The sequence below is a fragment of the Sellimonas caecigallum genome, assembly GCF_019754295.1.
GTDB classification, from domain to species: Bacteria; Bacillota; Clostridia; order Lachnospirales; family Lachnospiraceae; genus Sellimonas; species Sellimonas caecigallum.
The window spans coordinates 1-57671 of sequence record NZ_VIRV01000011.1 but is presented as its reverse complement, the minus strand read 5'-3'; the positions used below and the strand labels follow the sequence as shown (position 1 = coordinate 57671).

At 44.7% G+C, this 57671-nt stretch carries 48 protein-coding genes, 2 pseudogenes, 1 riboswitch and 1 other annotated feature (1 of these 52 running past the window's edge); of the genes and pseudogenes, 39 read left to right on the top strand and 11 right to left on the bottom strand.

Annotated features, from left to right (window positions below; genetic code table 11):
* The 9 genes from FLB61_RS08625 to FLB61_RS08585 form a co-directional block, all read left to right on the top strand.
* Positions 1 to 547: the 3' portion of a MurR/RpiR family transcriptional regulator gene (locus tag FLB61_RS08625; protein WP_087201995.1), read on the top strand. It extends 284 nt beyond the left edge of the window; 547 of the gene's 831 nt are visible here — the last part of the coding sequence; its start codon lies off the left edge, out of view; the stop codon is at positions 545 to 547.
* An 81-nt stretch (positions 548 to 628) separates the two neighbouring features.
* Positions 629 to 882: a binding site (T-box leader), on the top strand.
* A 241-nt stretch (positions 883 to 1123) separates the two neighbouring features.
* Positions 1124 to 2128: an NUDIX domain-containing protein gene (locus FLB61_RS08620; RefSeq protein WP_158095405.1), complete on the top strand. Its 1005-nt coding sequence runs from the start codon at positions 1124 to 1126 to the stop codon at positions 2126 to 2128.
* A gap of 22 nt (positions 2129 to 2150) precedes the next feature.
* A complete protein-coding gene (tyrS, locus tag FLB61_RS08615) occupies positions 2151 to 3371 on the top strand; it encodes a tyrosine--tRNA ligase (RefSeq protein ID WP_087202086.1) in 1221 nt (406 codons plus the stop codon).
* Position 3372: 1 nt separating this feature from the next.
* Positions 3373 to 4128 (top strand): ZIP family metal transporter, encoded by a 756-nt coding sequence (locus FLB61_RS08610; RefSeq protein WP_087201991.1) that lies wholly within the window; start codon positions 3373 to 3375, stop codon positions 4126 to 4128.
* A 205-nt stretch (positions 4129 to 4333) separates the two neighbouring features.
* On the top strand, positions 4334 to 5242 hold the full coding sequence (gene nadA / locus FLB61_RS08605) for a quinolinate synthase NadA (RefSeq protein ID WP_221919903.1): 909 nt from the start codon (positions 4334 to 4336) through the stop codon (positions 5240 to 5242).
* Positions 5243 to 5257: 15 nt separating this feature from the next.
* Positions 5258 to 6565: an L-aspartate oxidase gene (locus FLB61_RS08600; protein ID WP_087201987.1), complete on the top strand. Its 1308-nt coding sequence runs from the start codon at positions 5258 to 5260 to the stop codon at positions 6563 to 6565.
* On the top strand, positions 6562 to 7422 hold the full coding sequence (nadC, locus tag FLB61_RS08595) for a carboxylating nicotinate-nucleotide diphosphorylase (protein ID WP_221919902.1): 861 nt from the start codon (positions 6562 to 6564) through the stop codon (positions 7420 to 7422). Before FLB61_RS08600 ends, nadC begins: the two co-directional genes overlap by 4 nt.
* Positions 7423 to 7460: 38 nt before the next feature.
* On the top strand, positions 7461 to 7964 hold the full coding sequence (locus FLB61_RS08590; protein WP_087201983.1) for a transcription repressor NadR: 504 nt from the start codon (positions 7461 to 7463) through the stop codon (positions 7962 to 7964).
* Between the two features lie 32 nt (positions 7965 to 7996).
* Positions 7997 to 8506, top strand: coding sequence for a flavin reductase (locus tag FLB61_RS08585; protein WP_087201981.1), 510 nt, complete (start codon positions 7997 to 7999; stop codon positions 8504 to 8506).
* Between the two features lie 105 nt (positions 8507 to 8611).
* On the opposite strand, the gene FLB61_RS08580 is transcribed toward FLB61_RS08585, so the two are convergent.
* A complete protein-coding gene (locus FLB61_RS08580; RefSeq protein ID WP_221919901.1) occupies positions 8612 to 9190 on the bottom strand; it encodes a CD3073 family putative ECF transporter S component in 579 nt (192 codons plus the stop codon).
* 153 nt (positions 9191 to 9343) lie between these two features.
* Between FLB61_RS08580 and FLB61_RS08575 the strand changes: the two genes are divergently transcribed.
* The 6 genes from FLB61_RS08575 to FLB61_RS08550 all read left to right on the top strand — a co-directional run bounded on the left by FLB61_RS08575 (position 9344) and on the right by FLB61_RS08550 (position 14628).
* Positions 9344 to 9880 carry a CD3072 family TudS-related putative desulfidase gene (locus FLB61_RS08575; protein WP_087210410.1) on the top strand — a complete coding sequence of 179 codons (537 nt, stop codon included), beginning with the start codon at positions 9344 to 9346 and terminating at the stop codon, positions 9878 to 9880.
* A gap of 72 nt (positions 9881 to 9952) precedes the next feature.
* Positions 9953 to 10064: riboswitch (TPP riboswitch) on the top strand.
* 129 nt (positions 10065 to 10193) lie between these two features.
* Positions 10194 to 10490, top strand: a complete 297-nt coding sequence (locus FLB61_RS08570) for a thiamine-binding protein (RefSeq protein ID WP_087201975.1) — start codon at positions 10194 to 10196, stop codon at positions 10488 to 10490.
* Positions 10459 to 11223: an ABC transporter permease gene (locus FLB61_RS08565; RefSeq protein WP_087201973.1), complete on the top strand. Its 765-nt coding sequence runs from the start codon at positions 10459 to 10461 to the stop codon at positions 11221 to 11223. The genes FLB61_RS08570 and FLB61_RS08565 overlap by 32 nt, the downstream gene beginning before the upstream one ends.
* 65 nt (positions 11224 to 11288) lie before the next feature.
* Positions 11289 to 12245 (top strand): ABC transporter substrate-binding protein, encoded by a 957-nt coding sequence (locus FLB61_RS08560; protein WP_405121561.1) that lies wholly within the window; start codon positions 11289 to 11291, stop codon positions 12243 to 12245.
* Positions 12246 to 12256: 11 nt separating this feature from the next.
* Positions 12257 to 13006 (top strand): ABC transporter ATP-binding protein, encoded by a 750-nt coding sequence (locus FLB61_RS08555; RefSeq protein ID WP_221919899.1) that lies wholly within the window; start codon positions 12257 to 12259, stop codon positions 13004 to 13006.
* Positions 13007 to 13191: 185 nt separating this feature from the next.
* Positions 13192 to 14628, top strand: a complete 1437-nt coding sequence (locus FLB61_RS08550; protein ID WP_221919898.1) for a polysaccharide deacetylase — start codon at positions 13192 to 13194, stop codon at positions 14626 to 14628.
* 29 nt (positions 14629 to 14657) lie between these two features.
* Here FLB61_RS08550 and treR read toward each other — a convergent pair whose 3' ends face one another.
* Positions 14658 to 15383 carry a trehalose operon repressor gene (gene treR, locus FLB61_RS08545; RefSeq protein WP_087201965.1) on the bottom strand — a complete coding sequence of 242 codons (726 nt, stop codon included), beginning with the start codon at positions 15381 to 15383 and terminating at the stop codon, positions 14658 to 14660.
* Positions 15384 to 15548: 165 nt separating this feature from the next.
* Here treR and treP point away from each other — a divergent pair, with 165 nt between their 5' ends.
* The 3 genes from treP (at position 15549) to FLB61_RS08530 (ending at position 27133) form a co-directional block, all read left to right on the top strand.
* Positions 15549 to 17510 (top strand): PTS system trehalose-specific EIIBC component, encoded by a 1962-nt coding sequence (gene treP / locus FLB61_RS08540; RefSeq protein ID WP_087201963.1) that lies wholly within the window; start codon positions 15549 to 15551, stop codon positions 17508 to 17510.
* A 26-nt stretch (positions 17511 to 17536) separates the two neighbouring features.
* Positions 17537 to 19207 (top strand): alpha,alpha-phosphotrehalase, encoded by a 1671-nt coding sequence (gene treC / locus FLB61_RS08535; RefSeq protein ID WP_221919897.1) that lies wholly within the window; start codon positions 17537 to 17539, stop codon positions 19205 to 19207.
* Positions 19208 to 19399: 192 nt separating this feature from the next.
* Positions 19400 to 27133: a ZmpA/ZmpB/ZmpC family metallo-endopeptidase-related protein gene (locus tag FLB61_RS08530; RefSeq protein WP_221919896.1), complete on the top strand. Its 7734-nt coding sequence runs from the start codon at positions 19400 to 19402 to the stop codon at positions 27131 to 27133.
* Positions 27134 to 27217: 84 nt separating this feature from the next.
* On the opposite strand, the gene FLB61_RS08525 is transcribed toward FLB61_RS08530, so the two are convergent.
* Genes FLB61_RS08525 through FLB61_RS08515 form a run of 3 tightly spaced genes read right to left on the bottom strand, consistent with a single transcriptional unit; the run spans position 27218 to position 30274 of the window.
* Positions 27218 to 28465: a M24 family metallopeptidase gene (locus tag FLB61_RS08525; protein WP_221919914.1), complete on the bottom strand. Its 1248-nt coding sequence runs from the start codon at positions 28463 to 28465 to the stop codon at positions 27218 to 27220.
* 33 nt (positions 28466 to 28498) lie between these two features.
* On the bottom strand, positions 28499 to 29608 hold the full coding sequence (locus FLB61_RS08520; RefSeq protein WP_221919895.1) for a phosphotransferase family protein: 1110 nt from the start codon (positions 29606 to 29608) through the stop codon (positions 28499 to 28501).
* A 12-nt stretch (positions 29609 to 29620) separates the two neighbouring features.
* Positions 29621 to 30274: a helix-turn-helix transcriptional regulator gene (locus FLB61_RS08515; RefSeq protein WP_221919894.1), complete on the bottom strand. Its 654-nt coding sequence runs from the start codon at positions 30272 to 30274 to the stop codon at positions 29621 to 29623.
* 246 nt (positions 30275 to 30520) lie between these two features.
* Between FLB61_RS08515 and FLB61_RS08510 the strand changes: the two genes are divergently transcribed.
* The 13 genes from FLB61_RS08510 to FLB61_RS08450 are packed head-to-tail and all read left to right on the top strand — an operon-like array spanning position 30521 to position 46009.
* A complete protein-coding gene (locus tag FLB61_RS08510) occupies positions 30521 to 31441 on the top strand; it encodes an ABC transporter permease (RefSeq protein ID WP_221919893.1) in 921 nt (306 codons plus the stop codon).
* A 10-nt stretch (positions 31442 to 31451) separates the two neighbouring features.
* Positions 31452 to 32402, top strand: coding sequence for an ABC transporter permease (locus FLB61_RS08505; protein WP_221919892.1), 951 nt, complete (start codon positions 31452 to 31454; stop codon positions 32400 to 32402).
* Between the two features lie 12 nt (positions 32403 to 32414).
* On the top strand, positions 32415 to 33455 hold the full coding sequence (locus tag FLB61_RS08500; protein WP_221919891.1) for an ABC transporter ATP-binding protein: 1041 nt from the start codon (positions 32415 to 32417) through the stop codon (positions 33453 to 33455).
* Positions 33452 to 34414, top strand: a complete 963-nt coding sequence (locus FLB61_RS08495) for an ABC transporter ATP-binding protein (protein WP_330625548.1) — start codon at positions 33452 to 33454, stop codon at positions 34412 to 34414. Before FLB61_RS08500 ends, FLB61_RS08495 begins: the two co-directional genes overlap by 4 nt.
* Before the next feature lie 19 nt (positions 34415 to 34433).
* Complete coding sequence (locus FLB61_RS08490) at positions 34434 to 36095, top strand: peptide ABC transporter substrate-binding protein (protein ID WP_221919890.1); 1662 nt, start codon at positions 34434 to 34436, stop codon at positions 36093 to 36095.
* 38 nt (positions 36096 to 36133) lie between these two features.
* On the top strand, positions 36134 to 37528 hold the full coding sequence (locus FLB61_RS08485; RefSeq protein ID WP_221919889.1) for an MATE family efflux transporter: 1395 nt from the start codon (positions 36134 to 36136) through the stop codon (positions 37526 to 37528).
* Positions 37491 to 38975 (top strand): aminopeptidase, encoded by a 1485-nt coding sequence (locus FLB61_RS08480; protein WP_221919888.1) that lies wholly within the window; start codon positions 37491 to 37493, stop codon positions 38973 to 38975. The genes FLB61_RS08485 and FLB61_RS08480 overlap by 38 nt, the downstream gene beginning before the upstream one ends.
* Positions 38975 to 40162, top strand: a complete 1188-nt coding sequence (locus tag FLB61_RS08475; protein ID WP_246599173.1) for a metal-dependent hydrolase family protein — start codon at positions 38975 to 38977, stop codon at positions 40160 to 40162. Before FLB61_RS08480 ends, FLB61_RS08475 begins: the two co-directional genes overlap by 1 nt.
* A gap of 12 nt (positions 40163 to 40174) precedes the next feature.
* Positions 40175 to 41341, top strand: a complete 1167-nt coding sequence (locus tag FLB61_RS08470) for an iron-containing alcohol dehydrogenase (RefSeq protein WP_221919886.1) — start codon at positions 40175 to 40177, stop codon at positions 41339 to 41341.
* 22 nt (positions 41342 to 41363) lie between these two features.
* On the top strand, positions 41364 to 43034 hold the full coding sequence (locus FLB61_RS08465; RefSeq protein WP_221919885.1) for a M3 family oligoendopeptidase: 1671 nt from the start codon (positions 41364 to 41366) through the stop codon (positions 43032 to 43034).
* A 12-nt stretch (positions 43035 to 43046) separates the two neighbouring features.
* Positions 43047 to 44204, top strand: a complete 1158-nt coding sequence (locus tag FLB61_RS08460) for an amidohydrolase (protein WP_221919884.1) — start codon at positions 43047 to 43049, stop codon at positions 44202 to 44204.
* A 52-nt stretch (positions 44205 to 44256) separates the two neighbouring features.
* Entirely contained in the window at positions 44257 to 44970 is a 714-nt protein-coding gene (locus FLB61_RS08455) for a ribulose-phosphate 3-epimerase (protein ID WP_221919883.1), read from the top strand.
* 19 nt (positions 44971 to 44989) lie between these two features.
* A complete protein-coding gene (locus FLB61_RS08450) occupies positions 44990 to 46009 on the top strand; it encodes a M42 family metallopeptidase (protein WP_221919882.1) in 1020 nt (339 codons plus the stop codon).
* A 76-nt stretch (positions 46010 to 46085) separates the two neighbouring features.
* Here FLB61_RS08450 and FLB61_RS13385 read toward each other — a convergent pair whose 3' ends face one another.
* Positions 46086 to 46832: a Maf family protein gene (locus FLB61_RS13385; RefSeq protein ID WP_246599172.1), complete on the bottom strand. Its 747-nt coding sequence runs from the start codon at positions 46830 to 46832 to the stop codon at positions 46086 to 46088.
* Positions 46806 to 48104, bottom strand: a pseudogene (locus FLB61_RS13380) (alpha-amylase family glycosyl hydrolase); the annotation flags it as partial. The pseudogene FLB61_RS13380 and the gene FLB61_RS13385, both read right to left, overlap by 27 nt.
* 293 nt (positions 48105 to 48397) lie before the next feature.
* Between FLB61_RS13380 and rplM the strand changes: the two are divergent.
* The 3 genes from rplM (at position 48398) to FLB61_RS08430 (ending at position 50199) form a co-directional block, all read left to right on the top strand.
* The gene (gene rplM, locus FLB61_RS08440; protein ID WP_087210333.1) at positions 48398 to 48826 is read left to right on the top strand and encodes a 50S ribosomal protein L13; all 429 of its coding nucleotides are present in this window, start codon (positions 48398 to 48400) and stop codon (positions 48824 to 48826) included.
* Positions 48827 to 48852: 26 nt separating this feature from the next.
* On the top strand, positions 48853 to 49245 hold the full coding sequence (rpsI, locus tag FLB61_RS08435) for a 30S ribosomal protein S9 (protein WP_087201957.1): 393 nt from the start codon (positions 48853 to 48855) through the stop codon (positions 49243 to 49245).
* 180 nt (positions 49246 to 49425) lie between these two features.
* Entirely contained in the window at positions 49426 to 50199 is a 774-nt protein-coding gene (locus tag FLB61_RS08430) for a nucleoside phosphorylase (protein ID WP_221919880.1), read from the top strand.
* A gap of 306 nt (positions 50200 to 50505) precedes the next feature.
* Here FLB61_RS08430 and FLB61_RS13375 read toward each other — a convergent pair.
* From FLB61_RS13375 to FLB61_RS08415, 3 genes and pseudogenes are all read right to left on the bottom strand, one after another.
* A pseudogene (locus FLB61_RS13375) lies at positions 50506 to 50772 on the bottom strand (MATE family efflux transporter); the annotation flags it as partial.
* Positions 50773 to 50918: 146 nt separating this feature from the next.
* A complete protein-coding gene (locus FLB61_RS08420; RefSeq protein WP_221919878.1) occupies positions 50919 to 51227 on the bottom strand; it encodes a TetR-like C-terminal domain-containing protein in 309 nt (102 codons plus the stop codon).
* Positions 51124 to 51471 (bottom strand): TetR/AcrR family transcriptional regulator, encoded by a 348-nt coding sequence (locus FLB61_RS08415; protein WP_221919877.1) that lies wholly within the window; start codon positions 51469 to 51471, stop codon positions 51124 to 51126. The genes FLB61_RS08420 and FLB61_RS08415 overlap by 104 nt, the downstream gene beginning before the upstream one ends.
* A 172-nt stretch (positions 51472 to 51643) precedes the next feature.
* Between FLB61_RS08415 and FLB61_RS08410 the strand changes: the two genes are divergently transcribed.
* From FLB61_RS08410 to FLB61_RS08390, 5 genes are all read left to right on the top strand, one after another.
* Entirely contained in the window at positions 51644 to 52633 is a 990-nt protein-coding gene (locus FLB61_RS08410) for a P1 family peptidase (protein ID WP_330625547.1), read from the top strand.
* A gap of 116 nt (positions 52634 to 52749) precedes the next feature.
* Positions 52750 to 52968 carry a hypothetical protein gene (locus FLB61_RS08405; RefSeq protein ID WP_221919876.1) on the top strand — a complete coding sequence of 73 codons (219 nt, stop codon included), beginning with the start codon at positions 52750 to 52752 and terminating at the stop codon, positions 52966 to 52968.
* Positions 52961 to 53809: a TrmH family RNA methyltransferase gene (locus FLB61_RS08400; protein ID WP_221919875.1), complete on the top strand. Its 849-nt coding sequence runs from the start codon at positions 52961 to 52963 to the stop codon at positions 53807 to 53809. Before FLB61_RS08405 ends, FLB61_RS08400 begins: the two co-directional genes overlap by 8 nt.
* Positions 53810 to 54286: 477 nt before the next feature.
* Positions 54287 to 55549 (top strand): 5-bromo-4-chloroindolyl phosphate hydrolysis family protein, encoded by a 1263-nt coding sequence (locus FLB61_RS08395; protein ID WP_221919874.1) that lies wholly within the window; start codon positions 54287 to 54289, stop codon positions 55547 to 55549.
* Entirely contained in the window at positions 55546 to 56679 is a 1134-nt protein-coding gene (locus FLB61_RS08390; RefSeq protein WP_221919873.1) for a toxic anion resistance protein, read from the top strand. The genes FLB61_RS08395 and FLB61_RS08390 overlap by 4 nt, the downstream gene beginning before the upstream one ends.
* 100 nt (positions 56680 to 56779) lie before the next feature.
* Here FLB61_RS08390 and FLB61_RS08385 read toward each other — a convergent pair whose 3' ends face one another.
* A complete protein-coding gene (locus tag FLB61_RS08385) occupies positions 56780 to 57274 on the bottom strand; it encodes a DUF2798 domain-containing protein (RefSeq protein WP_221919872.1) in 495 nt (164 codons plus the stop codon).
* Positions 57275 to 57671: the final 397 nt, after the last annotated feature.

Sequence of the window (57671 nt, the reverse complement as noted above, 5' to 3'; positions counted from 1 at the left end):
CTGCTATCAGGAGGTGCTGAACAAAACATATAATCTGGCGGATGAGACAAAGCTTCGAAGGATCAGCAGGATGATGAGAAAGGCGGAACGGATTTTTGTGTGCGGAGTGGGAAGTTCCGGTATTGTGGCAAGGGAGACGGAACTCCGTTTTATGCGCATTGGAATGAATATCAATTCCTTGATTGAGCGGGATATGATCCGAATGCGTGCCGTCTTTCAGGACGAGCGTTCCATGGTTATCGGGCTGAGCATGAAAGGGGAGACAAAAGAAGTCCGCTACATTTTGAGAAAAGCACATGAAAGAAAAGCAAAGTGTGTGCTTGTCACTGCCAGGAACAACCCGGAATTTCGGGAATTTTGTGATGAGATCATTCTCGTACCCGGCCTTGATAATCTGGACAACGGTGATCTGATCTCTCCGCAGTTTCCAATGCTTGCTATGATGGATATCCTGTATGCTTGTTATCTTGATCAGGATCAGAGCATGACAAAAGCATTTCTGCAGGATACGGCAGAAGCCCTCCGGGAGTCTGTTCAGGAAGTATAAGCCTGAGTTGAATTTCTAAAAAAATCAGGGTTGACAATAAAAAAAGAATACGCTACTATCATAGATAAGCATCAAAATATATGAAAAGCAATGAAGAGAAGAAGTAACAGCAGATCAGGTTCATACAGAAAGTAACCGGTTGATGAGAGGTGCACGAAAAGTTTGCTGTGAATACATCTTGGAGCTTCACACCGAAAAGAAAGTAGGCTGTGACGGGATCGCACACGTTACCGTGCGGAGAGATTTCCATCTGTGAGAGACAGACGGAGATTTTGCTGAGCCGGATCAGTTCCGGGAAAAAAGGTGGTACCACGGGATTTTGCCTCGTCCTTTATGAAGGACGGGGCTTTTTTATGTCATAGGAAACTTCCTTCCTGTGACATAAAAAATGCTCCGCGAGGATCGAACTGCGGCAAAGCGGAAGATGTCGCTGGAGCGACTTGCCGCAGGCGGCGAAGCCTGAAAAGCAGGCTTCTTTCTTGATTCTACATTCTAAAGGTAAAACAGATGGAAGTTTGGGATTTATTTGATGAGAACAGAATACCGCTTGGGAGGACCGAGAGCAGGGCAGCGCCTGTGAAAAAAGGAGAATACCATATTGTTGTGGTAGCCTGTGTCGTCAATTCTAAAAATCAGATCCTTCTGACACTCCGGGACCGAAATAAAGTGAAGTATCCGGGGACATGGGAGAATACGGGAGGAGCTCTGCAGGCAGGAGAGAGCAGCAGGGAGGCAGCAGTCCGAGAACTTTTTGAGGAGACTGGCATCAAAGTGGCACAAGATGACCTGACTATGCTGGATTCTCAAAAAGAAGAATACGCGTTCATTGATTTTTATATAGTAAAAAAGGATGTTCCTCTGGAAGAAATTGTTCTTCAGAAGGGAGAGACGACAGATGCCAGATGGGTCACATTCCGGGAGATGCTTGAGATGGGAAGATGCGGAGAGATTGCCCCACCTATCTATCGCCGTATGCGTACACTTGCTCCAAAACTTATAAAATTTCTTGGGATCCGCAAGGTGTCGGAATCCAGAAAAATCATCATTCTTGGATGCAGCGGAAGCGGAAAGTCCACATTGGCTGCCAAGCTTGGGAAACAGCTGTCCCTTCCAGTCGTCTATCTGGATGCGCTTTCCTGGGATGCAGGATGGAAGAGGAAGCCTTTTGAAGAGTTTGACCGGCTTGCAGAAGCAGAGATCCGGAAAGAGGAGTGGATCATCGACGGGAATTTTCCAAGGACTGTAGAACACCGCATGGATGAATGCGATACGGTCATCTATCTGGATTTCAAAAGGTGGTTTTGTATTCTGAGCGTTCTGAAAAGAGTGATCAAAAACTACGGAAAACCGAGGGAAAGCATGAATCCCGGCTGCCCGGAGAAGTTCGATCCGTCATTCCTTAAGAGGATCTGGAATTTTGACAGGCGGAGCAAAGCGCACTACTATGGATACATGGAAACATTGAGTGACACGAAGCTGATCGTTCTGAAGTCAAGACGGGAAGTCGGCCGCTTTTTAGAAAAAGTGGAAAAGGAAGGCCGTTTTGTCGAAGGAAACTACAAAAAGCAGAAGAAAAAATAAAGAGAAAGAAGAGGAGAGAAAGATGCAGATTTACGAAGAATTGAAAGCCCGCGGCCTGATCGCACAGGTTACGGACGAAGAAGAGATCAGAGAACTGATCAACAATGGAAAAGCTACATTTTACATCGGATTTGACCCAACCGCAGACAGCCTTCACGTGGGGCATTTCATGGCGCTTTGCCTGATGAAACGTCTCCAGATGGCAGGAAACAGACCAATCGCCCTGATCGGCGGAGGAACCGGCTATATCGGAGATCCGTCCGGCCGGACAGATATGCGTTCCATGATGACGCCGGAACAGATCCAGCACAACTGTGACCGTTTCAAAGAACAAATGAGCAAATTCATTGATTTTTCTGAGGGAAAAGCTCTGATGGTCAACAATGCGGATTGGCTTTTAGATCTCAACTATGTAGATTTCTTAAGAGAAGTGGGACCGCATTTCAGCGTCAATAACATGCTCCGTGCAGAGTGTTACAAACAGAGGATGGAGAAGGGACTCAGCTTCCTTGAATTTAACTACATGATCATGCAGAGCTACGATTTTTACATGTTATTCCAGAAATACGGATGCAACATGCAGTTCGGCGGAGACGATCAGTGGTCCAATATGCTTGGCGGTACCGAGCTGATCCGCCGAAAATTAGGAAAGAACGCATGTGCCATGACGATCACTCTCCTTCTGAATTCCGAAGGAAAGAAGATGGGAAAGACACAGTCCGGAGCTGTGTGGCTTGATCCGGAGAAAACGTCTCCGTTTGAATTCTACCAGTACTGGAGAAACATTGCAGATGCGGACGTGCTGAAATGTATCCGTATGCTGACATTCCTTCCGCTGGAGGAGATCGACGCCATGGATAAATGGGAAGGAAGCCAGCTTAATCAGGCAAAAGAGATTCTCGCATTTGAACTTACGAAGCTGGTACACGGAGAAGAGGAAGCAAGAAAAGCGCAGGACAGCGCAAGAGCACTGTTTACAAGCGGAAACGCGGCAGATATGCCGACATATGAACTTGCTGAAGAAGATTTCACAGATGGGAAAATCGACATTCTTACCATTCTATTTAAGAGCGGACTCGTGCCGTCCAAATCCGAGGCGAGACGTGCCGTGCAGCAAGGCGGAGCGACTGTAAATGGAGAGAAAGTGACAGACACCTATACATCTTACACTAAGGAAGATTTCGAAAAAGATTTTGTATTGAAACGTGGGAAGAAGAACTTCCGAAAGATCGTGGTGAAATAGTATGAATCTGCTTATTACGATTATTGTGTTGACAGCATTGTCCGGAATCGGAGGAACCGGAATCGGAGCGGCCATCAGTACGACAGTGCGAAAGGGATCCGACAAGGCTATGAGCCTTCTCTTAAGCTTTGCTTCCGGGACGATGATCAGTATCGTCTGTCTGGATTTGTTCCACGATGCGCTGGAGACCGGGATGGCAAAAGAAGGAATCGCTTTATTTGTGATCATCGGCTTTCTGACGGTATATCTGTTGGAGAGAGTGATGGACAAGAAGGCTGAGCAGGCCAGAAACCGGATGAGCAGGAAGATGATGATGGCAGGTGTGGCAATGATGTTTGCCGTGGCGTGTCATAACATTCCGGTAGGGATGACCATCGGAGCATCTTCAGTAACCCACGAAACACTTTGGGGAAGTCCGGCGCTCACACTTGCGATCTTCATCGGTATCCACAATGTACCGGAAGGGATGGCCATCTGTGCGCCTCTTCTCGCAGCAGGGATGAAAAAAGGGAAGGCAGTTCTTCTCACAGCCTTGAGCGGAGCAGCCATCATCGTGGGCGGTCTTCTCGGATACTGGATCGGAGATATGGGGCAGATGGGACTTGCGATCAGCCTGAGTTTTGCATCCGGCGCCATGCTCTACGTGAATTTTGGGGAGATCCTTCCGGAAGCCAATGCCCTCTACAGGGGGAAGATGCCGGCATTCTTCACGGTTCTTGGCATTTTGCTGGGCATGATGTTCATGCATGCACATTAAGAAAAAGAAATAAGCGCGTAAAGGGAATGTCCCTGCTGGAAGATCGTCCGGCAGGGATGTTTTATGTCATAGGAAACTTCTTTCTTGTGCAGAAAAGTTCTCTGGACTCTCCTATAAAGCAAAAAGATAAACAGGTGTCTTGTCACATGTAAGAAACAGGTGTATAATGCGGTGTAAATGAGTAAACAAACAGGGGGAAACCGCAATGCATTCTTTGAAAAGAGAGATAGAGACATTAAAAAAAGAAAAAAAGGCTGTTATCCTTGCGCACTATTATGTGCCGGATGATGTACAGGAAATCGCCGACTGCATAGGAGATTCCTTTTATCTGAGCAAGGCTGCAAAGGAAACAGATGCCCAGATCATTGTATTTGCAGGCGTCTCTTTTATGGGAGAGAGCGCCAAGATCCTGAATCCGGGAAAGAAAGTCCTTTTGCCGGATCCGACGGCAGACTGTGCCATGGCACATATGGCGGATCCGAAAAAGATACAGGAGATGAAGGAAGTACATCCGGATCTGGCGGTAGTCTGCTACATCAATTCGACAGCAGAGCTTAAGACATACTCGGATGTCTGCGTGACATCAGCCAATGCAGTCAAGGTCGTAAAGGCGCTGCCGAACAAGGAGATCTTTTTTATACCGGACAGACACCTTGGAAGTTTTGTCGCTGAGCAAGTGCCGGAGAAGCAGATATTTCTAAATGACGGGTATTGTCCAGTGCATCATAAGATCACGCCGGAAGATGTGAGATGGGCGAAAGCGGCGCATCCGGAAGCGCTTTGTTTTGTACACCCGGAATGTCCGGAAGAAGTAGTAGCGCTCTCGGATTATGCCGGAAGTACATCCGGAATCATAAAAGCGGTGGAACAGTCTGATGCGAAAGAATTTCTGATCGGAACAGAGGCAGGCGTCCTGTATGAGCTGAAAAAGAACAATCCGGACAAGATATTCCATCTCGTCACGCCGGAACAGTGCTGCTATGATATGAAAAAAGTGACTCTTGAAAAGATCCGGGATTGTTTAAGAGATGAAAGCAATGAAGTACACGTGCCGGAAGAGGTAAGCAAAAAGGCGGCAAAGGCCATGGAACGGATGCTGGAGCTTGCAAAATAAACGGAGGAAAAGGGTATGGATACAATACAGGCAGATATCGTGATCGTGGGGACCGGGGCCAGCGGTCTGTTTGCGGCTTTGCATCTTCCGGAAGACAAAAAGATCGTAATGATCACGAAAGATTGTGCGGAACACAGTGATTCCTTTCTGGCACAGGGAGGGATCTGCGTACTGCGCGATGAAAAAGACTATGACAGTTTTATGGAAGATACACTAAAGGCAGGGCACTATGAAAACAGAAGAGAGTCCGTAGATATCATGATACGGTCTTCCAGAGAAGTCATCGATGAGCTGATCGGATACGGGGTTGATTTTGCGAAAAAGAATGGCGAGCTGGATTACACAAGAGAAGGATGCCATTCAAAACCAAGGATCCTTTTCCACGAAGATATTACCGGTCAGGAGATTACAAGCCGTCTTCTTTTGGAAGTGAGAAAGAGGAAAAACATAAAACTTTTGGAATATACGACAATGATCGATATTGTCGAAAAAGAAAATTGCTGTTATGGGGTCATGGCTTCAGGAAAAGATGGGGAAGTCTGCTTTTTAAAAGCACCGTACACGATCCTGGCTACCGGAGGAATCGGGGGATTGTATACGCATTCTACCAATTACCCGCATCTTACGGGAGATGCCCTTGCCATTGCGCTGAAGCATGGTGTGCAGCTGGAAAATATTGATTATATACAGATCCACCCAACGACGCTGTATTCGAAAAAACCGGGCCGCAGGTTCCTCATCTCTGAATCTGTGAGGGGAGAAGGGGCAAAGCTTTATGGAGCAGACGGGAAACGGTTTGCCGATGAGGTGCTCCCGAGAGATCTTTTGACTGAAGAGATCAAAAAACAGATGGAAAAAGATCAAAAACCGTATGTATGGCTGGATATGACGATGCTTGGAAACGATGAGATCCAGGCGCATTTCCCTCATATTTACGAGAGATGTCTCGAAGAAGGGTACGATGTGACAAAAGATTGGATTCCTGTCGTGCCGGCACAGCATTATTTCATGGGCGGGATCCACGTGGACAAGAACAGCAAGACGACGATGGAGCGTCTTTACGCAGCAGGAGAGACGAGCTGCAATGGGGTTCACGGGGCGAACAGGCTGGCCAGCAATTCTCTTTTGGAAAGCCTTGTATTTGCAAAGAGGGCAGCACAGGAGATTGCAGCGACATTCACGGAAGAAGATGGAGAAGACTGTGAGGTCGACTGTCTGGCAGAAGAGACATTGCGGGAACTGGAAAAAGACAGGACGGATCTTTCACACATTTACAAAATGCAGGTGTTAGAAGAAATTGAAAAGGAGAGAAAAGCAAGATGAATGAGATCACGATGAAAATACAGGCCGATGAGCTGATCATGCAGGCACTCCGGGAAGATATTACAAGTGAGGATATCACGACAAATGCGGTAATGCCTGAAAAAAAGCAAGGAGAAGTGGAACTCATCTGTAAGCAGGACGGAATCATCGCAGGACTCTGGGTGTTTGAGCGCGTGTTTACCCTGCTGGATCCGGAGACGAAGACAGAGTTTTATGTAGAAGATGGAGAGAAGGTAAGGGGCGGCCAGCTTATGGGAGTTGTAAGAGGGGATATCCGTGTTCTTTTATCAGGGGAGCGGACGGCTTTGAACTATCTTCAGAGGATGAGCGGGATCGCCACGTACACAAGACAGGCAGCCGATTTGCTGAAAGGGACGAAGACAAAGCTTCTTGATACAAGAAAGACGACGCCGAACATGCGTATTTTTGAAAAATATGCAGTGAAAGCGGGAGGAGGATACAATCACAGATACAATCTGTCTGACGGGATCCTTCTGAAAGACAATCACATCGGAGCTGCGGGAAGTGTAAAGAAGGCGGTAGAGATGGCAAAAGAATACGCCCCGTTTGTCCGCAAGATAGAGGTTGAGACGGAGAATCTTGAGATGGTAAAAGAAGCGGTTGAGGCAGGAGCCGACATTATTATGCTTGACAATATGTCTCCGGATCAGATGAAAGAAGCGGTAAATTTCATTGCAGGGAGAGCCCAGACAGAGTGCTCGGGCAATGTGACAAAAGAGAAGATCAAGATGCTTTCCGAGATCGGTGTCGACTATATCTCCAGTGGAGCATTGACACACTCCGCCCCGATTCTTGATATTTCCTTGAAAAATCTTCACGCAGTGGAGGAAATGTGATATAACTGTTTAAGGACAAAGTGGAAAGGATGAAATGTATGGACGGAGAATTGCGCAGGCAGGAAATATTAAGGCAGATACAGGAAAGCGACACTCCTATATCCGGGACAAAGCTTGCACAGATGTGCTCTGTCAGCAGACAGGTCATCGTGCAGGATATGGCGGTCCTGCGGGCATCCGGGTACGATATCGTATCGACATACCGGGGATATATCTGCCGCGAAGACAGGAAGGCAGAGCGTATCTTTTTTGTATCGCATACAGATGAAGAGATTGAAGAAGAATTGAATCTCATCGTGGATTTCGGAGGGATGATAAAAGATGTGTTTATCAGACATGAAGTGTACGGAGAATTGAAGGCGGTACTGGATATCCATTCCCGAAGAGAGGTGCAGGAATTCCTAAATGAGATCAAAACCGGAAGATCAGGACCTCTGAAAAATATTACATCCGGCAGGCACTACCATACGGTTCTGGCGGACAGTGAAGAAATCCTGGATGCCATCGAAAAAGAACTGAAGGACAAAATGTTTCTCCTGTAAAAAAGAGAACAAAGCAGAAAGGAAGGGGCTTTATGAGTTTTAAAGAGATCAAACCGGAAGAATGGGACAAAAACCCGTTTGAAGCTATCGGAAAGGATTGGATGCTTGTGACGGCAGGCACAGAAGAACATCTCAACACGATGACCGCCAGCTGGGGCGGCGTAGGTGTTATCTGGGGAAAGCCTTCCGCTACGGCATATGTCCGTCAGACACGTTATACAAAGGAATTCATTGACAACAGCGAATTTTTTACTTTGTCGTTTTTTGACAAATCACACAGAGATGCGCTGAACCTTTGCGGAACGGTTTCCGGAAGAGATCGGGATAAAATCAAAGAGGCAGGACTTACTCCGATGGCTGTGGATAAAACAGCAGCTTTTGAGGAAGCGGATGTGATTCTTGTCTGTCGGAAACAGTATCATCAGTATATGAATCCAGAAGGATTCGACGTGAAAGAAAACAATGCAAAGTGGTATGCAGACAGAGATTACCACACGATGTACATCGGATCTATCGAAAAAATCCTTTTAAAAGAAGCGTAGAAAAAAGAACAGGAATTGATAAGCAGGCAGTTTATGTGATATCGTTTTGGTTAGAAAAAACTAACTAAAGAAACATCACAGAACTGTCTGTTTATATGTTTAAAATTATTTTCTTGCTTTTGCTTTCAGGCAGGTAGGCTTCATGTATGCCGGAAGTGCCTTGATCAGGAAAAAGACGATCAGAACGGAAAGCGTCTTATCCAGAAGATTGTTAAAAAGTTTCGGGATGAAAGAAGCGGCAAAAATGCCCATACCGCTTTGTTTTAACACTGCTACCGCGATATCAGATACCGTACCGGTAAGTCCACCGTAAACGACGATACCGATCGGTGTGCCGATGACCGGTGCGATAATGCCGATGATGATACCGGTAATAATGGCTGAGGCAAGTGTAAGCCGGAATTTGCGGAAGATCAGACCTACGACAAGACCGATAGCGATATTGACAAGCATAAACGGCATTCCTCCAAGAGAGCCTGAAATAATGGCAGTCAAAAAATTGGTAAGGGCGCCTACACAGACACCGTATACCGGGCCGAAGCATACAGCTGTAAAAATAGTGCCGATCGTGTCCAGGTAGACTGGGAACTTGATTGCCGCCATGACAATGCCAAGTACGATGTTCAGCGCGATACAAAGTGCGCAGAATAAAAGTATTGTTGTTTTGGAAAGTTGTTTATTCATAGTATTCCTCCTTTGTAGTATATGTACACAGACAGTCTAACAGATAGAAAAAAGAAGATAAAATCAGTATTTTTCATGTATAACGAAAATTATAGAAAAAAGCAATGACAAGGCCATGTGGGAAAATGGTATACTATGTCCGGAGGAAAAAAGATGAAACAGAAGATAGTGATCGTAAGCCATTGTTTTTTCAATGACGCAAGTAAACTAAGCCATCAGAACAGGGAAGAGCAGGAGGCGGAAAGAAAAGAGAAACGCATTTTTCTGCAGAAGCTTCTCCAACAGGGAGCGGAGATCATGCAGCTTCCGTGCCCGGAATTTTTGCTCTATGGAAGCAGGAGATGGGGGCATGCATCCAGCCAGTTTGACACTCCGTTTTTCCGAAAAGAGTGCGAAAAGATGCTGGAGCCTTTTGTGATGCAGTGGAAGGAATACAGTGCATTTCCAGACCGCTTTGAAATCATTGGCATTGTCGGGATCGACGGAAGCCCAAGCTGCGGAATAAACGCTACGTATGACGGCGACTGGGGAGGAGAGTTCCAGGATATGGACAGAGTAAAAAAAGCAGTCGGCACACTCAAAAGAAAAGAAAGATCGGGGATTTTCATGGAAGTCCTGAAAGAGATGATGGAGAAAGAGGCGCTTTACATACCGATGTATTCCATGAAGACATTTCCGGAATTCATGTAAAAAAATCAAAGAAATGTATCATGAGGAAAAGAATATCTTGACATCGAAATTAAAAAAGCGTAAACTGTAAAACGATAAGAAAAGGGGAGCTGGAGAGAATCCGGCTGAGAGTAAGGATAGATTCGCCTTAGACCCTGGACCTGATCCGGATAATGCCGGCGTAGGAATCATAGTGAGATTGCATATCTAAAGAAAGATATGCTGTGCAGGACATGATGCCTTCTGTCGGAAAGATCCGACGGAAGGTTTTTTTATTCTATAGAAAGTCTTTGAGACTCGACTATAGCAAAACAGATTCAAGGAGGAGAAAAAAATGAACGCAAGTGTAGCAATCCAGTCATTGCCGGATGCGGCAAATGACGAAGAGCTGATCCGTATTGTAGATGAGGTCATCGATTACATCAAAAGCACGGGGCTGAATTATTACGTTGGGCCTTTTGAGACAACCATCGAGGGAGATTACGATGAGCTGATGGATATCGTAAAAGAATGTCAGCATATTGCAGTCCGTGCGGGTGCACCTCATGTGGCAGCCTACATCAAGGTAAGCTACAGACCGGAAGGAGACGTGCTGTCTATTGAAAAGAAAGTTACAAAACATCACCAGTAAATTGTGGTCTTTGGCAGCGCTTCTTGTCATTTTGATAGCATGGCAGGGAGTTTCCATGGCAGGGTTAGTCCCGGGATATATGCTCCCATCGCCGGTAGATGTGATAAAAGCGTTCATATCCGAGTTCCCGCTTCTGATGGAGAATGCGAAAGTGACGCTTATGGAAGCGTTTATCGGACTCGGATGCGGGGTGGCGCTTGGTTTCTTGATGGCCGTGATCATGGACCGGTTTGACCGGCTTTATAAAGCACTGTATCCGCTGATCGTCGTGACGCAGACAGTACCGACGGTAGCGATCGCGCCGCTTCTCGTACTTTGGTTCGGATACGAAATGCTTCCGAAAGTTATTCTGATCGTCATCGTCACATTTTTCCCGATCACAGTAGGACTTCTCACGGGATTCCGCTCTGCGGACAGAGATATGATGAATCTTTTGCGGTCTATGGGGGCCGGAAGACTCCAGATTTTCCGGTACATAAAGCTTCCAGGAGCGATGGGACAGTTTTTTTCCAGCCTTCGGATTTCTGCGTCTTACGCGGTAGTTGGCGCGGTCATCTCGGAGTGGCTTGGAGGGTTCAATGGTCTTGGAGTTTATATGACAAGGGTAAAGAAGGCGTTTTCATTTGACAAAATGTTCGCTGTGATCTTTTTGATCTCCGCCATCAGCCTGATCCTCATGAAACTTGTGGATATGCTCCAGAAGCGCTGTATGTCCTGGGAACAGAAAAAGTAAGGAGAGAAATAAAGATGAAAAAGAAAATACTTGCAATGGTGCTGGCTGGCTGCATGGTATTCTCCATGGCAGCTTGTGGCTCTGAACAAAACAATAGTCAGGATAAAAAAGAAAAGAAAGAAAAGGTAACATTTGTCCTGGACTGGACACCGAATACAAACCACACTGGTCTGTATGTGGCTCAGGAGAAAGGCTACTTTGACGAAGAAGGACTGGAAGTGGAGATTGTACAGCCGCCGGAGGATGGAGCAGATGCACTCGTGGCTTCCGGAAAAGCTCAGTTTGGAATTTCTTTCCAGGATACAATGGCGCCGGGCGTAACAGGCGAGGATGCTATCCCGACGACAGCTGTGGCAGCGGTTGTCCAGCATAATACTTCCGGTATCATTTCCCGGAAAGGGGAAGGAATGGACAGACCAAAAGGACTGGAAGGAAAGAAATATGCCACATGGGATGCCCCTATCGAGAAAGCGATGATGAAAAATGTCGTGGAGGCGGACGGAGGAGATTTCAGCAAAGTCGAGCTGATCCCGAGTACAGTTACTGATGAGGTATCCGCCCTCAAGTCCAAGTCCGTGGATGCTATCTGGATTTTCTATGCATGGGCAGGGATTGCAACAGAAGTGGCAGGACTTGAGACTGATTATTTTGCATTCAAAGATATCAACCCGGCCTTTGATTACTATACACCGGTTATTATTGCAAACAATGACTTCCTGAAAGACGAGCCGGAGACAGCGAAGAAGTTTTTGAATGCGGTTAAGAAAGGATATGAGGATGCTATAGAGGATCCAAAAGAGGCAGCCGACATTCTCTGTGAAGCATCTCCGGAGCTGGATAAAGATCTCGTCCTTGCAAGCCAGGAATACCTGAAAGATCAGTATATCGCAGATGCAGACAGCTGGGGATATATCGATCCGGAGAGATGGAATTCCTTCTATAACTGGCTGAATGAAAACGGTCTTACTGAGACTGAAATCCCGGAAAATACAGGATTCAGCAATGAGTATCTTCCAAAATAGCGAGAAAACAGATGGCAGAATTAATCGTATCAAATGTATCAAAATCTTTTGACGGAAAAAAGATCATAGAAGATGTGTCCATAGAGATACATGACAGGGAACTGGTAAGCCTTCTGGGAGTAAGCGGCGGAGGAAAAACGACGCTTTTCAACGTTATTTCCGGTCTGATCCTTCCAGATGCAGGACAAGTATTTCTGGATGGCAAGGAGATCACAGGACAGCCGGGAAAAGTAAGTTATATGCTTCAGAAAGATCTTCTGCTTCCCTATCGGACAGTAGAGGACAATGTGGCGCTTCCTCTTCTGATCGCGGGAATGAACAAGAAAGAAGCAAGAAAAAAAGTGCAGCCATATTTCGAGGAATTTGGGCTTTCCGGGACGCAGAAAAAATACCCGGCACAGCTTTCGGGTGGAATGAGGCAAAGAGCTGCCCTTCTGAGAACGTATATGTTCTCAGATAAACTGGCTCTTTTGGATGAACCGTTTTCTGCATTGGATACTTTGACAAAGGGAGCCATGCACAAATGGTATCTGGATGTTATGGGGCAGATCCACCTTTCTACCATCTTTATCACTCACGATATTGATGAGGCCGTGCTTTTGTCAGATCGGATCTATATTCTTGGAGGAAAACCTGGACGCATCGTTGATGAGATCCGCATTACAGAGCCGAAACCAAGGCGGAAAGACTTTAATCTCACAGGGGAATTCCTGGAGTATAAAAAGCGAATACTTGAAAAAATCGGGAACCCGGAAGCGTAGAAAAAGCTTCTGGGTTTTACAGTCTATTAAGCAATATTTAAAAATTTTAAGATTCATTGAATAAAATACAAATAATGATAAAATTCGACAAAGTGGACTTGACCGTGGTATTGTCTGATGATATTCTCATAGGGACACAAGGGAAAAGTTATTAGATATATACGAAAGAGATGTGGGAAAATCTTATGGAAGAGCGTGAAAGACAGAGAAGAAGGCAGGCAATACGGAGAAAAAGGCGCAGAAGACAAAGAAGGATCCTTCTTGGAAGTTTTGCTTTGCTTCTCTCTCTGATTCTCGGAGGTGTGATCTACCTTTACACACATCCCCTGTTTTTGAAAAGCGATGTGGTCAAGGCAGAACTGAATGAAGAATTTGATCCGACAAAAAATGTCCGGTTTGTATTTGGAGGGAAAAAATCTCAGGTAGAGATACAGACAGACGCCGATTTGTCGAAAGAAGGAGAATATCCGATCACTTACAAATTCCGGGGACAGGAGAAAAAGGCGATTGTCAAAGTACAGGATACAACACCGCCATCCCTGGAGCTTCAACCTTACACGACAGATATGGCAGAAGAGATCAAGCCGGAGCTGTTCGTAAAGGAAGTGAAGGATTTCTCCGAGGTAAAAGTGCGATTTAAGGAAGAGCCGGATTTTCAGGAGGCAAAGGAGTATACGGTTTCCATTGTTGCAGAAGATGCAAGCGGTAACCAGACGGTCAAGGAGACAAAGCTGATCCGTAAAAAAGATGAAACAAAACCGGAAATACAGGGCATCGAAGACGTGGAAATCCTGCAGGGAAAGATATTGGATCTTCAGAAAGACGTCACGGTCAAGGACGATATGGATCCGAATCCTTCACTGAGTGTTGACCAGACGGCAGTAGATTTCAACACACCCGGCACATATGAGGCAGTCTACAAAGCAAAGGACCGGTCCGGAAATGTAAACGAGATCAAACGTAAGATAGTTGTAAAGGAAAATAAAGAATTCAATCAAAAGATTGTGTATCTGACATTTGACGACGGCCCTTCAGACAATACAGAAAAGATAATTGATATTCTTGATGAATACAATGCCAAGGCGACGTTCTTTGTGACAGGAAACAACAAAAAGAAAAATGATCTGATCACGAAAGCGCACAAGAAAGGACATGCCATCGGACTTCATACATACACTCACGACTACGCGTCTGTGTACTCTTCTTTGGATGCATACTTTTCAGATCTTCAGAAGATTTCCGATATGGTAGAAAGTTTGACCGGAGAGAAATCAAAGCTGATCCGATTCCCGGGAGGCTCCAGCAACACTATCAGCGCTCATTACACAAAAGGGATCATGACGGAGATCACAAAGAAGGTCCAGGAACAAGGATATCAGTATTTTGACTGGAACTGTGACTCTACAGATGCGAGCGGCAATCATGTTCCGGTGGAAAAGCTCGTAGCCAATGCCACATCGGGTAAGGGCAATCACATTAATATTCTGATGCACGATACGGATGCAAAAGATACGACTGTAAAAGCACTCCCAAAAATCATCGAGCATTACAGGGCACAGGGATATGTATTTAAAGCTCTGACTGTAGATTCCTACGCCCCTCATCATCATGTAAATAATTAAGTTACCGGATAGGAGATCAGAAAAATCTCCTATCCTTTTTTGCGTGCCGCAACATCCAGGAAGCGAAAATAGTCCGGACGATGCCGGGACTGTGTGTATTCAAACAGGATCCCGTTATCATCGTATGTCTGGCTTGTGACGACGGCCAGACAGTTGTAATCTTTCAGATCCAGATATTTTTCGTCTACCTGGGTCATCTTCTCAACAGTTATTGAGCGCTTACTTGTGGAAATAGTAAGGTGCAGATCATTTTCCAAATAAGCATAGATGGAAGAGGCAGCAATCTCCGGTGTTAATCCATTTGTAAGTTCCGTACGGAAATAGTTATGGTCGAGGATCAGAGGGATATCGTCCAGGTAACGAAGCCTCTGAATGTAATAAAGAAGCGTTCCCTCTGGAAATCCGGTTTTCCGTGCGATATTGGCATCGGCTGTCAGCTCGGAAAACTGCAGTACTTTTGTAAAGGGTTTCTTTTTGTTCCGAAGGGCGGATTCGTGGAAGGATTCGATTCCGCCCACGGTAAATGCTGTCTGCTCGATAGGCTGAAAGATATTCCGCACACCTTTGCCGTGCATGGGCTTTACATAGCCATCCGCAGTGAGTTCGGAAAGGGCGCGGCGGATGGTGTTGCGGGAACAGTTGTATTCCTTTACGAGCATATGTTCAGATGGGAGCAGAGCCTGATATGAGAAAGTTTCGTCTTCTATTTTCCGCTTTAAATCTTTGTATATACAGTCGTACTTTGCTTTTGGCATTTCTATCCACTCCTTCTTGTTTAAACATCTTTTCTTTATATTATAAAGAGTAAAAAAAAAGAAAGCAAGTATTTTCACACAGCTTCTTGACATGTTTAAACAAGCATGGTATATTTAAGTTGTTCAAACAAGTTCGGAAAAAGAAAGAGTAAAGGAGAGAGAAGAATGGCGAAATACGAAAATGACGTGAAGCAGCTTCTTACACTGATCGGCGGAAAAGAAAATATTCAGGCTGTATCACACTGTATGACGAGAATGCGCTTCGTACTTGTTGATCCAAAGAAAGCGGATGAGAAAGCGATCGAGGAGATCCCGTCTGTGAAAGGGACATTTACACAGGCAGGACAGTATCAGGTCATCATTGGGAATGACGTATCTGTCTTTTACAACGAGTTTACTTCCTATGCAGGTATTGAAGGAGTAAGCAAAGATGCTGCAAAGGCAGCGGCAAAGACCAATCAGAATCTTGCACAGAAAATTATGGGTGCGCTTGGCGAGATTTTCGCACCGCTCATCCCGGCCCTGATCTGCGGAGGTTTGATCCTGGGATTTAGGAACGTGATAGGAGAGATCAATTTTTTTAACAATGGCAAACAAAGTCTTGCGGATTTGTATCCTTTCTGGCAGGGGACATATGATTTCCTGTGGCTCATCGGCGAAGCGGTATTTCATCTGCTGCCGGTAGGTATCGTATGGTCCATCACAAAGAAGATGGGAACGACCCAGATCCTCGGAATTATTCTTGGGCTTACTCTTGTATCTCCGCAGCTCCTCAACGGGTTTAGTGTGGCAGATACACCTGCATCAGAGATTCCGGTATGGGATTTTGGCTTTGCGCAGGTAGATATGATCGGATACCAGGGACAGGTCATCGCAGCTATGATGGCAGGATTCGTCCTCGTCTATCTGGAAAAATTCTTTAAAAAGCATTGTCCTGAAGTTGTCAGTATGATCGTTGTACCTTTTTGTTCCCTTGTTCCGGCGGTTATTATCGCACACACCGTAGTAGGACCGATTGGATGGAAGATCGGCGATGCCATTGCAAGTGTTGTTTACGGCGGACTCATGTCTGATTTTGGATGGCTGTTCGCAGGAGTCTTCGGACTTTTATATGCGCCGGTTGTTATGACAGGTCTGCATCATATGACAAATGCCATCGATACGCAGCTTGTAAATACTTACGACGGCACCATTCTTTGGCCGATGATCGCACTTTCCAACATTGCCCAGGGATCCAGTGTTCTTGCCATGTCCATTCTTCAGAAGAAAAATGAAAGAGCACAGCAGGTCAATATACCAGCATGTATCTCTTGTTACCTTGGAGTAACAGAACCGGCTCTTTTTGGTGTCAATCTGAAATATGTATTTCCGCTCATCTGCGGAATGATCGGATCTGCGATCGCGGCTATGATCTCCGTTGGATCCGGTGTTATGGCTCTCAGCATCGGTGTAGGGGGACTTCCGGGTATTATTTCCATCAAACCGGAGTTTTATGTACAGTTTTTGATCGCGATGGCAGTTGCCATTGTAGTGCCGTTCACACTTACCTTTATCGTGGGAAGCAGGAAACTTTCCGCAAAGGAGCGAGGCACTGCGAAATCAGAAAGCAAAACAGAAGTCAAAGCAGAAAAAATTGAAACAGAACAGATAGAGACAGAAAATACTGAAACGGAAAAGGGAGTCAAAGCGATTTTAAGCGGAAAAGTGATTCCGATCGAGGAAGTAGATGACAATGTATTTTCACAAAAGATCATGGGCGATGGTGTTGCCATCGAACCGACCGACACAACTGTAGTGGCGCCATCTGACGCAGAAGTGGCTATCGTCATGGCAGATACAGGACACGCCTGTGGACTGACACTGGGAAATGGCATGGAACTATTGATCCATGTCGGCATTGATACCGTAGATATGGGAGGAGATGGTTTTGAGCTTCTCGTATCCCAGGGAGATAAAGTATCAGCAGGCACTCCGCTGATCCGTTTTGATCCGGAAAAGATACGGGCAGCAGGACACCCGACAACGACAATGCTCATTGTTACCGGGGAAGGAAGTGCCAAGAATATTAAAATGAAAGCAGGTATGACGGCGGAGGCTGCGAAAACTACCGTCATCTCATTTGAATAGGACATAACAAAGAAAGGAAGAACGAGATGAAAACTGCAGATTTCAGAAAAAGTACGGTGTATCAGATTTACCCGAAATCATTTTACGACAGCAACGGCGATGGACTCGGCGATCTGAGAGGAATCATCGGGAAGCTTGATTACATCAAAGAATTGGGCGTAGATTATATCTGGATGACGCCGTTCTTCGTATCCCCTCAAAATGACAATGGATACGACGTGGAGGATTATTATAATATAGATCCGCGTTACGGCACGATGGAGGATGTGGAAGAACTGATCCGGGAAGCAGATAAAAGAGGAATCAGACTTATGTTTGACATGGTTTTCAACCATGTATCCAGCCATCATATCTGGTTTCGGAAGGCACTTGAGGGTGATCCGTATTACAAGGACTTCTTTTTCTTCCGGAAAGGGAAAGAAAACGGGGAACCACCTACCAACTGGGAAAGTAAATTCGGAGGAAATGCCTGGAAGTATGTAGAAAAATTTGATGAATACTATCTGCATCTTTTTGATGTGTCTCAGCCTGATCTGAATTGGGACAATGAAAATGTGAGAAAAGAAGTACAGAAAGTAGTCAGATTCTGGATGGAAAAAGGAGTCAAAGGTTTTCGGTTTGATGTGGTCAACCTGATCAGCAAAGAGCGGTTTGAAGACGATCATCAAGGGGATGGAAGAAGATTTTATACCGACGGGCCGAATATCCATAAATATTTAAAAGAGCTTCACGAAATGACGTTCGGAAATGACACAGAGATCGTGACAGTTGGAGAAATGTCCAGCACATCCATTGATAACTGTTATCAGTACGCAGGAGAAGATACGAAGGAGCTGTCCATGGTATTTAGTTTCCACCATCTGAAAGTGGACTTCATGGGGAATGAAAAATGGGTACTTGTACCTGCAGATTTCCAGAAACTCAAACGGATTCTTTTTGAATGGCAGACGAAAATGGCGGAACATCATGCGTGGAATGCGGTTTTCTGGTGCAATCACGACCAGCCGAGAGTCGTCTCCAGATTCGGAAACGAAGGCACATACTGGAAAGAATCTGCTAAGATGCTGGCAACGATCATCCACATGTTGAGGGGAACGCCGTACATTTATCAGGGAGAGGAGATCGGTATGACCAATGCGGGATTTACGGATATTTCTCAGTATCGTGATGTGGAAAGCTTAAACCATTTCCGGATCCTTCAGGAGAAAGGACTTACCGAGTCCGATGCATATCGGATCCTTCAGATCCATTCCAGAGACAACAGCCGTACGCCGATGCAGTGGGATGAGACAAAACATGCGGGATTTGTAGCTGGTGGATCAGAAGCTGAGCCATGGATATCTGTAAATCCGAACTATGTGTCCATCAATGCAGCACAGCAGCTGGAGGATGAGGATTCCATTTTCCATTATTATAAGCAATTGATCAGGATCAGAAAAGATCTGGATGTTGTGGCATATGGAAGTATCGTTCCGCTGGCAGAAGAACATCCGTCCATCTTTGCATATGAAAGAGCATACAAAGACGAACATATGCTGGTAGTAAATAATTTTTACGGCAAAGAGACGCAGTGGAAGACGGATATTGACCTGACAGGATACGAATGCATTCTCGGAAACTATGACAACCACTCGGCTCCGGAAAATGGGGAATGGAACTTAAAGCCATATGAATCGATGATCTGGTATAAACAGTAGGACAGACAGATAGCAAAAGAAGCCATATATGTTTGCAGGAAATGCAGACATGTGTGGCTTTTTTTGGCTGTGTGCGGAAGTCCGTGGAGCTATGTTTTTTCCAGTAATCTCATATTGTTCCCAATGCACAAAACAGGTACAATGGTTTGGGTCAAAAAACGACCGATATTAAGGAAAGGATTGAAGTCAGATATGAGAACAATGAGAGTACTGTTGACTGCAGTTATGTTGTGCAGTTTTTTATTGACAGGTACGAAATCGAATGCGGCGGATGTGTCTGGGATAGAGATTTCCGCCTCATCTCGATTCATCAGAAAAGGAGAGGAAACGGACCTCACATTTTCTCTGAAAGGATATTCTGATATAGAAGATGGGATCAATGTATTAAAGGGAGCCCTGGAGTATGATACGGACGTTTTTGAGGCAGTTTCTCAAGAAAACTTTGAGACGGCAAATTCGTGGGAGAAGCTGTTTTATAATCCAAGAAACGGACAGTTTGTGCTGATCAACAAAGGCGGAAGCATGCGCGAAGAGTCGGTATTTAGCGTGCGTCTTGTGGCCAGACAGTCCATACCGGCCAAGGAGACATCTGTCACTGTCCGAGATCTCTCTGTTTCAGAGGGAAGAGAAGACATAGATTTATCGGATGTGTCCTTTTCCCTGTCTGCGGTTTCTGAGCTGCCATGGCAGTCAACGGAGGGAGAGGACGGAAATCTGGAGGATAAGGGAAACGACAGTGTACAAACAGGGGACAGCCTGGCGGGAATTTTTCCCGTAGCGGGAGTATTTCTCGGTTCTGCAGTTCTTATAGGAGTTGTTCTTTTTCGAAAAAGAATGGGAAAGTTTTCAGGAAAGAAAAAGATTCTGATGGGGGTCATTGTCTGTACTGGTGTAGTGCTCCTATCAGCAGGAGGCATCTATGCGTTTGCAGGGAAAGGAGACTTGGACAATGACGGGGATACAGACTATACGGATGTGGAACTTTTGGAGAAGCATTTGATCGGACTTAAGCTGCTGCCAGATAAAGGGAGAAGAGGAGCTGATATGAATGCAGACGGAACGCTGACAGTTACAGATCTTTCTTTACTGATCCGCAAGATTGAAAAGTCTGTAGACTATGAAGTAAAACTCTCCTCTGCCATGGAACGGTTTCATTACGAGAAAAAAGAAGAGATCCAACTTCGGTTCCAGGCGGATGTATCGTATGGCACTTTGATCGAAAAAGTAACGGTCAATGGAGAGGAATACGAAGCGGAAAGGGAGGAAGGAAGCGCTGTATATCACATCAATGTAGAAACAGGCGATAATTCCGGTGTGAAAGAATTTCATATTACGGAAGTATGGCTGGAAGGCGGACAGAAAGTAAAGACAGATTACACGGAAAAGATTGACGTCCTGAAGGAAGAGCCGGCGGCAGAGGCGTTTTTGGCGGAGGAACTAACGGACACAGCTCAGATGAAAATTTCTTTTGATCTGAAAGACGCCGATTTGGCTCTAACCCACGCAGAGATGAAAGTGATAAAAGATTTGGATGGAACTTTGATTGTTTCGAAAAAACTGAAAGCGGGGCATCATCAGTTTGTGCTGGATTTAGAAGAAGACACAGTATATAAAGTACACATCGCAGGATACTATGACAGAGCGACCGGAAAACTGCCATCGGAAGACAGTTATAGAGGAAGCTTCACTGCTGAAAAAGAAATACAGCTTAACCTGGAATACAGTTTTACTTTCAGCAGTCTGAAAGCTGCTCTGGAAGACGGAACTTTGACAGACAGATTCAGCAGGAATCAGCCGGTTACCTTGACATTTGAAAGTGGTAATGCCACCAGATTCATGCCGGAGAGCGCTGTGGTCAATGGGAAAGTTTACCCGGTTGTTCAGAAAGATCAAGGCTACACTGTTACTTTAGGAGGATTTGACAAGATTGGGAATACCCAGATAAGGGTAGAGCAGATCATCCTGGAAAATGGAAAGTCTTTCCGTATCAGCGACAACAATGAGATCAACATCATGATTCTAAAGGAGACGCCTAAGGTCTACGATTTTTCTGTGAAAGAGGATGCCGAAAACAACCAGTTTGAGGTGGCGTTTCGTCTGACAGATCCAGATGGAACCCTTTCAGGACACAAAGTACGGATCCAAAATGTGAAGGGAGATGTGGTCGGAGAGCAGGAATTTCGTAAGATCCACCTGGACAATGAGCTGTTTGAAGAAGCAATCACACTGTCGGATAGAAGTCTGACAACGGAATATACGGTACAGATTACGGCAGACTGTGATCTCACGGAAGACGGAACAGAACAGGAGGAAGGAAAGATCCTGGCAGAAAAAACGGTAAAAGCAGAGCCGAGAGTTCAGATTGCGGACGGAAGGGCAAGTACGCTCTATGCCGAAAAAGGAGAAAATACAGAACTTTTTTATGGGGTGGAACACAACATAGAAAGCGGGATCACAGCTTTTGTGGTCGACAATCTGGAAGTGCATCCGAAGCAGCAACAGGATGGAACATGGAAAGTATCGGTTCCCGCACCTCTTCAGGCGGGGGTACACGCATTTGCGCTATCGCAGGTAGTATTTAGAGATGGCATGGAAGTCAGCGCAAAGTATGAGACACAAGTGGAGGTACTGAAAGATATTCCTGCAGTAGAGAATGTCGTATGCAGCAAGACGGCAGAAAATGAGTTACATGTTCAGCTGGAACTTTTGGATCCGGATCACGCGCTTCAGGATGCACGGGTGCAGATTAAAGAGGAAGGAGGGAAAATCCTTTTGAATGAATCTGTGACTGGATCAGAGAGCACGGTATCCACGGCCTTGACAGCAATGGAAAGCTACATAATCACTGTAACAGCGGATTACGACAGAGATACCAATACCATAGAAAATCAGTCCAATGAATATAAGAACGAGATACTTTATACAGAAAAAGTATACGCTTCAAGAGATGCCCTGGAGTTCAAAGATATCACAGCGGAAAAACTGTACTATCACGGTATAAACGGCAGAGAAGAAGTCCGAGTTTTGGATATTACAGAAGGGCTTCCGAAAGATACGGACCGTTATTTTGCGATGATCGAGATGGAGAACATGCCGGATTTTTATGCAGGTATCCGTGAATTCAGAAAAGAAAAAGATTCCGAAAAAGTATATGCTGTCCTTGATCAGGAGGAAGTAGTCAGGTATGAGGCGGATGGATCCCGGGTAAACGGATATGCTTTTCCGATTGCATACAAAGATGATGAAGGGGAACATCCTGTAATTGCAAGTGCAGAGGAACTTTTTGATGCAATGGAGGCAAATCCGAAAGGTAACTTTAGACTCACGGAAGATCTGGATGCATCTGCCATCTCTGCTGACCAGGCAGCCATAGCGGGGAGATTTACCGGGGAACTGGACGGAAACGGATATCGGATACGAAACCTAAAAACCTCTCTCTTTTCTGATTTGAGTGGAGCTTATATCCATGATCTGGTAATCGAGGATGCAGCAGTCACGGTTCAGCGCAAAGGGATTCTTTCGGAAGTCATTCAGAACAAGTCGAAAATTGAGAATGTTTTTCTTGTAGATTCCTCCATTTCAAACGGAGTGGATGGAATGGGGGCGTTTGCAGGAAGACTTGCAAATTCCGAGATCAGAAGGAGCGCATCCATAAATGTCTCTGTAAAAGGACTTGTGGCGATTGGAGGAATCGTGGGAAAGACGGAGACAGGTGCAGTAATCGAGGACTGCTATGTGACAGGGAAGATCCAGGGCACATATGATCATCCTTCTCTGGGTGCAAGAACCGGGGGAATTGCCGGATGGCACGGAGGAGGGAAGATAAGCAGATGCTACACAAAGGCTAAGATTGTAGCTCCGGCGAAAAAAGGAAACGGCGGGATCATCGGCGGACCGAATACGGGGACTCCGTCGATAGAGTACAGTCTAAGTATGAGTAACGGGGACGGATATCGGATCGCCGGATTTGACGTGCTGGGAAATGCGAAAGAAGTGTACGAGCATTTCGGATCCGGGAGTACAACGAATATTACGGAGGACAATGCGGGAAATGTAAAAGAGACAGATGCCGTATACGACAAGAGCTTTTATAAAAATACGTTGGGATATGACGACAGAGTCTGGGAGTTTAGGTGGCTTTCCTTCGGGAAGACCCCGTCGCTTAAAAAAGCGCCTGTAATGGAAAATAACTTGGGAATTCCAAATTATAGTATTGTCACAAAGCATAAAGATTATCTACCGGAGAAGGAGACAGCCTATGCAAATATGGCCAAAATGATGCCTTTTTCTGATTCACGGTTGTGGGTGGCATATGGCAACCGGATTCCAGAAGGATCGAAGCTGGGATCGGAACGGATCCGCTTTATCTTGCCGATTCATGAAAATGGTTCTCTTATTTCGGGACTCCGAAAAAGTGAACCTGATGATATCGAAAAAATCCGTATCGTATATGAGACTGGGAAAATGGAAGAGCATCATGTCGCTTATCGGAAGCTGACAGGAGAACTGGCGGCATTGTACGATGTGGAAGGAACAGATTTAAAATACGAATTTGGAAATTATATATCGGATATCGATGGAACTGTTTTAAGTGACACGGTTAACATGGTAAAAACGTATGATTATGTGGGAGACATCGCTGTACTTACGCCGGAGGAAGAAAGCAGACTATACGCTGACTATTACAATGAAAATGTAAAAGGAAATATGGAAACTATACTGCAGAAACTTTTTTCAGCAGGAGAAAGATATCCGACGTACAGCAGTCATCCGGCCGTTCAGACGCTTGCAGAAGAGAGAATGCGGGATGATAAGGAATTGAAACGGATACTGTATGCGTACAATTACTACGACAAATGGTACCGGATTGGCTATAAAGGAGTGACTCTGAGCGATCTTATGTTTTTCAGCGGAGAGCTGATGGCAGATGGCATGACGTATGACGCGCTCACAGAGCAGCTTCTGTCCGCAGCATCCGGACAGAGGAATACAGATCAGACGGTCACTTTCTATAACAATGTGCTGAAGAACTATACGGGACAGGATTTGACCGGTTTTCTTGGAGATCTGTCTGAAAGCCTTGCAGGATACGAAGACCCAAACGAATGGTTCAGGCAAAGCTTTGGCGGGGTGCTGGTCGAAGAAGAGGCCAGCGGCTATGGGGAAGGAAAGATCCGTTACCGCATCTGGGATAACTTAAGCGGGCTGAAGGACTCAGAAAAGAGTATTGTGCTTCAAATCCTTACGGCTCCTCAGAAAGATATGTATCTGATTTCTGTGCCATCCCAGATCCTGATCGGAAGTATGAACCGATACCAGGAGTATCTGAATAAGGATGGACAGGAGAGAGAACGTATCCGCCATACTGCAGAGATTTATGCAGAAAAAATGGGCATATTCTACGGAGTCTCTTCCCGGTGGATGAACAATTCCGCACATCGGCTTAACAGTTTTGTAAATATACAGTATGATACGAGACTCGGTTTTCCTGAGAGTCCTGCTGCGGCAGCTGGAATACAGGAAAAAGGCAAGACGAGAGATCCGATCATGAAATGGGTCTATGAGGCAAACAATATGCTGAATGCGCTGAATGGAAGTGCGGCAGTGGCCAATGGAAGCATCGTCATATGGATGCATACGCCGGCTCTTGGAACAAGTGACTACATTTTCTTTACATTTAGCCACGAAACGGCTCACAATCAGGATGGAAGATATTTTTATGGAGGGGAAGGAAGAAGAAATGGAACTGGAGCAGAGGCACATGCAGACGGAAACATTGCTCAGGAGATGAGGGATGGCGCCATGGTATTTAATATCTCGAAGAACAACGATATCGGTACCGAAATGACGAACAATTTCAGTTATGAGAGGATTGATACAGCTGAGAAAATCCACAGTTACTACCGGGAAATGTTTGATACGGGATATGTGCTCGATTATCTGGCGGCACAGGCATTTTTTGAACTGACGCCCGAGCAGCAGGCGGCAGTGGCTGTTCAGGCAGAGCACACTGCGGGAGGAAACTCATCCATGAGCACTACTTATAGAAAGCTTACGGCAGGTGAAGTCCATGCAATGAATCTGGACAGCATGGAAGCACTGTGGGATCATAAGATTTCTATTCGGAATGCGGCTTCCTATCCAGAGAAAATATCGACTGCAACGGAGGGAAGTTATGGATTTGAGTCTTTTTATACAATGAACTGGTATCAGTCTCACAATGACAACGGTTCTCCAGACACCCATTCTTTCAAAAGACTAGGTCAGGAGATGCTTGGGCTTGCAGGATACGAAAAAGGATATAAGGTATACATGTCCGCGCTCAGCGATAACGATCTGGAAGCGCTGCGCAAGATCACAGGCAATCCGGATATCACATGGAAAAAGTACAAATTGGACCGCTATCAGGAAGTGGAGGAAAAGCTGCATCAGATCCCATATTTTGACAAAGAAAGGGTTATCGAACAGTTTAAGGAAGCATTTAAAGCAGATGCTGCAAATGGAAATACGAACCGCAGCATGGAGACAAAACGAATGATTTACGGGATGGTCAAGAGAGTGACCGGGGATTTCAGTGACGGAGGCATTTATAAAAGTCCGACTGTCATACCGATTACATCCGCCGAAGAGTTCGTGCACCAGGTTTCCAAGAATCCTTACGGGTACTACAGCCTGGAACAAGACATTGACTTCAGCGGCATTTCTGCATCTGGCGGAAGCTATATTTCCGGAAGATTCATCGGGATATTGGATGGAAACGGATACCAGATGACCGGCATGAAATATCCGCTGTTCGGCGATATGCAGTATGCCAAGGTAAAGGATTTGATCATTTCCGCGTCTTCCTATGAGGGCGATGCTCAGGCGATCCTTGCGGTAAAAGCGAAGAAGGCAACAGTAGGAAACATCAAAGCTGTGAATGTTGATCTCTCTCTCCCGCTTATAAAAACAAAGACGGAAGGATACTATGAATACGGAGATATAAGCGTGACAGTTGGCGTGAAAAGAATAACAACGCCGGAGGAATTTCTCGACATCGGAGCTTCTGCCCAGTCCCTGAAAAAGCAGTATGTTCTGGAGACGGATCTTGACTTTCGGACATCTTCTTACGCAGAATTTGCAGTAAGAGGAACATTTTCCGGAAAGCTTGATGGAAACGGACATACAATATCAGGATTAGATGCAGTGCTGTTTGAAAAAATGGAGGGAGCCAAGGTTTCAAACCTTACAGTTCAAGGATCGCATCTTACGAAAAACACTCAGCAAGGCGCATTGTCAAATGACATCAGAGATTCGACGGTAGAAGACATAAAAATAAAAGAAGTTACGATCGCGAATGATACCAATCAGGTTGGAGGGCTTGCAGGGGTAATTGCGGATGGCGAGATAAGGCGGGTGTCAGTGGAAGATATTTCCATCCGGTCTAACAATACGATAGGTGGTATTGCAGGGCAGTTTGATGGAAGGATACTGGAAGATAGTATGGTAACCGGTGTCATCGAGGGGACTATACGTCATCAGATGGGTACAAGAATTGGAGGAATTACCGGATGGCAGGGAGGCGGGATCATACGGAGATGTCTGACGAAAATCAACATTACCGCTCCGGAACCGACTGGAAATGGAGGAATCATCGGCGGTCCGTCAAATGGAAACGTGAGTATCGAAAGCTCTGTGAGTCTAAGTATGGGAGTCAACGCCAACCGGATTTCGGGCTGGGATGTACTTGGGATTACAAGCAGTGTATACGAGCTGGACAGCTCAGACAGTACAAGCAATCTCCATGGAGGAAATGCAGACAGAGTTTTTTCGGTGTCGGAAGAAGAGACTGCCAAGAAATATTTTTATACGGAAACACTTGGATGGAGTGAAGACGTATGGGATTTCCGAGAAGTGACCGGGGGAGGACTCCCGAAACTGCGATAAAAGAGAATGGGATGAGAAAGAACAGAAAACACCCCGGTTGAGATCAGTGTTCTGCATTACTGATTTTCCAACCGGGGTGTTGGACTATTTGCGGCTCTTCATAAAGGCTTCAATTTCATCCGGCGTTTTCAAAATATGTTCAGAAAGATTCACGGCTCCTTGCGCTGTGATCAGTAAGTCATCTTCAATGCGGATACCGATGCCTTCTTCCTCCACATACAGCCCCGGCTCCACTGTGATAACCATCCCTTCGCAAAGTGTCTCGTATTCCGGAAGACAGATATCATGCGTATCCAGACCAAGAGGGTGACTAACTCCGTGGTAATAATAGTCGCGTACTGTCTTGCCGTCATGCAAAAGCCCAGCTTCTGGCAGAGCCTTTTCATAAAACTGAACGACGATGTCGTCTAATTCTTTCAGTGTTTTTCCAGGGGCAGCACTTTGGATTACGAGTTTTTGTGCCTGAAGAACAATTTCATACAGTTCTCTTTGCCGTGAGGTAAAGATCCCATTGATCGGGAAAGTGCGGGATATATCAGAGCAGTAGTGGCAGCAAGTACTTCCCAGATCAATAAGGACAAGTTCCCCGTCGTACACAGGCTGGCAGTTTTCCTGATAATGAAGGATCGTTCCTCGTTTTCCCCCCGCCACGATAGTCGGGAATGCAGTTTCTCGTACCTTTTGTTTTGCAAGAGCAAAGGAAAACATGCCCTCCAGCTCACATTCGTTCATGCCAGGCCGCGCATAGGCGAGAAGCTCCTCGATTGCTTTTCGTACCGAAATCTGGGCGGACTTCATAAATTCCAGTTCCTTGTCAGATTTTATCATCCGGCTTTTTGCCAATGCAGGGAAAACATTTATGACAGAAAGATGAGGATACTGTTCCCGTATATATGCTGCAATCCGGGAGGTGTCGGTACTGTGATCATCTATGCAAAATTTTTGAAGATCCAGTCCTACATTGGTGGAATAGTTGGAAGGGATATTGTTTATATAGCGGTGGAAACGCGGCGCCCAGTCTTTCATAGGGAAAATGGAGCTGATACCGCTGATGGAAGCAATCTGTGAGCGATCCAGAGTGCCGCCGTTCCATTTTGCGGCAACGTCATCTGTCTGATCTGCAAACAGCTCACAGCGGCAGCCGCCGTTCATATCCCGGATGATCATGAGAATGCAGTCTTCCAGATCCAGTCCTGTCAAATAATAGAAATTCCGGTTTACACTGAAAGGGTACCTCTCATCTGCAGACCGTACAGGAGCTTTGCCGGAATGAAACATCGCAATATAACAATTTCTCCAATCAAGTACATCTTTTCTTCTTTTTTCATACATGATGTTCAAATCTATACACCTCGATCTTATTTGTTAATCTGTAAGCGGAGTTACCGGCTGCTGGTCTCTTTGACGCCAGACATCGCCGACGGCCATATAGTCAATCTTTCCGGTTTCCATATATCGGAACAGAAGCTGTTTCATATCTTCTCCCCATGTATCCCGGATTCCGTCCACATATCCCCAGTAGGACTGAGCTAATTCAAGGAGACGGCATCCAGCAAGAAAATCAATCGCCATGTTGTCTTCCGGTGTCTTTGGCTCATAAAGTCCTCCGGCATCGCGATATCCACGGAAAAATGCCCCCTCCGCTTCATGGAAACAATTCATGTCATAAAAATTGAATAAAAAGAAACGAAAACCGTAAAATTCCAGGGCAGCAGGGGCAGCCTGGGCAGATTCCAGGTCAAAATATCCAGACGGTCTTCCAGTCTCATCTACATAGAAATTTTCTGCATGCATATCTGTAAAGTTCAGCACAGGTGGGGAGACGGTGTCCTGAAACTGTGGGCGAAGCTGCTCGAGCTTGCGGTCGAAGAATTTTGTAACTTTCTCCAGTTCTTCCTCTGTGAACACGTGTTTCTGAACACAGCGGTCTATTCTCATCTGGATTACCTGTCGAAAACGGTCACTGAAATTTTTAAGTCCATCTGGCTCAATGACAGAATGTTCCATGATATTTCCAAAAGAAGGGAAGGTAACACGCTGTACTTTTGCAAAGTCTTCTCCCAGATAAGTCATACTGTCTAAGAAGGCCTTTTTAGAATAGCCGCTGTTTTCCATATATGTTTTGTGGGAGATTCCGCTCATAAATTCCAGGACAATAAAAGTTCCGTAGGCGGATTTATGTATACCGAACACTTTCGGAGTCGGAACACCTGTCTTTTCCCGGATCATGGAGAAAAGATAAGCTTCTCTTTCAAGGGAAAGGCGGCCGCCAAAGAGGGTATCGCAGTTGGCGGAACCAATATTTTTTTCCGTTTCACGCACTTTGGCAAATTTGCAGATACATTTGGAGCCATCGTCCAACGTGACAATGAATACATAATGGTTCGAACCTTCGTTAATCTGTTTCATTCCTTTTACAGCATATCCGGCCGAAACTAAAGCATTTTCAGCATGCTCTATAGTTATAACATTCATTTGTGTTCCCTCCTATTTGTTATTGATTTGATGTAAATAGCGATAGATGGTTGCTTCGGAACTTTTGATTTCTTTAGCCACTTCTGACACAGAGCCTTTGACAAGAAATACACCCCGTTTGTCCATTTCTCTCACAATACTCAGCTTTTCTTCGGCGGTAAACCGGTCGGGAGTTGTCTGGAACCGAACGCGGGCTTCGCTCATTACAGAGCTGATCAATTCAGAGACAGATACACTAAGTGTTTCATAATATTCTGCAGGCTGCTGGGATGTTTCGGAAGCAGGAGAGGTATTTTTAGGAATTGTTCCGTTAATAATATTGTCCAGAATATCACGGACCTGAAGAAATTCTGTCATTTTCCAGTTGATAGTAAGAAAGCCGGTCAATGTTTCCTGATCGCGGATAAAAAACGTAGCGGAACGCAGTTTTTCGCCGGAAGAAGTAATTGTTCGATAATTCATCGTATAAGGAAGGGAATTACAGTTTGGATCGTTGAGGAATTTTTGATGAAGATCGTCCAGGGAATCGCCGATGTGGTAAGAATTTTCAAGTGGGTTTTCGATATGCAGGAATTTTTCTGTATCACATAGCAAAATCTCACAATTGCTTCCGAGAAAAACAGATAAGAATTTGGCAAGTGGTTTGTAGTCCTTTGGTTTTGACATAGAAGTATGTCACCTCCTATATGATTGTTATGAAAAAAACATATCATAAATATAAACAAAAGTCAACGTAATAAAAAATTATAATTATGAGAAAAAAATATTGACACATACATTTTAGTGAGCTAAAATGGTGACAAATAACAATGACGAAAACAACAAGGGCAAAAAAATATACAAATTCAACAAAAGATGTATTGCGCTTGTCTGTAAGATGTCGTCAAAAATTTAAACAAAGGAGAGCGTGGTATGGGAAAGTACGTGCTAAAAAGATTTGGATCAATGCTAATAACCTTGTTTTTGATTGCAACAGTAACCTTTTTTCTGATGCATTTGATACCAGGAGATCCATTTGCATTGCCAAGAGACACACCTGAAATAGTCCGTGAAAATCTGGAAGAAAAGTATGGGTTAGACAAGCCATTGTTTGAACAGTACACCATTTATATGAAAAATCTTCTTCACGGCGATTTTGGCTCCTCGATGAAATACAAAGGTCAGACAGTGGTTGGGAAGGTAACAACCGGAATGCCTCCATCAGCGCTTGTCGGATTCGGAGGCGTGATTATCGGATCGATCATTGGTCTGGTTCTGGGATGTATTGCTGCTTTGAACAACAAAGGAAAAGTAGATTACCTTGTGATTATCCTGGCGATCCTGGGAGTGTCGATACCAAGTTTCGTGTTTGGATCTTTAATACAGAAGATTTTCGGTGTAGATTTGAAACTCTTCCCCATCCAGGGGTGGAAGGGTGTGTCGTATGTCGTACTTCCGATGATGACAGCGGCATTTACGAATATTGCTTTCTACGCACGAATGCTTAGAACTAGCATGCTTGACGTCATGAAGCAGGACTACACATACACCGCAAAAAGTAAAGGTTTAACGAAAACAGAGATTGTAAAGAGACATATGCTTAGAAATTCATTGTTGCCGCTCGTTACTTCATTCGGACCAATGTGTGCGGGAGTGCTTACTGGGAACTTTGTAGTGGAAAAGATATTTAATATCCCGGGGATCGGACAGGCGATGATCAGTGCGATTCAGAGCAGTGACTATACGATGATCATGGGACTGACAGTTATCTTCTCATTTATCTCAGCGATCATGTATTTCGTAGTTGATATTCTTTACGGAGTAGTTGACCCGAGAATAAGAATCGCAGGTTAGGAGGACAGTTATGACAGAAGAGATCAAACAAACATCAGACGATATCCGGACTCTTCCTTTAGAGTTTTTTGAAAAAGATGAGCAGGCGTATGAAGATGCGGATAAGATTACAAGACCGTCCGTTACTTACTGGAGTGATGCGTGGAGACGATTTAAAGCAAACAAAATTGCTATGATTTCGTCGATTATCCTGATTCTTATCGCGGTTTTGGCGATTGTAGTGCCACTGATCAGCCGATATACATATGATCAGACAGACTTGATGGCGGTAAATCAGGCACCTTCAAGCGCCCACCTGTTTGGAACAGATGATTTGGGCCGAGACATTTTTGTGAGGTGCTGGGAAGGGGCAAGAGTTAGTCTTTTCATTGCACTTGTAGTATCTATTCTGAATGGAACAATTGGAATTCTATATGGAGGAATTGCAGGATACTTTGGAGGATTGGCAGACAATATTATGATGCGTTTCTGTGAGTTAATTGCATCGATCCCTCAGATGCTGTGGGTCATCCTTTTGATTTTGATTTTAAAACCGGGTGTCGGACCAGTCATCATCGCAATCGCTGCAACCGGGTGGATCGGAATGGCCCGACTTTTCCGAGGTCAGGTTTTCCAGATCAAGGAGATGGAGTTTGTAATGGCAAGCCGAACCATGGGAGCGGGCAGTATATGGATCATACTGAAACACCTGTTCCCGAATGCCTTAAGTCCAATTATCACAAATATGGCGTTTGCTATTCCGTCAGCTATTTTTGCGGAGTCCTTCCTGAGTTATATCGGACTTGGTCTTCCGCTCCCAACAGCCAGCTGGGGTGTGCTTGCATCCGACGGGGCAAATAAACTGCTGAGTTATCCGTACCAGCTGCTGTTTCCGGCACTTTTAATCTGTATCACAATGTTGTGCTTTAACCTTTTGGGAGATGGACTTCGTGATGCTTTGGACCCAAGAATGAGACAGTAGGAGGAATGATTCATGAGCAGTGAAAAACCATTATTAACAGTAAAAAATCTTGCCTTCTCATTTCAGACTTATGCAGGCGAAGTGCAGGCGGTACGAGGAGTCAGCTTCCAACTGGAAAAAGGAGAGACACTGGGAATTGTAGGAGAATCTGGCTGTGGAAAATCCGTGACGGCAAAATCAATCGTACGTCTCAATCCGGAAGAGCCTTCAGGGAAAGTGAAGCATGGAGAAATTCTGTTTGACGGGAAAAATATCGTTGAACTGACAGAAAAAGAAATGCAAAAAATCCGTGCGAGGGAAATTCGGATGATTTTTCAGGATCCGATGACCAGTTTGAATCCGACTATGACTGTTGGAAAACAGATTGAGGAAGGAATATTAAAAAGCGGAGTAACATCCAAAGACGAGGCAAAGAAAATTGCCATCGAAGCATTGGAGATGGCAGGGATTCCAAGTCCCGAAGAGCGGTACCGCCAGTTTCCACATGAATTTTCAGGAGGAATGAGACAGCGTGCTATGATTGCGCTTGCTATGGCTGTAAATCCAAAGCTTCTGATTGCCGACGAGCCGACAACGGCGCTGGATGTAACTACACAGGCACAGATTCTCAATTTGATCAAAAAGATTCAAAAACAGTATGATACAGCAATCGTCATGATCACACATGACCTTGGAGTCGTCTCCAACATTGCAGATAAGATTGCAGTTATGTATGCCGGCAAGGTGGTAGAGTACGGGGAAGCAGAAGACATTTTCGAATATGCATCTCATCCGTATACATGGGGTATTATGCAATCGATTCCGCCTGAAGATATTAGTAACAAAGAGCCACTCAAACCGATTCTTGGAACACCGCCGGATCTTCTGAATCCTCCGAAAGGATGTGCGTTTGCGGCAAGATGCCCGTATGCTATGAAAGTATGTCGATGCTATGATGCACCGGGATTCGGGGTGGAAGGCAACGAACATAAAGTATGGTGCTGGCTGTATGATGAACGAGCAAAGCAGATGCAGGCAACAGTGAATCCGATAACCGGGCAGGAGGTGAGATGATGGAGAAAGAGGAAATCTTACGGACAGAAAATTTAAAAAAATATTTCAAAGTCAAAGGCGGGCATACTTTAAAGGCAGTAGACGGAATTTCTATTTCCTTAAATAGAGGAGAGTCACTTGGTTTAGTAGGAGAGTCCGGCTGCGGGAAGAGCACTTTGGGGAGAACAATCATTCGGATTTATGATCCGACAGACGGAAAAATTTTCTTAAATGGAAAGGATATCAGCGGAAAAAGCACAAAGAAGACAAGAAGAGAGCTGGCCAAAAAAGTTCAGATGATTTTTCAGGATCCATATGCATGCTTGAATCCACGTATGACGGTAAGTGATATTATCGCGGAAGGATGGGATATGCGCAGACTGTACTCCAAAGAAGAGAGAAAGAAAAAAGTCATCGAACTCCTAAATATGGTAGGTCTCAATGAGGAACATGCAAATCGTTTCCCGCACGAATTTTCAGGCGGGCAAAGACAGAGAATCGGGATCGCAAGGGCTTTAAGCATGGAGCCGGAGGTTATTATCTGTGATGAGCCGATCAGTGCACTGGATGTATCAATCCAGGCTCAGGTAATGAACCTGTTGGTAAAGCTTCAGAAAACACTTGATCTTTCCTACATTTTTATTGCCCATGATTTGTCTATGGTAAGATACATTTCCGATTATGTGGCGGTTATGTACCTTGGTACAGTGGTGGAATACGCTTCCAATACAGAACTGTATAAGAATCCGAAACATCCTTATACAAAAGCGCTGTTTTCGGCAATCCCTGTTCCAAACCCTAAAGTTGAGAAAACGAGGCATCAGATTGAATTGAAAGGGGAACTTCCAAGTCCTATTCATGCTCCGAAAGGCTGCAAATTCTGTACGCGTTGTGCGTACGCAAAAGATATTTGCCGTGAGAAAGCTCCGGAGATGAAGGATATCGGTCAAGGCCATAAAGTGGCGTGTCACTTATTTTAATAAATAAAGGAGGAAAACTATGAAAAGAAACAGTGTAAAACGGGCGTTGTGTATAGCATTGGCGGGAGTAATGATGTTTACTATGACAGCGTGCGGAGGCGGAGAAAAGAGCAATGACGGAAGCTCAGGCAAGAAAACAAAAGCAGAAGAGCAAGTCTTCCGTATGACATTGGGCGAAGAACCAACTATTCTGGATCCTTATCAGATTCAGGATGACAATGCATACAATATCAGTTATGCAGTTACAGAACCGTTGTTCCGTATTGCGGGAGAAGATGGAAAAGACTGGGAACCTGGTCTTGCAACAGACTACAAAGTGAATGACGATGCAACTGTATATACGGTAAACATGCGAAAAGATGCAAAATGGTCTGACGGTACTCCGATTACAGCAAATGATGTTGTCTACAGCTTCCAAAGGGTAGTCGATCCAAATTTTGCATCCCCAAAAGCAAATGACTACTTTTATCTGAAAAATGCCCAGAAGATCATTGAAGGAGAAATGGGGGTTGAGGAGTTAGGTGTAAAAGCGCTTGATGAATATACGGTAGAATTTAATCTGGAAAAACCGGTAGATTTCTTTATTGACTGTCTGAAAACTCCGGGGTGGGCTCCAATCCAGCAGGAAGCAGGCGAAAAATATCAGGATCTGTACGGAGCGGAACCGGAAAATATGGTGTTCTCTGGACCGTTTGTTGTGTCTGAATGGGTACATGACAATTCTATTACATTAAAAAAGAATGAAAATTATTGGGATGCCGAGAATGTCACGCTTGAAGAAGTGCAGATTTCTCTTACATCAGATAAAAATGCCATCCAGGGAATGTACGAAGCAGGTGATCTGGACATCCAGAGAATCGGAACAGAACTTCTTGCGCAGTACGAAAATTCTCCGGAACTTCGTCAGGAAGGAAGATTAAGTGTAAGCTTTATCGAATTTAACCCGAGAGTAGAATTCTTAAACAATATCAAGATCCGTGAGGCACTTTCCATTGCCTTTGACAGAAAAGCATATGCAGCGAATGTTGTCAAAAATGAAGAGCTCGCAGCATACGGTATGATTCCGTACGGTATCAGAGGGACGGAGAATGGCGATTTCCGTGAACAGCAAGGTGATCTTGTAAAAGATGCGGCTACAGATCCAGATGCAATCAAACGTGCGAAAGAGTTACTTGATGAAGGACTAAAAGAAATCGGAAAAACAAAACAAGAGATGGAAGACTTCCTTGAAATTCTTTGTGTGGACAGCGAAGGAAGCAAACTTCAGGCTCAGGCAGTACAGGCTATGTGGAAAGACAATCTGGGACTGGAACTTACCGTTACTCCGATGCAGACAAAGATGTTGATTCCGATGCTGACAGAAGGTACCTTCCACTGTGTGATCGGTGGTGCAAATACGGCAAGTTATCCGGATGCAAGTGAATTTTTGAGTTTCATTTATGATGAAGGAAAGATGGATGATCCGGAATTTAACAAACTGTGGGAAAAATCATTGACTCAGATCGGAGACGAAAGAATTGAGACATTAAAGCAAGTAGAAAAATATGTCCTTGAACAGTATGTCTATATTCCGCAGAACTTTGTAGAAAACAATTATGTTGTTTCCGAAAAAGTGGATGGATTGAATATCTGGCCATTTGGGGCAGAGTATGATTTAAAGAATGTAGTGATGTACGAATAGAATATCGGTAATTTATGTAAAAGAAAGGGGAAGATAATATGACGAATCTTGTGGAAGGAGATGTAAAAAGCAGATTGTTTCGTTTTATGCTTCCCCTTTCCGTTGGAAATATCCTGCAGCAGTGCTATTCCTTTGTGGATGGCGTAATTGTGGGACAGGTTGTTGGAAAAGACGGGCTGGCAGCTATCGGGGCAAGCAATTCGATCCAGTTTTTGATGATCGCTATATTGATGGGGCTGGGAGCCGGGGCAGAAATCCTTATCTCCATGAGAATCGGTCAACAAAATATGCGCCTGGCAAAAAGAACCCTGGATACACTTTTGACTTCTGTTTTGGCGTTGTCTTTGGTATTGACAGTCATTGGCGTTGTCATTTCCGAAAGTGTACTTCGGCTGATTGGCACTCCGGATGAGATTCTGTCGCAGGCAGTACAGTATCTTCAGATTTATTTTATCGGATTGATCGGGGTGGCAGGATACAGTACACTGAGCGGAATGATAAGAAGTACGGGAAATTCGAAAGTACCTTTGATTCTCCTTATCATTACATCCATAGTCAATGTTGTGCTGGATTTGGTATTTGTGGCAGGCTGGCACATGGGGGTAGCCGGAGCAGGGATTGCCACTGTGATCGCACAGACACTTTCCTTTATTTTATGTCTGATTTATATCAACAAGAAAAAAGGAATGCTGAAATATCATCCGTTTCATCAGGATTTTGACTGGGGGACGCTTGTGGCAGGATTGAAATGTGGGATACCATATTCCATCGAGCAGGGAGCCATCAGTATCGGAATGATCTTCCTCCAGGCAGCAGTGAATTCCCTTGGTGTAAATGCAATGACTGCATATACGATCGGATCCAGGATCGATTCCTTTGCGAATATACCGATTACCGGAATGGGACAGGCACTTTGCATTTTTACAAGTCAGAATCTTGGGGCAAAAAAACTGAAAAGAACGAAAAAAGGAAAAAACCTTTGTTTGTTCTGGGCGTACTGTTTTAGCGCGGGTTTGTTGATAATTTTGTGGATAGCAGGAAAGTCAATTATACGGATTTTTACAGACGACCTGGTAATCATTGATATGACATATGACTATATTCGAACATTAAGCGTCGCATATTTTCTGGCAAGCTATTTTGTCATTCTTAACGGTTACATACGGGGAACAGGAAATACCGTTTTGCCAATGGCAAGTTCACTTGCCGGGTATTGGATCGCACGGCTGCCGGCAGCATATTTACTGAAAGGTGTGATGGGATATATGGGCGTGTGGCTTGCGGTTCCGGCAGGATGGGTTGGTTCCTGCATTATTACCTGTATATACGCACACAGCAAAAAATTTGCCGGCTTGATGAAAAAGCATGAACAAGCGGAGAAGGAAGAAGACGAATATGAAAAACATCGGGCAGTACATAGAGAACGAGATTAAAGAATCTGTACAGACAGAAGAAAATCGATACTTATCGATTCTGAGAAAAGCAAATGGCAGCGATTTGTCCTGGATGGAGGAATACGGTCGGACGATCTCTGAAGAGGAAAAGGAAACAGCAGCTTTTTATTTCCTGTATCCTAAAGAGAAAATCTGTAAGATGGCAGAGCATATCGTGGAAGCGTTCCTGCACGGCTTTATCAGTCAGAACAGAGAGCGAAAAGGAAGAAAGCGAGTTCGGCTATTCTATCAGGTGGGGCAAGAAGCTCTTGCTGCCTGTGTGGCAGACTGTCTTTTAAAAAACGGGCTGAAACCAGTCGTGATCGATCCGATGCTGCCAGAGAGGCCAAAGAAAGAACAACTTTATTTGGATGAAATTTCAGAGGAAATGATCAGCCAATTATATGACAGAGCATTTTTAAAGTATAAAGAAGAAGCTTTGGATGTTTGTGGAATGATCGGTATCGGCCAGTTTGGAAAACCGGATACAGAGACACAAAGTAAAGAACGGAAAATGTTGGAAAGAGGCAGAAGGCTGGTAGAAGATTCGTATGTTCAGCCGGCGACAATTTCCTTTAGCAAAGTAGCATTTCCATCGCTTCAGATCGGCGACAATTTCCATGAGATTTTTGACGAAGTCTTTGAGATGAACCTGGAAGAATCTGAAAAATTTGAAAAAATACAGCAGATTTTGATTGACGCACTGGATCGTTGTAAATCTGTCCGGATTATCGGAAAGAAGCCGAATCAGACATCATTAAATGTACAGATGCAGCCGATCAGGGATCCGCAAAGAGAAACCAATTTTATGAATTGTGGAGGAGATCTCAATATTCCTTATGGGGAAGTCTTTACCACACCTCAGTTAAAGGGAACGACAGGGGTGCTGCATATACCGGATATTTATCTCCAGAACAGGAAATACCACAATTTGAAACTTTGGTTTGAAGACGGACAGATCGCCGATTATTCAAGTGAAGCTGAAGGGCAGGAGACGAAGGAGCTGATCAGGGAAGAGCTGCTGTCCCCTTATGAGACCCTTCCGGCCGGCGAATTTGCCATAGGAACGAACACTAGAGCTTTTCGTATCTGCAAAAAATACCATCTCGAAGACAAAATGCCCATTTTGATTTACGAAAAAATGGGACCGCATCTTGCGATCGGAGATCCTTGTTACAGAGGGGGAGAAGAAGAAGCGGTTTATAATCTTTTGGATGGAAAGGAAATCACAGCCCGTACAAATGAGAAAACAAGAAACGAAGATTCCGATGACAAAAAATATGTGCAGAAACATATCGATATTACCCTTCCTTATGATGAAATAGAAGAACTTTATGGTTATGGAAAAGAAGGGGAAACGATCAAAATTATAAAAGATGGAAAATTTGTTCTCCCGGGGACAGATGAGCTGAACCTTGGGATGGAAGAGAGGAGGCAGGAAGCGTGATGGGGAAAAAAGCCTACAAAGGAAAATGGATTTTTACAGGAAATAAAGAGATGCCGATCATAGAAAACTTTGTCATGATGACAGAAAAAGGGCACATTCTTTGGGTAAAACCGGAAAATGAGGCCGAAAAAGACAAAGATGCGGTATATGTGGAGCTGGGGGATGTCTATGTAGTTCCTGGATTTATCGATGCACATATGCATTTGTTCTGTGAGGAGATGGAAGATGCATTTTGCCCAGGAAGAAGTACCGCTTACCATGTCTGCAACGGTGTCCGAAACGCAGTTGATCTGTTAAGGGCAGGGATTGTGGCGTGCAGGGATCTTGGAGCTTTTCGGGGATATACACTGGGAATAAGAGACAGTATCGATAAAGGCGAAATACCGGGACCAAAGATTATCGCGTGCGGCCATGCAATTTGTGCCACAGGAGGACATGGATACAACTTAAGTTATGAGTGCGACGGGGCAGATGAAGTTCGAAAAAATGTGAGAAGAGTGATCAAAGAAGGTGCCGATATCGTAAAACTGATGGTTTCCGGAGGGGTCAATTCTCCAGGACCAGAACCAGGCCCTTGTGAACTGACAAAAGAAGAAATCCGTGTGGGAGTCGAGACCGCCCATGCCTGGGGAAGAAAAGTGGCAGTACACACGCACGGAAATACTGCGATCCGCAATTGTGTGGAAGCAGGAGTAGATTCTATAGAACATGGAGTCTATATGACAGAAGACATTATGGATATGATGATTGAAAAAGGGACTTATCTTGTACCGACTCTGTGTGCCCCATATTACGCAGTAAATGAAGGATTGAAGCAGGATCCGGACAATCCGGACCATGCAAAAAGCAAAGAAGTCCTTCAGATGCACCGGGATATGCTGAAAAAGTGTGCGGATAAAGGGGTCAAAATCGCATTTGGGACAGATGCAGGGTGCCCATATGATCCATATGACAAGGCACCGTATGAGATGGTACTTATGACAAAAGCGGGATTGACGCCGCAGCAGGCGCTCAAAGCAGCCACGGAGGGAAGTGCAGATCTTCTTGGGATAGCAGATGAATATGGATCTTTGGAGACAGGAAAGCGTGCAGATTTTCTTTGTCTGAGAGAGAACCCGCTGGAGAATATCGAGAGTGTGGCACAGAAAAAAGACGTTTATATCAATGGAGAAAAGTTTGTCGGCTAAAGGAGGAATCTGATGGAAGAATTTTCATTTTATCAGCCAACGCGGATGGAATTCGGATGCGGAAAAGTAAATCAGCTGGGAGAAATTGTAAAGCAGTACGGGAAAAGGTGTCTCCTTGTGACGACAACCAATGAGGAAGAGGTCCTGCGGCCGCTGTATGAAAGAGTACGAGACATTATAGAGCAGGCAGGAGGGTTTGTACGACATTTTGATGAAGTGATTCCAAACCCGGACGTAAAAGGGATCGAAAAAGCGATTCAGATCGTACACGATGAAAAACTGGAAGTCATCGTTGCCGTCGGAGGAGGGAGTTCAATCGACACGGCCAAAGCAATCGCGCTCTTTGAGAATGTGGAAAAACTTGACTGGGATGAGATTTTTCAGAAGTATACAGATGCATTTGCCAGCTATGAGTCATTGGGAAAGAAGATTCCTGTCATAGCAGTGCCGACAACTGCCGGAACCGGGAGCGAGATGACGCAGGCTATGGTGCTGTCTCAGACGGAAAAAGGGGCAAAAATGTGCGTCTTTCATCCGGAAGGGTTTGCAGAGGTGGCTCTTATAGATCCAGAACTGACAAGGACACTTCCGCCTCGAATGACAGCGATGACTGGATTTGATGCATTTACCCACGCATTTGAAAGCTATATGAGAGAGTGCTCTTCGATTTACACTCGTATGATCGCAAAAAAAGCGATGGAAATGATCATCGGAGCATTGCCGAGATTAGTAAAAGATCCGTCTGATATCGAACTTCGCGCTGTTTTGTCGCAGGCAGCAGCGTTTGCCGGGATTTCGCTGAGCAATGCGGCTGCGACGATTCCGCATCCTTTAAGTGAGGTAATTGGAGGTGTTGCTCCGAGGATTGCCCATGGCCAGTGCCTGGCAAGTTTGTATCCGGCTTATCTGGATTATATATGGGAGAAAGAGACGGAAAAATGTGCAGCCGTGAGCAGAATATTTGATCCGGACTGTGAGTGGAAAAGTGATCAGGAGGCGGCGAAAGAACTTCCCAAACTGGTAAGAAAATTTCTTGATGAGATCGGGATTCACAAGACGCTGTCAAGCCTCGGGGTAACTCCGGAAGAGTTTCAAACGATGCTGGAAAATCCGGTGTTCTCTTTCTTGCCGTTTGCGCCGAAAGACGAACTTTTCAATATTATGAAAAAAAGTTATTAAAATAGGGAAGGAGTAAAGACAGATGATAAAATTTCAAGATGTTCCTTATGTGAGACTGGATATGGATCAATATGAAGAAAAATTCAGGAAGCAGTTAGATGAAATACGGGATACGAAAAGTTTCGGCGCAGCTTATTATGCATTACTTGCTCTGGACCGCATGAGGGAAGAATTTGGAACTTTGGCAGTGGTATGTGAAGCTCGGAATACGATGGACGTAAACGATGAGTTTTACAGAAAAGAGACCGAGTTTTTTGACCATGTGAAACCACGTTATGAAGCATTGGAAAATGAAATGAATGAAGTGCTTTTGTCAAGCCCGTACCAAAAAGAGCTGGAAAAACATCTGGGGACAGAACCGTTTCGCCTTGCTGCTCTGAAAAAAGAAAGTTTCAGTCCGGAGATTATGGAAGACCTGGCAAAGGAAAATGAACTTTCCTCCAGATATTCGGAAATGATCGCAAATCTGACAGCGGAAACAGAAGAAGGTACTGTTCCGCTTTCCAAAATAGGTCCGCACCTGGGAAGCAAAGACCGGTCAGAACGTTCGAAATATGCGGCAATCTGGGAAAAAGCATACGCTTCGGTTGGAAAAGAACTGGATGAGCTTTTTGATCAGCTTGTAAAAGTACGTGCCAAGATCGCAGAAAAACTTGGAAAAACGTCTTTCACGGAAGTCGGATATTGCCGTATGGGAAGGACGAGCTATACGAAAAAAGAGATTGCCTCTTTCAGGGAAGAAGTAAAGAAAAAAATTGTTCCGGTGGCAAATATGCTCTTTGAAAAACAAAAAGAGGATCTGGGGATTGACGTGCTCTATCACTACGACGAAGACATATTTGCAGGAGGAAAGAAACCGGAACCCACAAAAGAGATTTTGGAGGATTTCAGAAAAGTCTATAAAGAACTTTCTCCGGAGACACACATATACTATGAAGATCTTCTGGAATGCGAATTTTTCGATCTTGCTGTGCGGCCGGGAAAAATTATGGGAGCGTATTCCAATTATGTGGCCGCATATCACATGCCATTCATTTTTGAAACTTACAATGCGACAGAAGGAGCGTTAAAGACATTTGCCCATGAGACGGGACATGGTTTTCACTCCTACATAAAACGGGGAGAACCGTTTAGTTTTGCAGGAGGGTGCAGTTCCGATCTGGCAGAAATTCATTCTATGGGGATGGAATTCCTTGTATGGCCGTATCTGCATTATGTATTGCCGGAAGAAGATCTTTCCTCATACAAATACATTCATCTCAAAAATGCCCTATCCTTCATTCCTTATGGGTGCGCGATAGACGAATTCCAGGAGACCATATATGATCATCCGGAGTTTACCCCGGAAGACAGAAAAGCGCTGTGGAAAAAGTTGGAAAAAGAATATTTGCCGTGGAAACATTACGAGACGGAAATCTTCCTGGGACAGGGCCGGGCATGGCAGAGACAGACACATGTATATCGCTGGCCATTCTACTATATCGATTATGTTCTGGCCCAAGTGTGCGCTCTGGAGCTGCATTTTATGGATGAAGAAGATCACGATCAGGCATGGAACTGCTATAAAAATATTTTGAAATACAGTGGACAGATGGGATTTAAAGACACCGTGGAGGCGGCAGGACTACCATCGCCTTTTGAAAAAGGAGTGATCGGTAAATTGGCGGACAGCGTTGCCAAAAGTATTTTGTAGTGGAGGGAAGCAATGAAGGAACAGAGTATTCTGATCAGGAATGGGCTCATACATACAATGAACAGCGCCCATGAAATCACAGAAGGGGAAATCCTTATTGAAAAGGGGAAAATCAAGGAGATAGGGAAAAATCTGAGTGCTCCTGACGAATGTGTGATTGTGGATGCGAAGGAAGGAATCGTAATGCCTGGGATCATAGACGCGCATAATCACATTGGAATTTTCGAATGGGGGATTGGGAATGCAGGCGTGGATGGAAATGAAGATACTGATCCGGTCACACCGCATTTGAGGGCGATAGATGGAATCTATCCGCTGGATCCGGAATTTCGCCATTCCTGTGAAAACGGGGTAACATGTGTGGCTACCGGACCTGGAAGCAGCAACCCGCTTGCAGGACAGTTTGTTGCCATGAAAACCGCAGGCAAGATCGTTGACGACATGATTCTTAAGGAGCCTCTTGCCATGAAAGCTGCGTTTGGAGAAAATCCGAAGAATTCCCACGGACCAAAAGGCCACTCTCCGGTCACAAGGATGGCAACAGCAGCAATTATCCGGGAATGGCTTTATAAAGCAAAAGAGTATGCAGGAAAAAAAGGCCGGGCGTTTGATATGCGGCTGGAAGCCCTAGTTCCAGTGGTAGAAGGAAATCTTCCTTTGAAAGCGCATGTCCACAGGGCAGATGACATTATGACAGCGCTGCGGATTGCAGATGAATTCGATCTGGCAATCACACTGGATCACTGCAGCGAGGGGCATCTCATAGCAGATGTTCTGGCACACACAAGACAAAAAGGAGTTATTTTAGGACCATTTTTAGGATTTCCACATAAGAATGAAGTCGTACATCAATGTGTCGAATCAGCAGCCGTTCTTTATGAAGCAGGAGTAAAACTTGCTATCATGACAGATTTGCCGGCAATGCACACGAGCAATCTGAGAATATGTGCGGGAATGTGTCACAAAGCAGGGCTTCCGTTGGATGAGGCAATGCGGTCCATCACGATCAATGCAGCTGAAATACTTGGACTGGAAGAAAGAGTCGGCTCCATTGAGGTAGGAAAAGATGCAGATATCGCTATTTTCGATCAGAATCCGGTAGAAAATCTGACGGCAGAATGCATGGGCACTCTAGTAGACGGAAAAATTGTTTACCTGAAAGAAAAGTAAACGGGAAAATATAAGGTACCTATTAAATTTAAGTTATGAGGAGGAATAAAAGATGAAACATATTAAAATTGCAGCAGGACTGGCACACGTAGACTATGGCCATATCGCAGACTTGGTAGCAGAGGCAGACGCAGCAGGAGTAGACTACATACACTCAGATGCGGCAGATATGCATGATCTGAAGAACATGCAGCTCATGGGAGGACATCAGATCATTGAGGGAATTCGGCCGTATACGAAAAAAAATATCGAATGTCATATTTATACAAGAGACTGTGACAGGCTGTTTATCGAAAAGATAGCAGCAGCAGGATGTAATATGCTGATTCTTCCGGCAGAGCATTTCCTTGGGGCGCCGCTGGCATATATCATCAATTACTGCCGTGAATTTGGCATGAAGATCGGTCTTACTTTAGGATGCTATACACCTCTTTGCTTTGTGGACGAGGCGATCTATGACATCGACCGGCTGCAGCTGGTAGTACATGGAGTGGACGATACAGACGGAAAAGACAACTGGGGATGGAGAAGAAGTGCAGTTGACCTGATCAAACGCGCCAGAAAAATGATCGATGAAAAAAATCCGAAATGTGAACTGGCCATTGACGGAGGTCTCCGTTTTGACAACATGGATGCAGCCGTTGCATGCAACCCGGATGTCATCATTTTATCTTCTGCTATCTTTAAGGATCCGGACGGAATCGCGGCAGGGGTACAAAAGTGCAGAAAAGCCATCGACGAGGCGGCAGAAAAATATCATTTATAAAAATGAAAAAAGAGGTAGGATGATGTTAGAAAAATTGACACAATTATGGGGCGTGAGCGGACAGGAAGAAGAGGTAGCTGCTTTTATAATAAAAAACGCGGCTGACAATGTGGACGAGATAAAACAGGATGCAGTTGGGAATCTTTTTCTGCTGAAGCGGGGATGTGGAACAGAGAAGAAGAAAATCATGGTTTCTGCTCATATGGATGAAATCGGGTTGTGTGTCGTCCGTATTTTGGACAACGGATTGCTGAAAGTAAAGCAAATCGGCGGGCTCTCGGCCTTTGTGATCTACATGAACCGCGTCCGCTTCAAAAATGGTATTACAGGGGTCATTGCATGTGACCGAAATATTCAGGATATAAAAGATGCAGATATCAGAGAGCTTTACGTGGATATTGGAGTATCTTCCCGGGAAGATGCAGAGAAATATGTGAAAGTCGGGGACTGCGCTGTGATCCAAGGAGAGTTTGAACATGCGGCGGGAGACTGCGTCCTTGCGAAAGCATTCGATGACAGAGTGGCTTGTTCTATCCTTATGGAGACGATTAAGGAAATGCAAACACCATACCATGACATTTACTTTACGTTTACCGTCCAGGAAGAAGTGGGATTGAGAGGAGCGACTGTGGCTGCCGAAAGAATACAGCCGGATTTGGGAATTGCCGTTGACATTACACGTTCCTTTGATCTCCCGGGGGAAGACTACGGAAACCCGGTACTTGGGAAAGGAGTGGCTATCAAAGTAAGCGACGGCAGTGTCCTCTGCGATCATGAGTGGACATGCAAACTGAGAGACATAGCTGAAGAAAATGGGATACCGTTTCAGATGGATGCACTTTATGCAGGGGGGACAGACATCGGAGCGATCATGAAATCAGGGAAAGGTGTAAAGACATTAGGGTTATCTATTCCGACAAGATACGGTCATACGCCGAACAACATGATCCATAAAAAAGATATTGCAGCATGCAAAGAACTTTTGAAAGTTTTTCTCGAAAAAGAAATAAAGATAGAAACAGAAAAGACATGGAAATAGCCTGAAAAATGGAAGCCCTGTTGGAATCAAGGACAGAAAAGACCTGGTACCAACAGGGCTGATGGTTTATTTAATGTTAAAATTGGATCCAGTTTTTCAGTTTCTGATAGATCTCTGCGATCGGAAGACCGACGATGTTGTTGTAATCGCCCCGGATACCTTTGACATGGACTGCAAAATGCCCTTGGACTGCGTAAGAACCAGCCTTATCGTATGGCTCATCGGTAGAAAGATAAGCCTGGATTTCCTGTTCTGTCATCGGATACACTTCTACATCGCTTTTCACACTAAATGTCTCGGTACGTTTCTCTAAACCGCAGGAAAGAATCAGACAAACTCCGGTGTACACCTGGTGGGTATGACCTTGCAAGGAAGAAATCATGCCGTACGCATCTTCCTTTCCGGAAGGTTTTCCTAAGATCTGTCCGTCAAACGCAACTACTGTATCTGCGCCGATGACAAGCACATCATCGTCTGGATGTGTTTTGCGGTAAGTGTGGAAGACATCATCAGCCTTCTGTGAGGCAAGCTCTTTCACAACCTCTTCCGGAATACAGGAATTGACATGTTCTTCACAGGATGACGGAATGACGGTGTGAACGATGCCTGCCTGGGATAAAAGCTCCGTTCTTCTCGGAGAAGCAGAAGCAAGGATGCAAGTCAGATCAGAAAAGGATGGGAGCAAAAGCACTTCCTTTTCATCAAAAGATCTGTCTTCCGAAATGGAATTCTCAGATAACTGGACGGATACGTTCCTGTCTTCTTCGTACTCTGGGTGGTTTCTGTGATCAAATACGAGGATCCGGACGCTGTATGGAGGCATGGAAAGCTGTCCGTTCATGGAAAACACCTCTCCCGAAATGAGATCCTTGACTTCCCCTTGAAGTTCCCCGTGATTTGCCTGATAGTCCGTACTGTCCGCATTGACAGCCACAAAGATCCGTTCTTTGTCTGTCTTGCGCTCAAAGATCAGCTGACGGTTCATGATCAGGACATTGCGGTATGTGCCATTGCACAGGGCATCACTCTTTTGCCGAAAAGCGATCAGCTGACGGATGTACGCTGTCAGTTCATTTGGTTTCGGAGCCTCAAAACACGGCCGAAGTGCGTAGTCATTATCAGGCGCCTTGATCCCCTCTTCGCCCCATTCGCTTCCATAATAAATGCAAGGTATGCCAGGCATGGTAAGGAGTGTGCCATAAACCGGACGAAGGTGTTCACGACACTTCAAGATGCTGGCAATCCGTGTGACATCGTGATTATCCGCAAAAGTCATGAGATGTTTACCGCGGTAGATGCACCACTGTTCCGGTCCGAACTGACGGTTCAGGGAGTGTGCGATCTCAAATAAGTTCATATCGTTAAAGCTGGAAAAAAGACCTTTGTAGCACTCGTAATTTGTGCAGCTGTGGAGCATGTCGTCGTTGACGATCAGATTGTAGTCCCCGAAAAGGACTTCTCCGATCAAAACAAAATCCGGTTTCAGAGACGTGCAGAAACTGCGAAGCTTCCGCATAAAATTGTGATCCAGACTGTATGCCACATCAAGACGCAGTCCATCAATATCAAATTCCTGGATCCATGTCCGGACGCAGTTCAGAAGATAGTCCACTACATGAGGGTTCTGAAGATTCAGTTTCACTAGCTCAAAGTGTCCTTCCCAGCCTTCGTACCAGAAGCCGTCATTGTATCCGCTGTTGCCGTCAAAATTGATGTGAAACCAGTCTTTGTAAGCAGAGTCCCACTTCTTTTCCTGGACATCGCGAAATGCCCAGAATCCTCTCCCGACATGGTTGAACACGCCGTCCAGGACGACACGCACACCTCGGCTGTGAAGCTCGCGGCATACATCTGCAAAATCCGCATTGGTACCGAGACGGCAGTCGATTTTCAGGAAATCTCTTGTGTCGTATCCATGATTGTCGGATTCGAAGATCGGATTCAGAAGGATGGAGTCGACACCAAGACTCTGGATGTAATCCGCCCAATCGATGATTTTTCGGATTCTAGGAACCGTCTGTCCGTCATTGTGAACAGGAGCACCGCAAAAGCCGATCGGATATATCTGATAAAAAATTCCATTGTAAGCCCACATGAAAATATCCCCTTTCTATACGTACAATTATTATTGTCAGAACATTCATAGTTTATCACGTAACAATCAGAGATTCAATATAGAACCGATGGCTAAAAAACAGAAAAAATTCGGCAAAAAAAGGCAAAAAACTTTATAAAAAACGGTTGACAGACAAAGACCAAAAGCGTATACTAAAACAGTATGACATGAGAAGAAAACAGTTTGCACCATAGCCCCGGAGCGGACTGATTTCCATAATTATAATAAAGTTCATTATTTAATGTAGAAGATTGTAAACAGGAGGTCAACCAATGAAAACTTACATGGCTAATCCAGATAAGATTGAAAGAAAATGGTATGTAGTTGATGCAGAAGGACAGACATTAGGCCGTCTTTGCTCTGGAATTGCAAACGTATTAAGAGGAAAAAATAAACCGGAATTTACACCGCACGTTGATACAGGTGATTACGTGATCGTGATCAACGCTGAAAAAGTAAAAGTAACAGGTAAGAAAATGGATCAGAAGATCTACTACAATCACTCCGAATATGTTGGTGGTATGAAAGAAACAACATTAAAAGAAATGATGGCTAAAAAGCCGGAAAAAGTGATTGAACTTGCTGTGAAAGGAATGCTTCCGAAAGGACCTTTAGGAAGAGCAATGATTAAGAAACTTCACGTTTATGCAGGTGCAGAACACGCTCATGCAGCTCAGAAACCGGAAGTATTAACATTTTAAGGAAAGGTTGAGAGGAGGAAATTACAGTGGCTAGTGCAAAATTCTACGGAACAGGAAGAAGAAAAAAATCTATCGCAAGAGTATACTTAGTACCGGGAACAGGTAAAATTACAATAAATAAAAGAGATATCGACGAATACTTCGGACTTGAAACATTGAAAGTAGTAGTTCGTCAGCCGCTCGTAGCAACAGAGACAACAGACAAATTCGATGTACTTGTAAATGTACACGGCGGCGGATACACAGGACAGGCTGGAGCAATCCGTCACGGAATCTCCAGAGCACTGCTTGAAGCAGATGCTGATTACAGACCGGTTCTCAAAGCAAACGGATTCTTAACACGTGATCCACGTATGAAAGAACGTAAGAAATACGGTCTCAAAGCAGCTCGTAGAGCACCGCAGTTCTCCAAACGTTAATATGGCGCCAAGCGCCAACGAGAAAAAGCAAAGCTTTTTCGGGTTTGGATTACAATTTCAAAAGAATTACAAACCTCTCAGGACTTCGGTTTTGGGAGGTTTTTTGTTGTAGCAAACTAGTCGAAATAGTAAAATAAAGACAGCGATAAGAAAAAATGCAGCAAACGAAGGAGGTGCCATATGGCATTGATAAAACACGATATTCCAATTCTGGAATATGATGACAGTCAACATGCTGTGATCATGCCGACACACGACAATTTGGATATCAAACTCCCTTCGAAAGCAGTGTTTGCCTTTTTGGGAGATGTTATAGAGACATACGCAGAATCCAATAAAAATAAAGCGGAAAAAATAGCAGAATTTATATCCGCGACGAAAGTGTATCCTGTATACATAGTTGATTATGAAGGAGAAGACATTTGCTTGTGTCAAGCGCCTGTAGGTTCGGCCGCATCAACACAAATATTGGATTGGCTGATAGGATATGGTGTGACAAAAGTGATATCATCAGGAACTTGTGGGGCACTGGCCGAACTGCCGGAGAATACATTCCTAGTTCCAACAAAAGCATTGCGAGATGAAGGAACTTCTTATCACTATCTTCCGCCTTCCAGATATGTAAATATATGCTCGGATGCTTTATATGCGATAGAAAAAGTATTTCAGAAATGCAATATTCCTTATTTGGAATGTATGACATGGACGACGGATGGTTTCTATAGAGAGACCAGAGAAAAGGTCATGTACCGAAAGGAAGAGGGATGTATGGTTGTGGAAATGGAATGTGCTTCTTTGGCAGCCTGCGCAGAATTTCGTGATATTAAATTTGGACAAATATTATTTACTGCAGATACATTGGCAAATATAGACGCCTATGACGAAAGAAACTGGGGAGAAGATTCGTTTGAAAAAGCACTATATATTTGTCTGGACATCGTACATGAGATGTAAGGATTAGAACGGATTATGAATCTACCTTTACTTTACAGTCTGGTATTATGCCGCATTGCTATTTTGACTGCGCATCTGCCACATAAGTTTTTTGAAATTGACGGCAAAGAGGATGGCAGTCGTCATCACGGCGATGAAGTCTGCGATTGGTTCAGTCAGAAATACAGCCTGCACATTGTCTTTTAAAAGAGCAGGAAGCAGGTAGATCAATGGAATCAGAACAAGCACTTTTCTGAATATGGCCAAAAAGGCAGAAATTCTTGAATTGCCAAACGCGATGAACGTTTGCTGACACGAAATCTGCAGCCCCATGAGAATACTGGCTCTTGGCGCTCCGCCCATGCCGAGCAGATATGCGAAAGCAGAGATGATCATAATGAGAGGAAAGCAGACGCCGACGCCGGTTAAGGCTGAGGCTCCGATTTCCGGAATGTGGCCGATATACATCCGGTCTACCATGTTGTACAGAGCATTGACAAGCTGTGAAGTAATGGCAGGAACTGCCAATACAAAAAGAAGATGTCTGACAGGCTCTTCGCCCAGATTTACTTCATTTGACATTTTTAATTTCATGACTGTTCACTCCTTATGTTTTTTGAAGATCAATTAAATAAAATAAGGAAAAGATCTTTATTGCACTAGTACTATATAGTTCAAAAAGTGAAAAGTCAATCTTTTGGACGCGCTAGGTTACAGATCGGGGCGATTTGTAACAAAAATCACGTATTCCGAACCTGGCGTATTTTTTCTGTGATATTGCAGGACAGGCGGACCATCGTTCCCACGTCTTCCTGCATGCCGGTTTCCAGCCATTCCCGGGCAATGTGGAGAAATCCCCCTGCAAAAAAGCAAAGTCTGTAATTTGACAAAAAAGAGTTCTCGTTTGTCCGGAAAAAGGTGCGAAACAACGCGATAGTATGCTCCTTAACCTTTCGCCATACAAACTCCAGCATGTTTGCCTTCAGAGCGTTGTGGAATAAAATTTCGTTCTTTTTTACAGTCTCGAAAAAACAGCGGAAAAAAATCATTTTCTGTGTAATTATTCTGTGCATTTATCTCCATAACCATCTGATCGAAAGCTTCGATCAGATGAGTTTTGATAATGTCGTCTTTATCCTGGTATACCCGATAGTATGTCATCCGGGAGACTCCTGCCCGGCGGGCGATATCCGTGATTGTGATCTTTTCGTAATCCTGCTTCTCCGTCAGAAGCATAAGCGCAGTAAAAATACATTCTTTTGCAAGTTCATGAGAGATGGTTTTTTGTGTCATATGTATGCTGCTCCTTGTATTATGAAAACATATGATTTTACAATAGTGTAACAGAAAAATTATAGCATAGGCTCTTGAAGGGATTCAAGAACACAAAGATTTTACTGCCATTTGTGGAGGGCATATGATATACTAAAGAAAATGATTCCGGCGGACAAGACAAAAGGAGGTTATGATGAGCCTGAAAGAGATTCATATATCAGAAATCGAGGCGTTTCGTATCGGGCATGCACAGGATGAAGCGCACGCCACGGGCTGTACAGCTATTATTTGCGAAAAGGGTGCATGGGCTGGTGTGGATGTAAGAGGAGGCAGTCCGGCATCCAGAGAAACAGAGCTTCTGAAACCAGTCAACACAGTACAGCAGATCCATTGTGTTATGCTGTCGGGTGGAAGCGCATTTGGATTGGAGGCAGGAGACGGGGCGATGCAGTTTCTGGAAGAAAAAGGTGTGGGATTTGATGTAGGGATCGGGAGAGTTCCCATCGTGTGCGGAGCATCTCTTTTTGATCTGGAACTGGTAAGCTTTGACAGGAGACCGGACAAAGCGATGGGATATGCAGCCTGCCAGGATGCCTTTTTCTCAAAGGAGCCTGGAGAGGGAAATGTGGGAGCCGGGACTGGAGCGACAGTGGGAAAATTCCACAATATGGAAGGCATGATGAAGTGTGGGATTGGCATCAGTGCAGCACAGATCGGAAATGTGAAGTGCGGAGCTGTCGTTGCAGTCAATGCACTTGGGGATGTGATTGATCCGGACACTGGAAAGATCCTTGCAGGGCTTCTAAATAAAGAACAGACAGGATTCGCCGATACGAAAAAATGTATGTATGAGGAGATGGAGCATCCAAGAGATCTGTGGAAAGGGAATACCACCATAGGGTGTATTGTTACCAATGGTAAACTGGATAAATGCCAGTGCAATAAAGCGGCGTCCATCGTCCACAACGGATTCGCGAGGACGATTCGGCCGGCCCATTCGACGGCAGACGGAGATACGATCTTCGTTATGGCGTCCGGGGAAGTGGAAGTGGCACCGGATGCATTTCATGTGCTTGCACAGGAAGTGATGGAACGGGCGGTAAAGCGCGCGGCGCTTATGGCGAAACCGGCATACGGGCTGAAGGCGGCAGAGGATTTTCAGACAAAAACTCTTCTATAAGTTCCTTCGGTGCGCGAGAAAAGATGAAAAGATGTTAAGAAAACCGGTGCTTGCAATGAGCAACAGAAACAGTCTGGCAGCAGAAAATGCAATATGCAGGAATCAGGAGCGATGGTTTGACAGTATCTATTTCCGGGATGCGGGTGTTTACTCTGCATCCTTCGATTTTTCCGTATACTTTCCGGACTTTTTTCGGAATGCTGGATGGACAAACTGTATATGAGACAGCGGAAAATCCGGAGGAAATATGGAAGATTATAGACACATACAGTCGGATGATCATAAATGGAAATGCGAAAGCCGAGGATGAAGGAGAAGATACAGAACATGAGTAATATTATAGAAATCACGGATTTTGATGCCAAAGGGCTGGATATCTACGCCAGGATGACGGAAGCTCAGCTTTTGAATAAAGACAGACCTCAGGACGGGATGTTTATCGCAGAAAGTCCCAAAGTAGTACTTCGGGCACTGGAAGCAGGGTATGAACCGGTGTCTATCCTGGTGGAGGACAGACATATTGAAGGGGAAGCGAAAGAAATCATCGAAAAGTGCCCGGACACACCGGTATACACAGCATCCTTTGATGTTTTGACACAGCTTACCGGGTATAAACTTACCCGCGGTGTGCTTTGCGCCATGCGCCGGAAGAAGTTGCCAAAGGTACAGGAAGTATGTAAAGGAGCAAGACGCATTGCGGTCCTGGAGAATGTGATGAATCCCACGAATGTGGGTGCCATTATCCGTTCGGCGGCGGCTTTGAATATGGATGCAGTCCTTCTCACGCCTGGGTGCAGTAATCCTCTGTACCGCAGGGCCATCCGCGTCAGTATGGGCACGGTGTTTCAGATTCCCTGGACGATTCTGCAGGAAGAAGAGACGGGCAGATGGCCAAAGAAAGGTATGGAATATCTGCAATCTCTTGGTTTTCGTACCGCGTCTATGGCGCTTCACGATGAATCAGTAGATATTGACGACGCACGTGTACATAAGGAGGAGAAACTGGCCGTCATTCTCGGAACGGAGGGGGATGGGCTTATGGATGAGACGATCTCGGCATCTGATTATACAATCAAAATTCCTATGAGTCATGGAGTTGACTCGCTGAATGTGGCAGCTGCAAGTGCGGTAACATTCTGGGAGCTTGGCAGGATCTCTGATTTTTCCGGTTCATGATCAAAGGTGGCTGGAAAAATCAGAAAATAAATAATGTAAATAAAAATAATAAAAAAACAAAAATAAAATCAAACAAAATATTGACAAATAGAAAAAGACGTGCTATTATAAAGACATAAAATAACAGACGGGAATTGTAAGATGGACGCGATCCATAAACATTCAGTCGTTATTATTTCAACACAAGTGTTGAAAAGATCCCGAGAAAAATACAAGCGCTGAGTATCGGGAAGCAAAGTTTATGAAAGGAAGGTACGGACCACCGAAAACGTAAACAAAATTTACCAAATCCAAAAGAAAGAGGTAAAAAAAGAATGATTGAAGAATCAAAGTAAAGGCGGATATCAATGCAAGTAAGTTGGTATCCGTCTTTACTGTGGTTCTTTTTTTTGCGCAATCTTGCAGTCACAAATAAGATGACGTATAATAAGTGCATACATATTATGAAAGAATCAGGTCATAAGGAAGGACGAACATATGAGGAGTTACTGGGATTGGGAAACATTTGGGGAAGATATCCGAAGGACGGTTCAACGTGCGGTAGATTCTCAGGATTTCCGCAGACTGAATCAGACCATCAATGACACGATCAACAATGCGGCTGGAGAGTTCCGAGATGGAATAAGACATGCAGGAGAACGAAATAGAAATGGAGGATACAGTTCTGGACAGGACAAGTATACGCAGGCATCAAAAGGCGCGGCGCAGACATTCCGAGGAGTCGACGTTTCGAAATTGAGGGCACCCGATCTGTACGCAAAGATGAGCGGAAAGAAGGCGGGAGCAATGGCGCTTGCTATCCTTGGGTATGGGTTTGGATCTTTGTTCCTTTTTGGAGTCGTGCTTGGCGCAGTGACGGTACTTGTGCTTGGAAACGCTGCGGAGATGGCTGTTGGCATGACAACTTTAGGCATCATGGCATGCATATTTGGCGGGATGGCGGCATCCGGGACAAGAAAGCTTGGAAGAATTAAGAGATTTGAGCGGTATGTAAAAGAATTGAAGGGAAAAGAATACTGCAATATCGATGAGATTGCGCTTCGGGTGCGGAGGAAAGAAAAACAGGTTTATAAAGATATTCGATGGATGATCGAAAAAGGATGGTTTCGGCAAGGACATCTGGATGATCAGGATGCGTGTTTGATGATCAGTGATGCAGCATACGAAGAATATCGGGATCTGATGGAACAAAGAGAAGTACAAAAAAGAATGCAGGAAGAAGATGCGTTGAGGAGTCAGGCAGATGCCCGGAAAAAAGAACAGTACAGCAAAGAAAAGCAGGCGAACATGGATCCACAGATTCAGGCCGTTATCCAGGCGGGGAATGAATATATAAGAAAGATTCGCGAGTGCAACGACGCAATTCCAGGAGAGGCGGTATCGGAAAAAATGTATCGTATGGAGCTGCTGACAAAAAGGATTTTCGAACGGGTAGAACAGGATCCGGATTCAGTGGAAGATATCCGGAAACTGATGGAATACTATCTTCCTACGGCAGTCAAGCTTCTGGAAGCGTACGAGAAGCTGGACGCACAGCCGGTGCAGGGAGAAAACATTCTTTCTTCCAAAAAGGAAATAGAAGACACACTGGACACGCTGAATATTGCGTTTGAGAAGCTTTTAGATGATCTGTTCCAGGAGACAGCCTGGGATGTATCTTCTGATATTTCTGTGCTCAAAACAATGCTTGCACAGGAAGGACTTACAGGAAAAGACTTTGAGACAGGAGGAAAAAGATGAACGAGGGATTAAAAGATTTTCAGAGCGGACCAACGTTGACACTTGACCCATTCGGAGGACAGGCTGCGGCTCCGGAACCGGAGAAGAAAGAAGAACCAGCTATGGATGAAAATGTTCTGACACCGGAGGAATGGCAGATGGCAGAGCAGTTTGCAAACCAGATCGATCTGAGCAACTCCTCCATGATCCTCCAGTATGGAGCGGGAACACAAAAGAAAATGGCGGATTTCTCGGAGAGCGCACTGGAAAATGTAAGGACGAAAGATCTAGGCGAGGTTGGAGAACTCTTGAGCGGTGTTGTGCAGGAATTGAAGAACTTTGATGAAGAAGAAGAGAGAGGATTCCTGGGGATTTTCAAAAAACAGGCTAATAAGATACAGAACCTCAAAACAAAATACACAAAAGCTGAGGCGAATATCAATCAGATCATAAAGGCGCTGGAAGGACACCAGGTACAGCTTTTAAAAGATATTGCAATTCTCGATAAAATGTATGAATTGAATCTGACGTACTTTAAAGAGCTTTCTATGTATATCCTGGCAGGAAAAAAGAAACTCAAAGAAGTGGAAGATAGCCAGCTAAGAGAATTGATAGCGAAAGCCCAGAAAAGCGGACTTGCAGAAGATGCGCAGGCTGCAAAAGATCTGGAATCCATGTGTCAGAGATTCGAAAAGAAACTTCATGATCTGGAACTGACACGGATGGTTTCTATTCAGACGGCACCGCAGATACGCATGATCCAGAATAATGATACAGTTATGGCAGAAAAGATCCAGTCTACCATTGTCAATACGATTCCACTTTGGAAAAGTCAGATGGTGCTGGCACTGGGAGTGGCCCATTCTACTCAGGCTGCCGCAGCACAACGGGAAGTTACGGATATGACAAATGAACTTTTGAGGAAAAATGCACAGACGCTGAAAATGGCTACTCTGGATACAGCCAGGGAGTCTGAGAGGGGAATCGTGGATATGGAAACATTGAAGGCGACAAACGAATCTCTCATTTCAACGCTGGATGAAGTAATGCAGATTCAGCAGGAAGGAAGACAAAAACGGCAGGAAGCAGAGGCGGAAATGCGCAGGCTGGAAACAGAGCTGAAAGAGAAACTTCTTCGTATTCAGAGATAGGCATCAATTTTTCAGCACATTTCTGTACAGAAGTACAGGTACAAGTATAGATGACACACAAACAACACGGACCGTGAAAAAGGCGGCCCGTGTTATTTTTTTAGTCTGGACGCTGAGAATTAGGTTGAGAAGAGGTACGTTGTTCAAAAATGATGCGGAACAAAAAACGGACGAGTGGTCCGCAAAAAAAGATTTGCCAGAAAAAGGCCATAGGGAAATTGCAGACAACAGTCTGAAGCCACACAGGCAGAAATTCAATCCCGGGCTTTTTGAAAATCAATGTGGCCCAAAAACTCATGATGGGACACATGAATGCAATGGTTACACAGGAACGGGCCAGTATGACGAAAATAGGTTTATCCTCCCCAGGCGTAACCATCCGAGATGCGAGCTTTGGCGCAAATCGATCCACAAAAAAGAACCCCATGACAAAACAGATTGGGAAAATGATAAAAATATCCGGAAGCGAATGCAGTGTGATGGCGTTCGTCAGTCCGTGATTGATAAGACCTGCATTGTAAAGTTCCATGGCAAGAACCATAAAAAATGTCATAAGTAATCCGTAAATCAGCTCCTGAAATTTTGTTTTTGGCATAAATAGTCCTCCTTCTTTCATATAAAAAGGCGTTAATCCATTGAATGCACAATAGACTACGCCTGGAAAGACTTATTTCTATTTGGCTGATTAAGGCCTTTATTTTTATCAGTAAGATTATAACAAGTTTTTTGAAAAAAATCAAATTCCATCCAGGAAACAAAAGAAAACCTAAAAGAAAATACCTTCCCCGAAAAAAATCAAAAAAAGTAGAAAAAAGGTGTTGACATTTATAAGGAGGGATGATAAAATATAACACGTTCCGCTGATAAACACCGCGGGACAAACCGCTAAGTACCGGGCTTCCCGGGAAGGTTCCCATCCCTCTGGTTCAGAGAGAACGGGAAGATGCTTCGAAAAAAGTCAAAAAACTTGAAAAAAGTTCTTGACAAAAATA

Bases quoted from the DNA above. Each gene is read 5' to 3' on its own strand.
- tyrS (WP_087202086.1), top strand. From the start codon at position 2,151: ATGCAGATTTACGAAGAATTGAAAGCCCGCGGCCTGATCGCACAGGTT.
- FLB61_RS08610 (WP_087201991.1), top strand. From the start codon at position 3,373: ATGAATCTGCTTATTACGATTATTGTGTTGACAGCATTGTCCGGAATC.
- nadA (WP_221919903.1), top strand. From the start codon at position 4,334: ATGCATTCTTTGAAAAGAGAGATAGAGACATTAAAAAAAGAAAAAAAG.
- FLB61_RS08600 (WP_087201987.1), top strand. From the start codon at position 5,258: ATGGATACAATACAGGCAGATATCGTGATCGTGGGGACCGGGGCCAGC.
- nadC (WP_221919902.1), top strand. From the start codon at position 6,562: ATGAATGAGATCACGATGAAAATACAGGCCGATGAGCTGATCATGCAG.
- FLB61_RS08590 (WP_087201983.1), top strand. From the start codon at position 7,461: ATGGACGGAGAATTGCGCAGGCAGGAAATATTAAGGCAGATACAGGAA.
- FLB61_RS08585 (WP_087201981.1), top strand. From the start codon at position 7,997: ATGAGTTTTAAAGAGATCAAACCGGAAGAATGGGACAAAAACCCGTTT.
- FLB61_RS08580 (WP_221919901.1), bottom strand. From the start codon at position 9,190: ATGAATAAACAACTTTCCAAAACAACAATACTTTTATTCTGCGCACTT.
- FLB61_RS08575 (WP_087210410.1), top strand. From the start codon at position 9,344: ATGAAACAGAAGATAGTGATCGTAAGCCATTGTTTTTTCAATGACGCA.
- FLB61_RS08570 (WP_087201975.1), top strand. From the start codon at position 10,194: ATGAACGCAAGTGTAGCAATCCAGTCATTGCCGGATGCGGCAAATGAC.
- FLB61_RS08560 (WP_405121561.1), top strand. From the start codon at position 11,289: ATGGCAGCTTGTGGCTCTGAACAAAACAATAGTCAGGATAAAAAAGAA.
- FLB61_RS08555 (WP_221919899.1), top strand. From the start codon at position 12,257: ATGGCAGAATTAATCGTATCAAATGTATCAAAATCTTTTGACGGAAAA.
- FLB61_RS08550 (WP_221919898.1), top strand. From the start codon at position 13,192: ATGGAAGAGCGTGAAAGACAGAGAAGAAGGCAGGCAATACGGAGAAAA.
- treR (WP_087201965.1), bottom strand. From the start codon at position 15,383: ATGCCAAAAGCAAAGTACGACTGTATATACAAAGATTTAAAGCGGAAA.
- treP (WP_087201963.1), top strand. From the start codon at position 15,549: ATGGCGAAATACGAAAATGACGTGAAGCAGCTTCTTACACTGATCGGC.
- treC (WP_221919897.1), top strand. From the start codon at position 17,537: ATGAAAACTGCAGATTTCAGAAAAAGTACGGTGTATCAGATTTACCCG.
- FLB61_RS08530 (WP_221919896.1), top strand. From the start codon at position 19,400: ATGAGAACAATGAGAGTACTGTTGACTGCAGTTATGTTGTGCAGTTTT.
- FLB61_RS08525 (WP_221919914.1), bottom strand. From the start codon at position 28,465: ATGTATGAAAAAAGAAGAAAAGATGTACTTGATTGGAGAAATTGTTAT.
- FLB61_RS08520 (WP_221919895.1), bottom strand. From the start codon at position 29,608: ATGAATGTTATAACTATAGAGCATGCTGAAAATGCTTTAGTTTCGGCC.
- FLB61_RS08515 (WP_221919894.1), bottom strand. From the start codon at position 30,274: ATGTCAAAACCAAAGGACTACAAACCACTTGCCAAATTCTTATCTGTT.
- FLB61_RS08510 (WP_221919893.1), top strand. From the start codon at position 30,521: ATGGGAAAGTACGTGCTAAAAAGATTTGGATCAATGCTAATAACCTTG.
- FLB61_RS08505 (WP_221919892.1), top strand. From the start codon at position 31,452: ATGACAGAAGAGATCAAACAAACATCAGACGATATCCGGACTCTTCCT.
- FLB61_RS08500 (WP_221919891.1), top strand. From the start codon at position 32,415: ATGAGCAGTGAAAAACCATTATTAACAGTAAAAAATCTTGCCTTCTCA.
- FLB61_RS08495 (WP_330625548.1), top strand. From the start codon at position 33,452: ATGATGGAGAAAGAGGAAATCTTACGGACAGAAAATTTAAAAAAATAT.
- FLB61_RS08490 (WP_221919890.1), top strand. From the start codon at position 34,434: ATGAAAAGAAACAGTGTAAAACGGGCGTTGTGTATAGCATTGGCGGGA.
- FLB61_RS08485 (WP_221919889.1), top strand. From the start codon at position 36,134: ATGACGAATCTTGTGGAAGGAGATGTAAAAAGCAGATTGTTTCGTTTT.
- FLB61_RS08480 (WP_221919888.1), top strand. From the start codon at position 37,491: ATGAAAAACATCGGGCAGTACATAGAGAACGAGATTAAAGAATCTGTA.
- FLB61_RS08475 (WP_246599173.1), top strand. From the start codon at position 38,975: ATGGGGAAAAAAGCCTACAAAGGAAAATGGATTTTTACAGGAAATAAA.
- FLB61_RS08470 (WP_221919886.1), top strand. From the start codon at position 40,175: ATGGAAGAATTTTCATTTTATCAGCCAACGCGGATGGAATTCGGATGC.
- FLB61_RS08465 (WP_221919885.1), top strand. From the start codon at position 41,364: ATGATAAAATTTCAAGATGTTCCTTATGTGAGACTGGATATGGATCAA.
- FLB61_RS08460 (WP_221919884.1), top strand. From the start codon at position 43,047: ATGAAGGAACAGAGTATTCTGATCAGGAATGGGCTCATACATACAATG.
- FLB61_RS08455 (WP_221919883.1), top strand. From the start codon at position 44,257: ATGAAACATATTAAAATTGCAGCAGGACTGGCACACGTAGACTATGGC.
- FLB61_RS08450 (WP_221919882.1), top strand. From the start codon at position 44,990: ATGATGTTAGAAAAATTGACACAATTATGGGGCGTGAGCGGACAGGAA.
- FLB61_RS13385 (WP_246599172.1), bottom strand. From the start codon at position 46,832: ATGCCTCCATACAGCGTCCGGATCCTCGTATTTGATCACAGAAACCAC.
- rplM (WP_087210333.1), top strand. From the start codon at position 48,398: ATGAAAACTTACATGGCTAATCCAGATAAGATTGAAAGAAAATGGTAT.
- FLB61_RS08430 (WP_221919880.1), top strand. From the start codon at position 49,426: ATGGCATTGATAAAACACGATATTCCAATTCTGGAATATGATGACAGT.
- FLB61_RS08420 (WP_221919878.1), bottom strand. From the start codon at position 51,227: ATGATTTTTTTCCGCTGTTTTTTCGAGACTGTAAAAAAGAACGAAATT.
- FLB61_RS08415 (WP_221919877.1), bottom strand. From the start codon at position 51,471: ATGACACAAAAAACCATCTCTCATGAACTTGCAAAAGAATGTATTTTT.
- FLB61_RS08410 (WP_330625547.1), top strand. From the start codon at position 51,644: ATGATGAGCCTGAAAGAGATTCATATATCAGAAATCGAGGCGTTTCGT.
- FLB61_RS08400 (WP_221919875.1), top strand. From the start codon at position 52,961: ATGAGTAATATTATAGAAATCACGGATTTTGATGCCAAAGGGCTGGAT.
- FLB61_RS08395 (WP_221919874.1), top strand. From the start codon at position 54,287: ATGAGGAGTTACTGGGATTGGGAAACATTTGGGGAAGATATCCGAAGG.
- FLB61_RS08390 (WP_221919873.1), top strand. From the start codon at position 55,546: ATGAACGAGGGATTAAAAGATTTTCAGAGCGGACCAACGTTGACACTT.
- FLB61_RS08385 (WP_221919872.1), bottom strand. From the start codon at position 57,274: ATGCCAAAAACAAAATTTCAGGAGCTGATTTACGGATTACTTATGACA.